This window comes from Parasaccharibacter sp. TMW 2.1888 (genome assembly GCF_023167265.1).
In the GTDB taxonomy this organism is placed as follows: domain Bacteria; phylum Pseudomonadota; class Alphaproteobacteria; order Acetobacterales; family Acetobacteraceae; genus Bombella; species Bombella apis.
This window is the reverse complement of record NZ_CP030979.1, coordinates 1-57,671: the sequence shown is the minus strand read 5'-3', so window position 1 is coordinate 57,671 and position 57,671 is coordinate 1. Positions and strand designations below refer to the sequence as shown.

General features: G+C 57.1%; 47 protein-coding genes. 23 read left to right on the top strand and 24 right to left on the bottom strand.

Annotation, left to right across the window (positions count from 1 at the left end; all coding sequences use genetic code 11):
- Window positions 1–10 precede the first annotated feature (10 nt).
- The 3 genes from DTQ13_RS00235 to DTQ13_RS00225 all read left to right on the top strand — a co-directional run bounded on the left by DTQ13_RS00235 (window position 11) and on the right by DTQ13_RS00225 (window position 7,055).
- Window positions 11–2,116, top strand: coding sequence for an autotransporter assembly complex family protein (locus tag DTQ13_RS00235; protein WP_248460691.1), 2,106 nt, complete (start codon window positions 11–13; stop codon window positions 2,114–2,116).
- Window positions 2,116–6,339, top strand: a complete 4,224-nt coding sequence (locus DTQ13_RS00230; protein ID WP_248460690.1) for a translocation/assembly module TamB domain-containing protein — start codon at window positions 2,116–2,118, stop codon at window positions 6,337–6,339. Before DTQ13_RS00235 ends, DTQ13_RS00230 begins: the two co-directional genes overlap by 1 nt.
- 71 nt (window positions 6,340–6,410) lie before the next feature.
- A complete protein-coding gene (locus DTQ13_RS00225) occupies window positions 6,411–7,055 on the top strand; it encodes a YceI family protein (protein WP_043560048.1) in 645 nt (214 codons plus the stop codon).
- Between the two features lie 48 nt (window positions 7,056–7,103).
- Here DTQ13_RS00225 and DTQ13_RS00220 read toward each other — a convergent pair whose 3' ends face one another.
- The 3 genes from DTQ13_RS00220 to DTQ13_RS00210 all read right to left on the bottom strand — a co-directional run bounded on the left by DTQ13_RS00220 (window position 7,104) and on the right by DTQ13_RS00210 (window position 9,519).
- Window positions 7,104–7,904 carry an SDR family NAD(P)-dependent oxidoreductase gene (locus DTQ13_RS00220; protein WP_248460689.1) on the bottom strand — a complete coding sequence of 267 codons (801 nt, stop codon included), beginning with the start codon at window positions 7,902–7,904 and terminating at the stop codon, window positions 7,104–7,106.
- A gap of 78 nt (window positions 7,905–7,982) precedes the next feature.
- Entirely contained in the window at window positions 7,983–8,555 is a 573-nt protein-coding gene (locus tag DTQ13_RS00215; RefSeq protein WP_227431438.1) for a CarD family transcriptional regulator, read from the bottom strand.
- 88 nt (window positions 8,556–8,643) lie between these two features.
- A complete protein-coding gene (locus DTQ13_RS00210; RefSeq protein WP_086431419.1) occupies window positions 8,644–9,519 on the bottom strand; it encodes a bestrophin family protein in 876 nt (291 codons plus the stop codon).
- 119 nt (window positions 9,520–9,638) lie between these two features.
- Here DTQ13_RS00210 and DTQ13_RS00205 point away from each other — a divergent pair, with 119 nt between their 5' ends.
- Both DTQ13_RS00205 and fghA read left to right on the top strand, forming a co-directional pair.
- The gene (locus DTQ13_RS00205; protein ID WP_043561195.1) at window positions 9,639–10,760 is read left to right on the top strand and encodes an S-(hydroxymethyl)glutathione dehydrogenase/class III alcohol dehydrogenase; all 1,122 of its coding nucleotides are present in this window, start codon (window positions 9,639–9,641) and stop codon (window positions 10,758–10,760) included.
- On the top strand, window positions 10,760–11,611 hold the full coding sequence (gene fghA, locus DTQ13_RS00200; protein WP_408902128.1) for an S-formylglutathione hydrolase: 852 nt from the start codon (window positions 10,760–10,762) through the stop codon (window positions 11,609–11,611). The genes DTQ13_RS00205 and fghA overlap by 1 nt, the downstream gene beginning before the upstream one ends.
- Before the next feature lie 64 nt (window positions 11,612–11,675).
- On the opposite strand, the gene hisI is transcribed toward fghA, so the two are convergent.
- Together hisI and DTQ13_RS00190 are read right to left on the bottom strand one after the other, a co-directional pair.
- On the bottom strand, window positions 11,676–12,098 hold the full coding sequence (gene hisI / locus DTQ13_RS00195) for a phosphoribosyl-AMP cyclohydrolase (RefSeq protein WP_081563179.1): 423 nt from the start codon (window positions 12,096–12,098) through the stop codon (window positions 11,676–11,678).
- 1 nt (window position 12,099) lies between these two features.
- Complete coding sequence (locus tag DTQ13_RS00190) at window positions 12,100–12,948, bottom strand: folate-binding protein YgfZ (protein ID WP_248460684.1); 849 nt, start codon at window positions 12,946–12,948, stop codon at window positions 12,100–12,102.
- A gap of 87 nt (window positions 12,949–13,035) precedes the next feature.
- On the opposite strand from DTQ13_RS00190, the gene DTQ13_RS00185 reads away from it, so the two are divergent.
- The 5 genes from DTQ13_RS00185 to DTQ13_RS00165 all read left to right on the top strand — a co-directional run bounded on the left by DTQ13_RS00185 (window position 13,036) and on the right by DTQ13_RS00165 (window position 18,742).
- Complete coding sequence (locus tag DTQ13_RS00185; protein WP_227449700.1) at window positions 13,036–15,426, top strand: cache domain-containing protein; 2,391 nt, start codon at window positions 13,036–13,038, stop codon at window positions 15,424–15,426.
- On the top strand, window positions 15,423–16,241 hold the full coding sequence (locus tag DTQ13_RS00180) for an ABC transporter permease (RefSeq protein WP_248460683.1): 819 nt from the start codon (window positions 15,423–15,425) through the stop codon (window positions 16,239–16,241). Before DTQ13_RS00185 ends, DTQ13_RS00180 begins: the two co-directional genes overlap by 4 nt.
- Window positions 16,242–16,243: 2 nt before the next feature.
- The gene (locus DTQ13_RS00175) at window positions 16,244–16,975 is read left to right on the top strand and encodes an ABC transporter ATP-binding protein (protein ID WP_081563177.1); all 732 of its coding nucleotides are present in this window, start codon (window positions 16,244–16,246) and stop codon (window positions 16,973–16,975) included.
- A 73-nt stretch (window positions 16,976–17,048) separates the two neighbouring features.
- Window positions 17,049–17,957 (top strand): MlaD family protein, encoded by a 909-nt coding sequence (locus DTQ13_RS00170; RefSeq protein ID WP_227449698.1) that lies wholly within the window; start codon window positions 17,049–17,051, stop codon window positions 17,955–17,957.
- Complete coding sequence (locus DTQ13_RS00165; protein ID WP_103765552.1) at window positions 17,954–18,742, top strand: hypothetical protein; 789 nt, start codon at window positions 17,954–17,956, stop codon at window positions 18,740–18,742. Before DTQ13_RS00170 ends, DTQ13_RS00165 begins: the two co-directional genes overlap by 4 nt.
- A 71-nt stretch (window positions 18,743–18,813) precedes the next feature.
- Here the strand turns inward: DTQ13_RS00165 and bioB are convergent, their stop codons facing one another.
- Complete coding sequence (gene bioB, locus DTQ13_RS00160) at window positions 18,814–19,809, bottom strand: biotin synthase BioB (RefSeq protein ID WP_043560069.1); 996 nt, start codon at window positions 19,807–19,809, stop codon at window positions 18,814–18,816.
- 121 nt (window positions 19,810–19,930) lie between these two features.
- On the opposite strand from bioB, the gene DTQ13_RS00155 reads away from it, so the two are divergent.
- The 8 genes from DTQ13_RS00155 (at window position 19,931) to mltG (ending at window position 28,415) form a co-directional block, all read left to right on the top strand.
- Window positions 19,931–20,755, top strand: coding sequence for an acyl-ACP desaturase (locus DTQ13_RS00155; protein ID WP_248460682.1), 825 nt, complete (start codon window positions 19,931–19,933; stop codon window positions 20,753–20,755).
- Between the two features lie 37 nt (window positions 20,756–20,792).
- Complete coding sequence (locus tag DTQ13_RS00150; protein WP_193599734.1) at window positions 20,793–22,886, top strand: M13 family metallopeptidase; 2,094 nt, start codon at window positions 20,793–20,795, stop codon at window positions 22,884–22,886.
- A gap of 122 nt (window positions 22,887–23,008) precedes the next feature.
- On the top strand, window positions 23,009–23,734 hold the full coding sequence (locus tag DTQ13_RS00145; RefSeq protein WP_043560070.1) for a glycine betaine ABC transporter substrate-binding protein: 726 nt from the start codon (window positions 23,009–23,011) through the stop codon (window positions 23,732–23,734).
- Between the two features lie 48 nt (window positions 23,735–23,782).
- Window positions 23,783–24,727, top strand: coding sequence for an ACP S-malonyltransferase (gene fabD, locus DTQ13_RS00140; protein ID WP_103765550.1), 945 nt, complete (start codon window positions 23,783–23,785; stop codon window positions 24,725–24,727).
- Between the two features lie 13 nt (window positions 24,728–24,740).
- Window positions 24,741–25,484 carry a 3-oxoacyl-[acyl-carrier-protein] reductase gene (gene fabG, locus DTQ13_RS00135; RefSeq protein ID WP_248460681.1) on the top strand — a complete coding sequence of 248 codons (744 nt, stop codon included), beginning with the start codon at window positions 24,741–24,743 and terminating at the stop codon, window positions 25,482–25,484.
- Window positions 25,485–25,647: 163 nt separating this feature from the next.
- Entirely contained in the window at window positions 25,648–25,890 is a 243-nt protein-coding gene (locus DTQ13_RS00130; RefSeq protein WP_043560073.1) for an acyl carrier protein, read from the top strand.
- A gap of 127 nt (window positions 25,891–26,017) precedes the next feature.
- Entirely contained in the window at window positions 26,018–27,301 is a 1,284-nt protein-coding gene (gene fabF, locus DTQ13_RS00125; RefSeq protein WP_248460675.1) for a beta-ketoacyl-ACP synthase II, read from the top strand.
- A gap of 43 nt (window positions 27,302–27,344) precedes the next feature.
- Window positions 27,345–28,415: an endolytic transglycosylase MltG gene (gene mltG, locus DTQ13_RS00120; RefSeq protein WP_043560075.1), complete on the top strand. Its 1,071-nt coding sequence runs from the start codon at window positions 27,345–27,347 to the stop codon at window positions 28,413–28,415.
- 99 nt (window positions 28,416–28,514) lie between these two features.
- On the opposite strand, the gene DTQ13_RS00115 is transcribed toward mltG, so the two are convergent.
- Entirely contained in the window at window positions 28,515–29,216 is a 702-nt protein-coding gene (locus tag DTQ13_RS00115; protein WP_052349055.1) for a lipid-binding SYLF domain-containing protein, read from the bottom strand.
- Window positions 29,217–29,265: 49 nt separating this feature from the next.
- On the bottom strand, window positions 29,266–30,072 hold the full coding sequence (locus DTQ13_RS00110; protein ID WP_043560076.1) for an inositol monophosphatase family protein: 807 nt from the start codon (window positions 30,070–30,072) through the stop codon (window positions 29,266–29,268).
- Between the two features lie 167 nt (window positions 30,073–30,239).
- On the opposite strand from DTQ13_RS00110, the gene DTQ13_RS00105 reads away from it, so the two are divergent.
- Complete coding sequence (locus tag DTQ13_RS00105; RefSeq protein WP_043560078.1) at window positions 30,240–31,127, top strand: hypothetical protein; 888 nt, start codon at window positions 30,240–30,242, stop codon at window positions 31,125–31,127.
- A 53-nt stretch (window positions 31,128–31,180) separates the two neighbouring features.
- Here the strand turns inward: DTQ13_RS00105 and DTQ13_RS00100 are convergent, their stop codons facing one another.
- From DTQ13_RS00100 to DTQ13_RS00080, 5 genes are read right to left on the bottom strand one after another with little or no spacing between them, the layout of a single operon-like run.
- Complete coding sequence (locus DTQ13_RS00100) at window positions 31,181–31,936, bottom strand: nucleotidyltransferase family protein (protein WP_248460674.1); 756 nt, start codon at window positions 31,934–31,936, stop codon at window positions 31,181–31,183.
- Window positions 31,933–32,739, bottom strand: coding sequence for a sterol desaturase family protein (locus DTQ13_RS00095; protein ID WP_248460672.1), 807 nt, complete (start codon window positions 32,737–32,739; stop codon window positions 31,933–31,935). The genes DTQ13_RS00100 and DTQ13_RS00095 overlap by 4 nt, the downstream gene beginning before the upstream one ends.
- The gene (locus DTQ13_RS00090; RefSeq protein WP_248460667.1) at window positions 32,736–33,836 is read right to left on the bottom strand and encodes an LptF/LptG family permease; all 1,101 of its coding nucleotides are present in this window, start codon (window positions 33,834–33,836) and stop codon (window positions 32,736–32,738) included. Before DTQ13_RS00090 ends, DTQ13_RS00095 begins: the two co-directional genes overlap by 4 nt.
- A complete protein-coding gene (locus DTQ13_RS00085; protein ID WP_081563172.1) occupies window positions 33,833–35,002 on the bottom strand; it encodes an LptF/LptG family permease in 1,170 nt (389 codons plus the stop codon). Before DTQ13_RS00085 ends, DTQ13_RS00090 begins: the two co-directional genes overlap by 4 nt.
- Window positions 34,996–35,913: a metallophosphoesterase gene (locus DTQ13_RS00080; protein ID WP_192848218.1), complete on the bottom strand. Its 918-nt coding sequence runs from the start codon at window positions 35,911–35,913 to the stop codon at window positions 34,996–34,998. The genes DTQ13_RS00085 and DTQ13_RS00080 overlap by 7 nt, the downstream gene beginning before the upstream one ends.
- 148 nt (window positions 35,914–36,061) lie before the next feature.
- Between DTQ13_RS00080 and DTQ13_RS00075 the strand changes: the two genes are divergently transcribed.
- On the top strand, window positions 36,062–37,048 hold the full coding sequence (locus DTQ13_RS00075) for a diacylglycerol kinase family protein (RefSeq protein ID WP_248460666.1): 987 nt from the start codon (window positions 36,062–36,064) through the stop codon (window positions 37,046–37,048).
- Window positions 37,041–37,976: a hypothetical protein gene (locus DTQ13_RS00070; protein WP_248461255.1), complete on the top strand. Its 936-nt coding sequence runs from the start codon at window positions 37,041–37,043 to the stop codon at window positions 37,974–37,976. Before DTQ13_RS00075 ends, DTQ13_RS00070 begins: the two co-directional genes overlap by 8 nt.
- Window positions 37,977–38,065: 89 nt before the next feature.
- Here the strand turns inward: DTQ13_RS00070 and spt are convergent, their stop codons facing one another.
- The 3 genes from spt to DTQ13_RS00055 form a co-directional block, all read right to left on the bottom strand.
- Entirely contained in the window at window positions 38,066–39,265 is a 1,200-nt protein-coding gene (gene spt, locus DTQ13_RS00065) for a serine palmitoyltransferase (RefSeq protein ID WP_043560089.1), read from the bottom strand.
- Window positions 39,262–39,516, bottom strand: a complete 255-nt coding sequence (locus DTQ13_RS00060) for an acyl carrier protein (RefSeq protein WP_043561221.1) — start codon at window positions 39,514–39,516, stop codon at window positions 39,262–39,264. Before DTQ13_RS00060 ends, spt begins: the two co-directional genes overlap by 4 nt.
- 81 nt (window positions 39,517–39,597) lie before the next feature.
- On the bottom strand, window positions 39,598–41,346 hold the full coding sequence (locus tag DTQ13_RS00055) for a fatty acyl-AMP ligase (RefSeq protein WP_248460656.1): 1,749 nt from the start codon (window positions 41,344–41,346) through the stop codon (window positions 39,598–39,600).
- Between the two features lie 362 nt (window positions 41,347–41,708).
- Here DTQ13_RS00055 and alr point away from each other — a divergent pair, with 362 nt between their 5' ends.
- The gene (alr, locus tag DTQ13_RS00050) at window positions 41,709–42,794 is read left to right on the top strand and encodes an alanine racemase (RefSeq protein ID WP_248460655.1); all 1,086 of its coding nucleotides are present in this window, start codon (window positions 41,709–41,711) and stop codon (window positions 42,792–42,794) included.
- Window positions 42,795–43,093: 299 nt separating this feature from the next.
- Window positions 43,094–44,488 (top strand): MFS transporter, encoded by a 1,395-nt coding sequence (locus DTQ13_RS00045; RefSeq protein ID WP_248460654.1) that lies wholly within the window; start codon window positions 43,094–43,096, stop codon window positions 44,486–44,488.
- A gap of 5 nt (window positions 44,489–44,493) precedes the next feature.
- Here DTQ13_RS00045 and DTQ13_RS00040 read toward each other — a convergent pair whose 3' ends face one another.
- The 8 genes from DTQ13_RS00040 to dnaA form a co-directional block, all read right to left on the bottom strand.
- Window positions 44,494–47,079 (bottom strand): cation:proton antiporter, encoded by a 2,586-nt coding sequence (locus DTQ13_RS00040; protein WP_043560096.1) that lies wholly within the window; start codon window positions 47,077–47,079, stop codon window positions 44,494–44,496.
- Window positions 47,080–47,208: 129 nt separating this feature from the next.
- Window positions 47,209–49,032, bottom strand: coding sequence for a glutamine--fructose-6-phosphate transaminase (isomerizing) (gene glmS, locus DTQ13_RS00035; RefSeq protein WP_154981436.1), 1,824 nt, complete (start codon window positions 49,030–49,032; stop codon window positions 47,209–47,211).
- Window positions 49,032–50,363: a bifunctional UDP-N-acetylglucosamine diphosphorylase/glucosamine-1-phosphate N-acetyltransferase GlmU gene (gene glmU, locus DTQ13_RS00030; RefSeq protein ID WP_192848213.1), complete on the bottom strand. Its 1,332-nt coding sequence runs from the start codon at window positions 50,361–50,363 to the stop codon at window positions 49,032–49,034. The genes glmS and glmU overlap by 1 nt, the downstream gene beginning before the upstream one ends.
- A 46-nt stretch (window positions 50,364–50,409) precedes the next feature.
- Window positions 50,410–51,315 carry a hypothetical protein gene (locus DTQ13_RS00025; protein WP_248460653.1) on the bottom strand — a complete coding sequence of 302 codons (906 nt, stop codon included), beginning with the start codon at window positions 51,313–51,315 and terminating at the stop codon, window positions 50,410–50,412.
- On the bottom strand, window positions 51,305–53,752 hold the full coding sequence (gene gyrB, locus DTQ13_RS00020; RefSeq protein WP_248460652.1) for a DNA topoisomerase (ATP-hydrolyzing) subunit B: 2,448 nt from the start codon (window positions 53,750–53,752) through the stop codon (window positions 51,305–51,307). Before gyrB ends, DTQ13_RS00025 begins: the two co-directional genes overlap by 11 nt.
- Before the next feature lie 128 nt (window positions 53,753–53,880).
- A complete protein-coding gene (recF, locus tag DTQ13_RS00015; RefSeq protein WP_081563160.1) occupies window positions 53,881–54,981 on the bottom strand; it encodes a DNA replication/repair protein RecF in 1,101 nt (366 codons plus the stop codon).
- Between the two features lie 9 nt (window positions 54,982–54,990).
- A complete protein-coding gene (gene dnaN / locus DTQ13_RS00010) occupies window positions 54,991–56,115 on the bottom strand; it encodes a DNA polymerase III subunit beta (protein ID WP_043560108.1) in 1,125 nt (374 codons plus the stop codon).
- Window positions 56,116–56,189: 74 nt separating this feature from the next.
- Window positions 56,190–57,641: a chromosomal replication initiator protein DnaA gene (gene dnaA / locus DTQ13_RS00005; RefSeq protein ID WP_154981439.1), complete on the bottom strand. Its 1,452-nt coding sequence runs from the start codon at window positions 57,639–57,641 to the stop codon at window positions 56,190–56,192.
- Between the last annotated feature and the right edge of the window lie 30 nt (window positions 57,642–57,671).

The window sequence follows — 57,671 nt, the reverse complement described above, 5'->3', positions numbered from 1 at the left end:
AGCGGGAAAAATGACGAGTCATCATTTGGCAGGCAGGATGGGGAAACGGTCGGAGCGTATTGCAACGCTACTGTTGTGTGTGGTGGTGCTGGGGTGGGAGACCATGCCGGTATGGGGTGAGGACAGCATGCCTGTCGTGCACGAACTGGTGCGGCACGCCCTGCCTTACACGACAAAGATTGAACCGGTTGGTGACAAGGCCGTCACGGATGGCATGGCGGCAGCGTCCCAGCTGGTCAGTCTTCAGGCTACACGCAGTGTTGGTCCATATGCTCTCGCTGGCCGGATAAGGGCTGATTATGAGCGGGTGCAGGGGGCGTTGCAGTCGCGTGGTTATTATGGCGGGCATGTGAGGATCAGTGTGGAGGCCGGAGGCAGGACCGTGGATGGCCGTGCGCCGGATCTGGCTGGTTTTCTGGCGTCCGTGCAGCCGGGAGAGGCGGTCACGATCCATCTGGGAGCTGTATTGGGGGAGCAGTTCACGGTTGGGCGGATCATCATTGTCGGGGAAGATGGTGATGGCCAGGGGACGGCTGGCAAGGCTGCGGATGGGAAACAGGAAAAGGCGGACCAGCCTTCCGTACGGCAGGTTCTTTCTCTCTCGGAGGGGGAGCGCAGCAGCCTGGGGCTGAAGGAGGGAGCCCCTGCTGTTGCAGAGGATGTGCTGGCCATACAGGGCCGCCTGCTGACATATCTTCAGGAAGAAGGCTACGGGCTTTCCGACGTGCAGGCGCCTCAGGCCATCCTGCATCCGGAGCGGAAGCAGATCGATGTGCAGATCAGGATGAAGCGGGGCCCCAAACTGGTCATTGGCCCCATGACGCTGAAGGGGCTGGAGCGTGTGAAGCCGGATTATGTCCGACGCCGCATGTTGCTCAGGGAGGGGCAGCTGTATCAACCGTCCGTGCTGGAGCAGGCACGTCTCGATCTGGGGAGTACGGGGCTGTTTGCTTCGGTCATACAGAAGAATGGGGACAAGGTATTGCCCCTACCCAGTCAGAAACCTGCCCCCGGTGGGAAAAAGTCGGCTGGGAAGAAAATGGCGGAACAGCCTCTGCCTCCTGGAGTGGAGGGGGCGCTGCCAATCGATTTTGATTTCAGCGAAGGCAAACGACACCGTCTGACAGGTGATGTCGGTTATTCGACCGATCTTGGCGGGCGTGCCGGCGTTTCATGGCTGCACAGGAACCTGCTGGGCCGTGGTGAGCAGCTGCGTGTTGCTGCCATGGCCACGGGGCTGGGTGGAACAGCCCAGCAGGGCCTTGGCTATGACGGGTATGTGGATTTCATGAAGCCGGATTTCCTTCAGCGCAGCCAGTCGCTTGACCTCCGGATCGAAGCCATACGTCAGCTTCTTTATTCCTACCGGCAGACGGCTTTTCTGGTTCAGGGGCGTGTGGAACGCCCCTTGTGGAAGGATTTTTCTGGCAGTGTAGGCATGACGCTGGAGCAGGAACATATCCGCCAGTTTGGTAGGAAGGCGGAGTATTTCATTGCTTCTGTTCCCATCAAGCTGGATTATGACGGGACGCATCGCTCAAGCCCCATTGAACCGGCGACGCATGGTTTCCGTGTTTCGCTGGGTGTGACGCCATCTGTTTCCCTGGAGCACAAGACCTCGTTCTTCATTCCCATGAACATGCAGGCTTCCACCTATTTCGATCTGGCCCGTCTGGGGCTGACCAGGCCCGGCTCCAGCGTCATTGCCATGCGTGTCATGATAGGGTCGATCCAGGGGGCTTCCACCTGGAATCTTCCGCCGGATCAGCGTCTGTATGCGGGAGGGCCGGGGTCCATCCGTGGTTTCCGCTATCAGGGGGTCGGGCCTCAGTATGGAACGACCAAATATGCCATAGGCGGGACGAGCATGGATGCCGGGACAGTGGAGTTCCGGCAGCGTCTGCCAAAGAATTTCGGTCTGGCGGCCTTTGTGGATGCAGGCCAGGTCAGTGGCAATTCCATGCCTGGTCATGGGAGACTGCGTGTCGGTTGTGGCGGGGGTGTCCGGTACTTCACGCCGATCGGCCCTGTTCGTGTGGATGTGGCCATGCCGATCAACCGGCCGAACCGTGGTGACAAGTGGGAACTCTATCTGGGCCTTGGGGAGACTTTCTGATGCTGGCGCTGGGACACAGGATTCTCCGTTACGCCGTCGTCTTTCTGGGATGTGTGTGCCTGCTGGTGGCCGTGCTGCTGGTGGGTATCAATCTGCCACCGGCAAAACGGTTCGTGGAGCAGAAATTGCCAGAGTGGTCAGGCGGCATGGTTCAGGTCGAGGGGATGGAAGGGATTCTGCCCTGGCATCTGGCGCTGTCTCATGTGGTTCTGCGGGACCCGCAGGGCATATGGCTGGAAGGGCGGAATGCGGACCTCCGGCTCGGCCTGTTGTCCCTGCTGCACAAGCAGGTCCATGTGCGGCACCTCTCTGCGGAGCAGCTGGCCTATGTCCGCAATCCTGCTTTCCCACCGGACCCGAAGGCGCAGGAAAAACCTTCAACTGGTCTGCCAGACTGGGGGGTGCGGGTCGATCATCTGGGCCTTTCCCTGCTGACAGTCGGGCCGACTGTGTTCGGGCAGGCGGCCAGTCTGAAGATTGAAGGCAAGGCCCGGCTGGAAAGCCTCAGTGCGCTGACCCGTATGCCCTCATTCAAGAAAATGCCGGCCCTACGGCTCTGGGTGAAGGCAGAGCGTCTCGACAGGCCGGCCCATCTTCTGGTTGATCTGCAAACCTGGCGGTACAGGACACATGGCCAGCTACATTATGATGAAGATGCTCAGGGATTTGCAGCCTCGCCGGGCGGGCTGGCCGTGTTTGATCCTCTTTCGGTCGATCTCTCCCTGCATGGCCCTTACAGGGCACTGGCCGTAAAGCTGGATGTCCGGGCTGCTACCCAGCAGGACAGCCCCCTGACGGCCCTGCTGAAAGGTCGTCTCGACCTTGTCCATCTGAAGAATGACCTGACACTGGATGTCCATGCGCCGCCCATGACGGTTCTGCCCGGTATGGGGTGGGAGAAGCTTGATCTGGCTGCCGCTCTGGATGGCGCCATGCTGGACCCTCATGGCACTATCCGGCTTGATGGCGTGAATCTGATGGCAGCAGGGGCCGGGGCAGGGCATCTGCATCTCCAGCTTGATGGGCAGGGAGGTGGCCTGCAGGCCCTTCTGGCACGGGATGCCATGACGTTCAGGAAGGTCATCAGAGGGCAGAACAGGGAAAGCAGGCTTTCCCTGTCCGCACGTTTTGATGGTGTCCGGGTACCTGGAAAAGCCCCGGCCATGCTGGCGGAGGCTCCGCTGGTTCTTGCAGCAACAGTGCAGCCCTATCGGGTGGACAGGCCCTATGAGGTGCATCTGGAACATGATGCGGTACGGCTGAATGTTACGGGAACGATGACTTCGGTTCTGGACGGACACATGCAGCTGGATGTGGGTCGGTTGCCGGAACTTGCTGCTCTGCTCGGCCAGAAGATGGCCGGATCGTTCCATGCTGGTGGGGCCTTCAGCGTTCCTCTGGGGGCACCGGGCAACATGACGGCCCGTCTGGAGGGGCATTTTGGCCTGAAGGAAGGCCCGGCACAGGCAGTGGCCCTGATCGGAGATCAGGGAGCCTTGCGTCTTCAGGCGAAGCGGGACAGGGCGGGTCTGCTTCAGCTGGACCAGCTCTTTCTGGGAGGGAAAGCGTTCCGGCTGGAAGGGAAAGGCCAGCTGGACCCACAGCAGGTAGTGTCTGCCTCGCTCAGGTTGGCCCTGTCTGATCTGTCCGCATTGCATGAGGCCCTGCGAGGGCAGGCCACGCTGGAGACCAGAGTGGAAGGATCGGTGACGGACCTTGCCACACAGGCCCATCTGGCAGGAATGCTGGGGGTTGTGCATCCTGGTGTTTCCCTGCCCATGGCGCCGGTGGATCTCCATCTGGACCTGGCCCATCTTCCCTCCCGGCCGCAGGGGACAGTGCAGATGCAGGGTACGCTGGACCGTGCGCCCCTGAAGTTGCACATGACGTTTGCCCGCAAGGATGATGGCGAGGTCGTGGCCGACCTTGATACTCTGGCGTGGAAGGATCTTCAGGGGCGGGCCGCCCTGGCTCTGCCGACCGGGCAGCGCATCCCGTGGGGTGATGTGGAGTTGAGGATCGCCCGGCTGGATGGTTTCAGCCGTCTTCTGGGGCGGCCAATGGCCGGGCATCTCCAGCTGGGTCTGCATACGGTACCGGGGGTGGAGAAAGGGCTTGCGGGAGCTCCAGCGCCTGACCGCCTGACTCTGGCGCTGGATGGCCAGTTTCATACGAATGGCTATGCCGTGAAAATGGCGAGCCTGAAGGGTGAGCTTCAGCATCTTCAGGAAGACCCGGTGGCGGACATGTCTTTCCAGCTTTCTGGTCTGCAGGTCAATGACATGACGGGTAGCCTGAAGATGCGGGTGAAAGGACCACAGACAGCCTTGGGGATTCAGGCTGATGGTCTTTTTGAGCATGTCATGCAAGCTCCGGCCCGTTTTGGACTTCTGGCGCAGGCTGACATTCCGGGGCAGGCCGTGAAGCTGGGCAGACTGTCTGCTGTTCTGAAAGGTGAAACCCTTCGTCTCCTGCGGCCGGTGACTGTGCATTACGGGCCAGCCATGGCGGTTGACCAGCTGACTCTTGAAGTCCAGCCTCCTCATGGTGTTGCCGCACGGCTAACGCTGAATGGTAGTCTCAAGCCAGAGATGGCTCTTGAAGCCAGCCTGGAGCATGTCACGCCTGCCCTGGCAGAGCCATTTGTTCCGTCTCTTCATGCCGCAGGTGAATTTGCTGCTTCAGCGAGATTGAAGGGCAGTCTGGCAGCTCCAGCGGGCCGGATTACGCTGGATGGGACAGACCTGCGCCTGATGAGTGAGCCGACGGCGTCCTTCCCGGCGGGACGACTGCATGTTCAGGCTGATCTGAATGGGAAACAGGCCCAGCTGCGGACGGAGCTGCGTGCCGGTGAGCCGATAGCCCTGCTGGTGACAGGCCGTGTGCCGCTGTCGCCAGCAGGGGATATGGACCTTGCTGCAAAAGGGCGGCTGGTCCTGTCGGTTGCCAATGCGTTTCTGGGGATGGATGGCATGGCGGCCGGTGGGCAGATGAGCCTCGATCTTGGCATCAGAGGTCCCATGAAGCAGCCCAGCATCGATGGGAGTGTGCAGCTGCATGGCGGTTCGTTCGACCATTATGCTCAGGGGGTGCATCTTCAGGCCATTGATGCCGTGCTCATGGCTCATGGGGATACGCTGGTTCTGGATCATGTCACGGCCCGGGCGGGGCGGGGAACATTGGGGATGAAGGGGCAGGTGGGTGTCCTGAGGCCTGGTCTGCCGGTTGACCTGGAGTTCCTCATGGAGAAGGCCCAGCCGATACAGAGTGACATGTTGACGGAGCTTATCAACAGTCATCTGCATATTCATGGTCAGGCTACGACCAGGCTTGATGTCGAGGGTGACATCACGGTGCCGGAGGCTTCGATCACCCTGCCTGATTCCATGCCGGCTTCGGTGCCGCAACTGGAGATCATCACGCCGGAAGAGGCCAGGGAGGCTCCCCGACCGGAGCCGAAACTGGTCGTGGGGCTGAATATTGATTTCATCTCTCCTGGCAGACTGTTCGTCAGGGGGCATGGCCTGTTTGCCGAGATGCAGGGCAAGCTGCACATAGGTGGTGTGAGTACGGCACCCCTGCTGACAGGCGGGATCAATCTGAAGAGGGGCAATTTCAACCTGGCGGGGATCAATCTCAATTTCACACATGGGCAGGTTGGCTTTACTGGCGGTGGTGCGGCCCACCGGCTTGATCCGACAATCGATTTCAGAGCGGACCGCAACGCCAATGGGACTCTGGCAAGCCTGCTCGTGCGTGGTTATGCGAGTGATCCGAAGATTGATTTTGTCTCCAATCCGAGCCGTCCGCGTGATGAGGTCCTCTCCATCCTGCTTTTCGGGACGGACAGAAACTCTCTTTCTTCAACTCAGCTGGCATCTCTGGGGTTGGCGATCGTGCAGATTGGTGGTGGCTCTGCTTTTGACCCGATGGGCAAGGTCCGCAGCACGCTGGGGCTGGACCATCTGGCCATTGGTGGGGGCAACAGCGTGGGCAAGGGGGCTGCCAGTGTGGAGGCAGGCAAATACGTGATGAAGGGTGTCTATGTCGGTGCCAAGGAAGGTCTGTCCGGCAAGGGGGCGCAGGCGCAGGTCAAGGTTGATCTGACGAAACGGTTGCAGCTGAACACGACAGTCGGCACTGGTGGACAGGTGACAGGCTTTACAACTCCGGAGAATGATCCGGGCTCCAGCGTCGGGCTCTCCTATGGGATAGATTATTAGAGCCTGCTCCTGTAGAGAAAAGAGGCAGAGGCTTCAGTCTGCCACACGTTTTTACAGGGGAAGGACCTGCCATGCGTTTCTCATTACGGTCTGTTTTTACGGCCATTGCTCTTTCCTGCTCGGTTCCGGCAGTGGCGTCTGCACAGGTCGTGACGGATGCATCCCAGATCCAGCCGGGATATTACAGGGTCGAGCCCCAGCATACGCAGGTCAGCTTTACCGTGCTGCATTTCGGTTTTTCCGTGTTTGAAGGGCTTTTCTCCGGGGCTTCTGGTGTGCTTCGGCTGGATCCCCGCCAGCCGGAAGCCTCCAGCCTTTCCGTTTCCGTGCCGGTGTCTTCTGTCCTGACGACAAACAGCAAACTGATGGAGGAGCTGAAAGGGAGCGAATGGCTGGCGGCGGGCCAGTTTCCCAAGGCTGAGTTTGTTTCTGTCAGTGTCAAACAGACGGGACCGAATGACGCCCTAGTATCGGGCAACCTGACACTGCACGGCATCACGCATCCTGAGACGCTGCGTGTTCATTTCCTTGGGGCGGGCGTCAATATGCTCGACAAGAAATATACGGTCGGTTTTGATGCGACAGCGACCATCAGACGCAGCGATTTTGGCGTCAGGATGTTCATTCCGTATGTCAGCGATGAAGTTGAGTTGAGGATCGCTGCCGCTTTTGAACGGCAGGACGTGGCCGTTCCAGCAGGATCGGATGACAGGTGAAAGGCAGACGGCCCCGGCGGAACATCTTCGCCGGAGCCGTCTCTGGTCTTATGATGACCAGTTGTGTTCAAAATCTCCATAAAGGGTCAGGCCACCATCGACATAGAGTGTCTGGCCCGTGATGTAGCTGCTTTCCTCAGAGGCAAGGAAGCCCATGGCCGTAGCGATTTCGTCGCTGTTGCCGGGGCGTTTCATAGGGATGTGGCTGGCAACTGCTTCATACTGCTTGGGATCGTTCACCCAGGCATCGTTGATCGGCGTAACGATGGCGCCGGGTGCGACGATGTTGAACCGTATTCCACGGGAGGCATATTCCAGAGCCAGGGTACGGACGATGTTGCCCACGGCACCTTTGGAAGCTGAATAGCCCAGATAATGAGGCTTGGGGATCAGCTGGTGGACGGAGGAGTTAACAACGGTTCGCCCCTTCACGCCGGTTTTCAGCCAATAGCGCAGGGCCGCACGGCAACAGAGCATGACGCCTGTCACGTTCACGGCCATGACACCTTCAAAATCGGCCAGTTTCACGTCTTCGGAGGGAGAGGGAATCTGATAGCCTGCATTGCAGATGAGGATATCAAGGCCCCCCATGCCTTCAATGCTCTTTTGGAAAACGCCTTCGACAGCTTCTTCATTGGAGATGTCACCGGCAGCGATGACATGCTCGCCGCCAGCCACTTTTGGGAGGGTTTCCAGAACGGTCCGCAGCTTATCTTCCTTGCGTCCGTTAATGGCTACCTGTGCCCCGTGTCTGGCGAAATACTGCGCGGCAGCCTCACCGATTCCCTGGGAGGCGCCGGTAATCAGGACCTTCTGCCCTGCAAAACGCTTTGATGAAGTTGTGGACATAACCTCTAACCTTTCCCGTCAGGGTTCTGGAGGAAGCACCCCTCCCGGAGAGACAGGTCTGAGGGAGGGGATGAGGGATCAGGCGTTCTTCATGGTCTGGGTCAGATCTTCAAGAACCTTGGCCGGATCCTTGTTCTCAAGTACAGCCAGCTCGGCGACGAAACGTTCCTGAGCGGCTTCGAAAAGTTTACGTTCGGAAAAGCTGCCGTCAAGGCTGTCCACATTGCGGCGCAGGTCACGCAGAACCTCCGCAATCTGGACAAGATCACCGGAGTTGATCTTTTCCTGGTAGGCCACGGCGCGGCGGGCCCACATGCCACGGCTGACATGCGGCTTGCCCTTGATGACGGACATGGCCTTGTCCACGATCTCGCGCGTGGCGATCTTGCGCAGGCCGGATTTGCGGGCCTTGGCAAGCGGGATACGCAGTGTCATCTGGTTGCCGGGGAAAGAAATCTGGATCATTTCGATCTTCGTGTCGGCGATCTCTTCTTCACCGATACGGTCAACCCGGCCTACGCCGTGGGCGGCGTAAACGATGGCATCACCCTCGCGGAAAGGATTCTTTTCCTGCTCTGGGTCTTTCTGACGGGCAGTGTGCTCGGCGGCGGCGCGGGCCATCTCGTCAGTAACACCACCCTTCTGGGACATTCTGAAGCTGTTGTTCATGGCGGGGAGGATAGCAGAAAAACGGGAATATGTCTTGCAGAACCTGAAACTGGTCTTCCAAGGGTGTCTGTCATGGCATCTGCCCGAAGCGGGGCTGTGGCAATGGGTGATATTCCATGCCCAGTGGCTGGAGCAGGTCCCGCTCGATCGTGCGGCTCATTGTCAGCATGGGCAGGGAATGGGGGCTGACCTTGAAAGGCTCCTGAAGGTTCTGCCCGCTCCGGTCCAGCATCTGGAAGAGCACGCCAATGATGCTGGAGCCCAGCGGGGTGATCCAGCCCAGGGTCTGCACGGCGGACAGGGGCAGCAGGATGCAGAAGAGATGCGTGATGACTTTTGGCAGAAGTGAATACTGCACGGGCAGGGGCGTGTTGCGGATGCGTTCCAGTCCGCCCTGAGCATTGGCGAGGTCGGAGAGGATACGGTCCACCGTACCATGTACGGCTCCGTCTATGTGCCGTTCCTCAACCAGGGTACGGACCTTCTGGCCGATTCTGTAAAGCAGGGCATTGGCCGGATTTGTGCAGGAGAAGACAAACCGGTAGGTGTCCGCATCCAGCAGGCCCTGGATGGCGCTGTCCGGCTCGTTGCCGCTCAGTGAGGATTTCAGGATATAGGGATAGGCTGCCATGGCCCGGGCCAGGCTGGGCTGCCCCCCGAGCAGGGACTCCAGTTCTCGCCCGAAAGAGCGGCAGTTGTTGGTGATGGCGCCCCACAGGGTGCGGGCTTCCCACCAGCGGGCATAGGCGGCGTTGTTGCGGATTCCCAGAAAAATGGCCAGGGCTGACCCCATGAGAGAAAAGGGAAGGGCGGGCTGTTCCATCCATTCCTGATGGAATATCTGGAACAGGATGACCACCACGCAGTCCCATCCTGTGAGGATGACCAGAGGGGGGAGTATCTCCCGGAAGAGTATGGAAAGTCCGTAGCGGCGTTTGATGATCAAGGTGGCAGATTCCTCACATGGCGAGTGGTGAATATGTCAGGGCTTGAAGCCCGCTCATTCTGTGGCACAATTCGGGCCGCAGAAACAGCGACAGACAGAATTAATAAGGGGTAATGAAAATGGACGTTCGCGCCGCAATCGCTCTTGAAGCAGGCAAACCGCTGGTTGTTGATACCGTCCAGCTGGAAGGGCCCCGGGATGGGGAAGTGCTGGTGGAGATCATGGCCACGGGGCTGTGCCATACGGATAAATACACGCTCTCCGGCAAGGATCCTGAAGGTCTGTTTCCGTCCATTCTGGGGCATGAGGGGGCCGGGATTGTCCGTGAGGTCGGTGCCGGGGTGAAGCACCTCAAGCCCGGTGATCATGTCATTCCCCTTTACACCCCGGAATGTCGTGAGTGTCCGTCATGCCTTTCCCGCAAGACCAACCTGTGCACGTCCATCCGCAGTACGCAGGGCAGAGGCCTGATGCCGGATGGCACGACACGGTTCTCTTACAAGGGAAAGCCGGTCCACCATTATATGGGCTGTTCCACATTCGCCAATTTCACGGTCATGCCGGAAATTGCCCTGGCAAAGATCCGTTCTGATGCTCCGTTCGACAAGGTCTGCTACATCGGCTGCGGCGTGACGACCGGCATTGGTGCCGTGCTGTTCACGGCCAAGGTCGAGGCCGGCTCCACCGTGGCGGTGTTCGGTCTGGGCGGAATCGGCCTGAATGTCATTCAGGGAGCCAAAATGGTCGGGGCAAACCGCATCATCGGCATCGATATCAACCCCGAGCGTGAGGCCATTGCCCGTAAATTCGGCATGACGGATTTCGTCAATCCCAAGGATCTGGGAGAGAATGGTGATCTTGTTGGTCATCTCATCGAACTGACGGGGGGCGGTGCCGACTATACGTTCGAGTGTGTGGGTAATGTCAGCCTGATGCGTCAGGCGCTGGAAAGTGCCCATCGCGGCTGGGGTGTGTCCTGCGTGATTGGCGTGGCCGGTGCAGGGCAGGAAATCAGCACGCGGCCTTTCCAGCTCGTGACAGGTCGCCGCTGGATCGGCTCTGCCTTCGGGGGGGCCCGTGGCCGGACTGACGTTCCGAAGATCGTGGACTGGTACATGGAAGGGCGCATCAACATTGATGATCTCATCACCCATGAGATGAAACTGGATGACATCAACCAGGGCTTCGAGATGATGGAGCGTGGCGAAGGCATCCGCAACATTGTGAATTACGGGCTATGATGGGCAGGAATCCATTCACACTGATTGAGCGTCATCCCTGCTGTGGAGGGGAGGTACACTTCCTCTCCCACCAGTCGCAGGAACTTGGGTTGCCGGCCCGTGTCAGCATTTTCCTTCCGGCAAAGGCGCTTGCTGGTGATCGTGTGCCTGCCATTCATGTTCTGGCGGGCTTGACCTGCATGCAGGAGACGTTCCTCATCAAGAGCAACGCCATCCGTCATGCGGCGGACCATGGCCTTGCCCTGGTGGCGCCGGATACATCCCCACGGGGTGCAGACGTGGCCGGGGAAGATGATGCCTATGATCTGGGCACGGGTGCCGGCTATTATGTCGATGCCACGACAGACCCATGGGCGGCCCATTATCGCATGGGCTCCTATGTGCGCCGGGAGCTGCCTGCTCTGGTGGAAGAGCATTTTCCCATCATGGCCGGACGCCGTGGAATCATGGGTCATTCCATGGGAGGCATGGGGGCTCTGGCTGTGGCGCTTGGTGATGCTGGAGCGTGGCAGACTGTGTCAGCTTTTGCTCCCATTTCTTCACCCTCGCAGGTGGATTGGGGGCATAAGGTGACGGATGCCTATTTTGGCGGGCACGAGGCCGAGTGGGCGCAGTACGATCCTTGCCTTCTTCTGGAGGCCGGCATGACTCATCCGGGCACGCTGCTGGTCGATCAGGGACTGGATGACGAATTCCTGTCCCGTTTGCAGCCGGAGCGGCTGGAACAGGCGGCAAAGGCGGCTGGGCAGTCCCTGACACTGCGGCGGCATGAGGGGTATGACCATTCTTACTGGTTCGTGCAGAGTTTCATACAGGACCATCTCAAACATCATGCCGAGGGCCTGCTCTGATCATTCATGATTATGGCGTGGCTGAAGCCCTTTCCACCTTCGGGTCGGAAAGGGCTTTTCTGTGTCAGGATGATTTTTTCGTGCTGTAAAGTTCTTCAGGAGCAATGGCCGGGCTGGTCAGCTCTACACAGCCGGCAGGGGTGAGGGACTGATAAAAGCAGCTGCGGCGACCCGTATGGCAGGCAACGCCTTTCTGCTGGACGGTCAGGAGCAGACAGTCCGCATCACAGTCCAGAGCGGCGGCAAGAAGGTGCTGTTCCTGCCCGGAGCTTTCTCCTTTGCGCCAGAGTGTGTTCCGGCTGCGGGAATAGTAGCAGACCCGCCCTGTTGCCAATGTTTCGGCCAGGGCTTCCCGGTTCATCCAGGCCAGCATGAGAACTTCGCCGTTTTCATCCTGTGCGATGGCGCTGATGAGGCCCCGGCTGTTGAAATGAACTTCATCCAGCAGGGTTGTCAGGGTAGGATCGGTGATAGGCTGCCAAGGCATGTCAGGAGTCCTTTTCTTGGGTCTGTTCCGTATCTTTGGGGAGCCAGTCAGGCCAGTCCAGCGTGATGGGGTGACCGTCCAGCTGTAGCCCGCTGGTGTTCCAGGCCCGACGGTGCAGCAGGGCGAGCCCGTGCTGACCGGCATGTGACCTGAGCTCACCGACCTCTTGTCCGTCCAGTGTCACAGCGCCCTCATTGGGTAGGGGCTGGCCATCGGTAGACCGTACCGGCAGCAGCCGTTTCTTGATGAGCCCCCGATAATGGGTCCGGGCGGTGACCTCCTGCCCCAGGTAGCAGCCTTTGGTCCATGATACGCCATGGAGGTGGTCCATGTTGGCCTCCAGCACCAGTGTCTGGCCGGGGACGATATCCTCATCTCCCGGAATACCGGTTTGAAGGCGCCGGGCAAGCAGGGCGTCGGCTTCTCTCTGCTGGACGGCTTCATCATTGGCGGGAGAGCCTGGAATGATGGCCCGCCAGCCCAGTGCTGGATGCCGGGGGTCTGCAGCATGGATGAGTGCCCCGTCCGGCCGTGGGGTTTCCGGCGCTCCTGTCAGGATGGTGGCGTCCATCCGTTCCATGTGTACGTCTGCTCTCAGTCTGAAGCGACGCAGGGTTTTCAGGAGGGAGTCCGTTTCAGTCTCCGGGAGGTCGAGAAGGAGAGCCTCTTCAGTTTTCCATAGGAAGAAGAGCGTCTGTATGCGTCCCTGGGCATTGAGCATGGCGGCCCATGCGGTCCCGTTTTGTGAAAGGGCCTGTACATCATTGGTTATGAGGCCGTTCAGAAAGCTGGTCCGTTCATTTCCTGTGAGTGAAATGACAGAACGGCGTGAAAGATGGTTGCGCTTCATCAGTGTCCGCATGATAGTGGTGGCAAAAGAAAAGGGACCTTCGCCCTATTCCAGCATGGCATAAAAGGTATCATTTCGGGATACCGGATGACCGAGGGGGATTCTAGAGCCTTGCCGACAGATGAGATCATAGATCCCGCCATTGATACGACAGGGCGGCGCTGGCAGCTTTTTCAGTTCATAGGGCCAATCCTTGGCGTGATCCTGGTCATCATGACCATCGGAGTTGTCACGCTCTACACGTACAGGACCATGCGGGAGGGGGCGATCACCCTTTCGCGGAATCTGCTCAAAAGCCAGCAGCGTTATATTACGGAAGAAGTCAGCCATTATCTCTCTCCGGCGACGGGTATTTCCTTCATGGCCAGTGGAATGCTGGCCAGTGATGACATGAAGGCGAATGCCAGTGCCTTCATGTCGTTGGGGCGCTCTGTCCTGCGGGGCATTCCGCATGTGGACAGTTTCTATCTGGCTGATGATCAGGGGCATTTCTGGATGTCTGCCCGGCGGGAAGGGCAGTACGAGGAAACGACTCTTCAGGAAGAAGACGGGGCCCCCTATTACCGCCATAGGGTCACCGACAAGGATGGCCGCTTCATCTCTACGGACAGGCTTTCTGCCGAAGGGTATGATCCACGGCTGCGTCCCTGGTACAAGGGGGCCCTCCGGTTTGAGGACAGGACACCGGACCGGCGCCTGTTCTGGACCGACCCTTATCCTTATCTCTCGACGCATCAGTTCATCGTCACGGCCTCCATGGCCTTCAGGACACTGGATGGACGGCACGTCGTTTTTGCCATCAGCATTTCATTGAATCAGCTGACACGCTTCGTGAACAGCCTCAAGGTCGGCAAGAGCGGACAGGCTGTGATCGTGGATCTGAGTGGTCATGTGATTGCGGGCCATAACATGCTGGATGTCGGCAAGCCAGGTTTCGATGCGGAGAATGTCCATCTGGACCCCAAGACACAGCCGGTGTTCGTCCGGGCGCTCAATGTGTTTCGTGTCATGGGAGATGGTACGGGCATGGTCCATGCCAGGGGACAGAACTATGTTACCATTGCCTCTGCCATGCCGCTGGCCAAGAGGTCGTGGGTGCTGCTGCTGAATGCGCCTGAAAGTGACTTTGCCAGTTTTACACATGCCGTGCAGAAACAGGCGGTTTATTTTTCTGTTGTGATTGTCGGGCTGGCGCTGATTCTCGCCATGGGGCTGATCTATCAGGGACGGCGGGTTGAACGGTTGCAGACCGGCCTGAATGTGCTTGATGAAAAAAAGAAGGAAGACAATGCGGTCCTTCTGAAGATCACCAACATGGAAGGTCTGCTCGATCCAGAGCAGGAACAGCCTTATTTCTGCGAGGCTCTGGCCGAACGTGCCGTAGCACGCCGGGCCAGCATCTGGCGGCTGCTGGCTGATGGGGACAGGCTGCTGTGTGAGGACATGTTCGACCGTGGCAGGGATGCTCACGGTTCGGGCATGGAGCTGACCAGAAACGGTCACTCTGGCGTCTTTGAATGTCTGGAAAGCGGCCATGCCGTTGATCTGCCAGATGCGGAGGAGGATCAGCGTTTCCAGAGCCTTCAGCGTGTGGTCATGCGGATGATCGGAGCCAGACATCTCTTCTTCATGCCTGTGATGGAAGAGCACCGGCCGGTGGGCGCCATCATGCTGGAGGACCCCTACCAGCTGGGTGAGGCGGACCGTGTTATTGGTCTGATCGCTTCGATTCTGGCTGTCCGTTTCGGTCATGTTCAGGAGGAAGAGAAAAAGGCGGCGCAGGCTCAGGGCGGGCCTGTCACCATGGCCGATTCTGCTGGCCGGTCGCCCAGACCCCAGATGCGTATTGTCGAGGGCTTTCTCATTCATCCGGAAGAGGAAACCGACAGGACACCGCCCATGCCCGGCCTGTATCCGACGGTGCCCATCATGGTTCTGGAATTTTCCGAGGCTTATTCTTCCAACCGCGATGCTGCCCAGGCCATGCTGGAACTGGTGGCCGAACTTGGCGGGAAGATCGAAGGCATTGCCAGGGAGCGTGGTCTGTTTTCGGCCCAGGTGGCGGGGAATCGGTTCATTTTCCTGGGCAGCTGTTCCCAGAACGTTGATGCGGAGGGGGCCGTCCATCTTGCAGAGGCAGCCATCGGAATCAGGGAAGCCTGCCTGATGGTCATTGCCCAGATGAACACGCAGCTCATGTTCCGTATCGGGATTGACGTCGGGCCTGTCCTTGTTGCCTATTTTGGGGAGAGACGGGACATCTTCAATCTGTGGGGAGAGGGGCTCACCATGGCAGAAGCCTTGGCCCACAATGCTCCTGATGGGGGGCAGATACAGGTCTCAGAGCGAGCCTATCAGGCCTTGCAGGGCATTTTCCTGTTCCGTCTGAGGGGAGAGTTTTTCCTGCCCAACAATGGGATCTCCAACAGCTACATTCTGGCAGGCAGGAGTGAGAACACGGCGGCAGGGGGATCATGAATTTCTCCGAGCGCTTTGCCGTCATTAATAGTGGCCTGGCCATGCTGGGCCGTTTTGCCCGGTCCCAGCCCCGGTTCTTCCTCATCATGATCGGGGCTGCATGGGGGGTCGTCTATGAGATGCTGCACCCCAGCTCATGGCGTCGGACGGTCATCATCGAGTTTCGTCGCAATCTGCGTCAGCTGGTAGGTAGCGGTTTTTTCAGCGTAGTGGTGGTGGCCGTCATCACGGGGTTGGGGCTGGTTTCGCAGGCTGTTTACTGGCTGGGTTTTGCTGGCATGTCGCAGATGACCGGAAGCCTTCTCTCCAGCGTCCTGCTGCGGGAAATTGCGCCCATTCTCGTCGGCGTCATTCTTCTGGGACGTTCTGGCATGTTGATGCTGACGGAAATGGGCACTCTGACAACCAGCGGGCGGCTCAAGACCCTGAATGGCATGGGTATTGATCCGTTTCTGGCACTTGTCGTGCCACGAACCATTGCGACGACGGTGGGCGGGGTCACGCTGGGTACCTTTTTCAGCGTCATCGCTTTGGGCATGGGGTATGTGGCCTGCTGGATGAAAGGGATCGTCACGTCATCCATCTGGTCTTTCATTTTCGATGTGATCAACAGCATGCAGCCGGGTGATTATATCGGGATTCCTCTGAAATTTCTTCTGAGCGGGGCCTGTGTCGGTCTGTGCTGCTGTCTGTCTGGCATGGATGTGACGGCAGAGGACAATCTGACAACCTTCATGCCACGGGGCTTTGCGCGTGGCATCATGTCCATTCTGGTCATCAATGTGGTGATCGACGTCGTTCTGGGGAGCTTCTGACGGTGGAAGGCACAACTCTTTCAGAAGGGGATTATGGTTTTGTCCTGAAGCTGGATGATGCTGTTCCGGTGTCTGATTCCACAGGGTTGCCTTCAGTAAAATACAATCTGGCACTGGCACCCGGTGAATGTGTGTTCGTGGAGTGTCGTGACAGTTTCAGGGCGTCGCAGTTTACGGATTTCTGCGCAGGGCTTCTGCCCGTCAGGCAGGATGCGAGGACAGGCAGGGGACAGGGAACGGTCAGCTGCATGGGGCTGAACTGGGCGGAGCTGGATGAAAGACGGGCGCAGGCACTGCGGGGGCGTATCGGTCGCATTACCGAGGACAGTGGCTGGATTGACCTGTACGAGATGCATATGAATATTCTCTGGCCTAGCCTGCATCACAGTCGTGCCTCTTATGACAGACTGGTGGTGGAGGCCGTCCAGCTGGCCCAGTCATTCGGCATGCCCGGCCTGCCAACGCAGCTGCCTGAAAAACTCTCCCCGCTGGACAGGAAACGCTCGGAATATGTGCGAACCTTCATGAACAGGCCGTCCTTGCTTCTGTTGGAAAATCCTATCAGTCTTGGGGGACCGGTCGAGCTGTACAATGCTTTTCTGACAGAACTGACAGCTGCACGGGAGCGGGGCTGTGCGGTCGTGTGGATCGGTTCGGAGCGTTCCGCCTGGGCTGGTTATGCCGGGCCCGGCATGCAGCGTTTTCGCCTCGGTAGTAATGGTCTCGTAAAGTGAGAGATATGTGATGCGTCCTTTACGTTTACGTCGGCGTTCCGGTCTGGCAGCTCCTCTGTTCAGGAGCTCTTTCGTGGATGAGTGGGTCGGGCTGCTTGTTCTGCTGGCTCTTGTCATCCTGACAGCTGTTCTGGTCGAGGCCGGTTTTCTCAAGCAGTGGCTGACACCGGCAGGGCGTCTGCATTTCGTGCTGCCGGAAAGTGGTGTGGCGGGGTTGGCTGTCAATAATGACATTGAAGTCATGGGGGTCCGTGTAGGGGAAATCCGGCGGCTGGACCTCAATGAATCAGGCCGTATGTATGCGGAAGGAACGATCGAACCCCATTTCGAGCGCTATATTCGCAGTGACAGCATTGCTACCATCAAACGTCGCCTTGTCGTGGCGGGTGCGGGATATATTGAAATCACCCGTGGGCAGGGAGAGCCGCTCAACTGGGACTATGCCGTGTTGAATACCAGCGTGGAACCCAACCCTGCGGACATGATTGTCCAGACCCTGATAGATCTGCGGGCCAGATTGCTTCCTGCCATGGATAATGTGGAAGAGATCACGAAGCAGGCCAAGGACATCATGGTGGACCTTCATGCAGGTAAGGGGACAGCTGGTGCCCTGCTGACCAATGAGGAAACGGCCCAGCGTGTAAATACGATCCTGGTTTCATTGAACAAGGCCATTGAGGCTGTGCAGCCACTGGAACAGAAGTTGCAGATTACGCTGAATGAAGCCAATGGCGTGATGCAGAATGTGCATGGCCTGACCAAGGGGTTGAAAGATTCCGGCCCGGAAGTGCAGCGGAGCGTCCGTAATGTGGCTGATGCCACGGAGCAGCTTCCCGCCGTTCTGGCTGAAGCTGAGGCTACGGCAGACAGCCTGCGCAAGCTGAGTGATCAGCTGCGGGGTTTGTGGTTGCTGGGCGGTGGTGGCGGCAAAAACAGGCACCGGCCTGACCGTAGGCTCCCGGCCCGTGAGGTGAGACCATGAAATTTTGCAATGTCATCATCTCTCTTTCCCTCTCCGCCGGGCTTCTCTCAGGTTGTTCCAGCGGTCCCGGTGAGTGGGAAGACCAGCGCTACGCCACAAGAATGGATGCTGCCGACAGTGTGTTCAGTCTTGGCTATATCCAACAGGCGAGGCAGCATTACGCAGATGCTCTGGAGCGGGCGTTTCTGATTGATGATGTTCAGGCCATCCATGATGCCGGTTTCAACCTGGCTACCAGCGAGCTGCGTCTGAAAGACTATCAGGCGAGTCTGGAGACATTACGCCGGGTGTCTGAAGCATTGATGGTGAGGGGCTGGACTGGCGGACGGCAGGCTGATCTGCATCTCGTACGGGCATCTGTCTTTTATGCCCAGACATATTGGCAGCATGCGGGTGATGAGGCGAAGCTGGCCAGGACCAGTCCGGATGATCGGATACGTTTCAGCGCTTATGCGTTGGGTGGTCTGGCAGCAGCTGCGCAGTTTGATCGGGCTGGGCTGGAGGAGGCCATCACCGCTCTTGCTCCCAGCAGGAATGACAAGGACCAGGCCAACCTGAAAGAACTTCTTACCCTGCGTCTGATCCTGAACAGGGATTGGCAGCCAGCGGCAGAGTCTGCCGAGGGGCTGGTGAAAATACGCAGGGAAGACATGGATTACGAAGCCATGCGTCGGGCTCTGCTGCTGGAGGCCAAAGCTCTTCGTGCCATGGGGAAGGAGCAGGCTGCTGGGCGTGTCATGCAGCGTTTCAGGGATAGTGCCCGGAAGCAGCAGACCAGCCTGTAAGCTCGCTGCCTGTCTGGTCAGGTGGATGCGCTCCGGAAACCGTTCTGGAGCGCATCCATGGTGGGGTCAGATCAGGCTGTTGCCGTTTTCTGCATCATGGGGCTCATGCCCAGCATGGCCAGAAGCTCTGTGTCCCTGTTCTGTGCCGGATTGGGCGTCGTGAGCAGCTTTTCCCCCCAGAAAATGGAGTTGGCTCCTGCCAGAAAACAGAGCGCATGTGTTGATTCGGACATGTTTTCACGTCCCGCTGCCAGACGGACGTGACTGGCTGGCATCATGATGCGGGCTGTTGCAATCACGCGGGCGAAGGTGATCGGATCCACGGCCTCTTCATCAGCTAGCGGAGTGCCCTCCACGCGGACGAGCAGGTTGATGGGAACACTTTCCGGGTGGGTCGGCAGATTGGCCAGTGTCGTCAGCAGGCCGGCACGGTCCTGCGTGTCTTCACCCATGCCGATGATCCCGCCGCAGCAGACCTTGATGCCGGCATCACGCACATTGGCCAGAGTATCCAGACGTTCCTGATAGGTCCGTGTGGTGATGATCTTGCCGTAGAAATCTTCTGACGTATCAAGATTATGATTGTAATAGTCCAGACCGGCCTCTTTCAGGCGGGCAGACTGGCTGGGCGTGAGCATCCCTATGGTCAGGCAGGTCTCCAGTCCGAGAGCCTTGACCTCCTCAACCATGCGGCAGACAGCATCCAGGTCACGGTCCTTCGGGGCACGCCATGCAGCGCCCATGCAGAACCGCCCGGCACCGGCTTCCTTCGAGCGTCTGGCATCGGCGATGACACGCTCCAGCGGCATGAGCTTTTCAGCGGCCATGCGCTTGTCGTGGTGGGCGCTCTGCGGACAGTAGGAGCAGTCTTCCGGGCAACCGCCGCTCTTTATGGAGAGCAGGGTTGATATCTGTACCTTTGTGGGGTCAAAAAATTGCCGGTGTGCCAGCTGTGCCTGAAAGATCAGCTCCGGGAAGGGCAGCGCAAGAAGGGCTTCTGCTTCTTCGCGAGCCCAGTCGTGCCGGAGCGTGACCTTCTGAGGCGAGGGGCAGGTCTGTTCAGTCATCTAGCTTTTGTCTCCAGAGTTGGCTGCATACACCTACCCAAAAGATGGACGCTATGCCATCCGAAAAGTATGATAGATGCATGAAGGGTTAACGTCATTTCGGAAAATGCAGGGTGTCTTTATGAAACATTGGCAGATTGATCAGATGGACTGGGCCGCCTTTGACGCAAGGAAGGTGAACCCTGATATCCTTGCCCTTGTGAAGGCAGCTTCTGTGGTGGAGCGGAATGCGCGGGACTATACCTGTTACCTCAGGAATGTTTTCCATGACGATTCCGGTTTCCGGGATGCCGCACAGAACTGGGCGGAAGAAGAGGTCCAGCATGGAGATGCCCTTGGGAAATGGGCCATGCTGGCAGACCCGGACTGGGATTATGCCAAAGCTTTTGAGCGGTATCGGGACGCTTACAGGATAGATACGGACGTGTCCTCATCCATCAGGGGGTCTCGTACGGGGGAGCTGATTGCCCGCTGCATGGTGGAAACGGGAACATCCTCTTTCTATACGGCACTGGCTGACGCTACGGATGAGCCCGTTCTGAAGGCAGTCTGCAAGCAGATCGCTGCTGATGAATACCGTCATTTCAAACTGTTTTATGACAATATGCATCGTTATCTGGAACGTGAGAAGCTGGGGCGCTGGTTCCGTCTGCGGATTGCCCTGAGCCGTGTGATGGAAAGTGAGGATGACGAACTTGCAACAGCCTTTTACATCACGAACAGTGAGAAATTCCGTTTTTATGATCACAAGAACTGTATTGCTGCCTACATGGCCCGGGCCCTGTCCTTCTACCAGCAGAAGCATCTGGACCGTGTCACGGCCATGATTTTGAAGACATCGGGCCTGACACCCCATTCCCGCATGCAGCGGTGGCTTGCGAAGGGGATGCATGCCCTGATCTCTTGGAAGCAGAGGTCGTTCGCCCGTCAGCTTCAGCAGGCCTGAGCTGTTTCATACCCTTTTTTCAACAATGGATGTTTTCATGAAAATTCCATCATTCCGTACCGTCCTGAAACAGTGCAGCATGCTCATGGTGATCGGGGCCGGGCTTGCCGCAGGGGCAGCTGGCCACGCACAGACCCAGACGCCTCAGGCCTACAGGAATGGCTGGGGGTTTGATCAGGCAGGAATGGATCCGGCCACTCCGCCAGGGCAGGATTTCTTTACCTATGCCAACGGCCATTATATCGGGCAGCTGAAGATTCCTGACGACATGAGCAGTTACGGGCCTTTCCATATTCTCGCTGAACTGTCTCAGGTAAGGCAGAAAGCGCTTCTGGAGGCCTTGCTACCGTATGCGGAGGTGGGAGACGAACGCAGCAAGCTGGCAACCTTTTATAGCAGCTTTCTCGATCAGAAGACTGTTGATGCCAAAGGTGGCGATCCGCTTGAGGTGGAGCTGGGCCAGATACGGGACATGAATGACAGGGCATCCTTGGCCCGTCTGTTCGGTCTTTCGGCCAGCTCCCTCATGTACAGCCCTTTTGCTCTGGATATTGAACAGAACCAGAAGGATCCGACACAGTACATGCTGATGCTGGATCAGGGCATGAGTATTGGCATCAGTGGGGGTCTTGGGCTGCCTGACATCAGCTATTACAGCAATCCTGCCCTGGCCCCGCAGAAAAATGCCTACCGGGCTCATGTTGCCAGAATGTTGGAACTGCTGGACTGGCCTGATCCGGACAATGACGCCTCAGCTGTTGTGGCTCTGGAAACGGCACTGGCGAAGGTGGAAACTCCCCGTGATCAGACACGGGACCCCGTGAAGATGTTCAATCCGATGATGGTAAAAGAGCTGGTTGGTCTGGCGCCCGATGTGGATTGGGTCACTTACCTGCGGACCATGGGGGTGCCAGAGGCAGGTCTGATGGAGCGTGTGATCGATGTGCGTGAACCGGAATCCATTGCGGAGATGGCCCGGATCATTGCCGGGGCTGACAGGAGGACGGTCAAGGCCTGGCTGTCTTTTCATCTGGCCGACAATGCAGCGCCATATCTCTCTCGTGAGTTTTCAGATGCGTCTTTTGATTTCAATGGTCGGGTTCTGATGGGCATGAAGCGCCAGCCCGACCGCTGGAAGCGTGCTGTCCGTGCTACGAATACGGCCATGGGCTGGGCGCTGGGGCGCCTCTATGTAGAACATTATTTCCCGCCTGAGGCGAAGGATCGGATCACCGGGCTGGTCCAGAAGCTGAAGAAGGCCTTCCGCTGGCGGCTGGAGCATAATGAATGGATGGATGCTCCGACCCGTCAGGCGGCGCTCGTCAAGCTGGATCATTTTGCCATGCAGGTGGGCTATCCCCACAAATGGTGGGATTACTCCGCACTGGATATTCGCCCGGGCGATGTCTATGGCAATGCCTCACGTGGCATCGCTTTCAACTGGCATCATCGTCTGGACCAGCTCGACCGTCCCGTGGACCGGGACGAATGGGACATGACGCCTCAGACAGTGAATGCCTATAATGACCCGGTAAAGAACGAGATCGTTTTCCCTGCGGCCATTCTCCAGCCGCCATTCTTTGACCCCACGGGTGATATGGCCGTCAATTATGGCGGCATTGGCGGGGTCATTGGTCATGAGATGAGCCATGGTTTTGATGATCAGGGCCGTCATTATGACGAGCATGGTCGCCTGCATGACTGGTGGAGCAGCCGGTCTTCCCAGGCTTTTGAGGAAAGAGCGAAAAGACTCGGTGCCCAGTATGATGCCGAGGAAGTTTTTCCCGGCCTGCATGTGAATGGCAGGATGACCATGGGGGAAAATATTGCTGACCTTGGGGGGCTGAATCTGGCGGTGCAGGCCTATCATGACAGCCTTCATGGTCGGACGGAGGCACCTCTTCATGGTTGGACGGGAGACCAGAGAGTGTTTCTCGGCTGGGCGCAGGTCTGGCGTGAGAAGGACAGGCCAGATGCCCTGAAACGGCAGGTTCTTTCCAACGAGCATGCTCCAGCTGCCAGCCGGGTGAACATGCCGGTTCACAATATCGATCTCTGGTATCAGGTGTTCGGTGTGAAAGCGGGAGACAGGCTGTATCTGCCGCCGGAGCAGCGGGTCAAGATATGGTAACAGGAGCAGACCATCGTCCTGCGAAGCCGGCCCCTGCCTGAGGGAAAAATGGGGGCAGGGCTTCACAAACGGCCGGGCTATGGCTATCCCGGGTCTGTTTCTTCATCATGCGGGGCTGTTTCATGTCATATCTCACTATTGGTCATCTTTACACGGCGTTGCATGCCGCCTGTGCCAGTGGCGTGGCCCGTGTCATCGAGGCGAATGGTGAGGAAGTCGCCTATGCTGATCTGAGCCGGGATGAACGTTTACAGGCTTTGGACGATGGCGAGGTCGATATTCTCGTGTCGGCATGGTTCCCGCAGGATGAGGTCATTCTGTCTCATGGGCATGAAGCCATTGGTAGCCTGTATCATCCTGAACTTCAGTTTTCCGCCCTTAAAAAATCAGGGAAGGGTGCTGGCTGGAAGGCTGCAGACTTTACCTCCCTTCTCACCACGGCCGAGGCACGCCCGTTTGTGGAGAAAGCTTTTGAGCAGCGTCCTGCCCTCAAGGAGCTCCCTCTTGAAGTTGTTGCGCCGGAAGAGGTCTTCCCGCGGTTGAAGCAGGCGGAAGAGGCAGGGGATTGTCCTCTGGTCGCTGTCTGGCAGCCTCATGCCGTTTTCCATGTCGAGATGCTGGAGGGTCTTCCTGATGGAGACCTGCTTGCTGGCGAGGTGCAGACGGCCCGGCTTGTTCTGCGCAAGGGGCTTCGTGCGGAGGTGGATGAAGACATGCTGGATGAGCTGTCCATCATGATGCTGAGCAACAAGGTCATGAGCGCTCTTGACTACGCCGTAAGCATTGATGGAATGGGCCCCGGAGACGCTGCGGAATCATGGCAGCGCGGGCGGTTGATTCCCCGCTGACGTTCTTTTGTCATCACCGTTGATAAACTGAAAGCTGGAGGTGTTTGCATGGCTCGTCATGCGTTTGTGTTTCCTGGTCAGGGCAGCCAGTCTGTCGGGATGGGGCTGGAGTTGTACAAGGCATTCCCTGTTGCCCGTGCCGTGTTTGAAGAGGTGGATGAAGCTCTTGGGGCCAATCTTTCCCGGCTGATTTTTGAGGGGGATCCCGCCGAGCTGACGGCAACGGAGAACACCCAGCCGGCTCTTTTTGCAGTTTCCATGGCGACCGTGCGGGTGCTGGAACATGAAGGGGGCTTTGCCCTGAAAGAGAAAGCCATGCTTCTGGCAGGCCATTCCCTGGGAGAATATGCTGCCCTGACAGCAGCTGGTGTCATGGGGATTGCCGAGGGTGCCCGCCTTCTCCGCCTGCGGGGCCAGGCGATGCAGCGTGCCGTGCCTGCAGGGCAGGGAGGCATGGCGGCCATTCTGGGTGTTGAGCCGGATGTGGCGCAGGAGATCTGTGCAGACTGTGCGGAAGGTGATGTTCTGGAAATCGCCAATGACAATGGTGGTGGGCAGATCGTCATTTCGGGGCATATGGCAGCGGTGGACCGTGCCATGGCAGCGGCAAAGGACAGAGGCATCCGCCGTGTGGTGAAGCTGCCCGTATCAGCCCCGTTCCATTCTTCTCTGATGGCACCGGCTGCCGCCGAGATGGAAGAGGCTCTGGCAGGGGCAGCGTTCCGGCCTGCCGCCATTCCTGTCATTGCCAACGTGACGGCAGAACCAGTCTCTCAGCCTGATGACATCCGTACCTTGCTGGGCCAGCAGATCACCGGGCGTGTGCGCTGGCGGGAGACTGTACTTTCCATGCCGGGCAAGGATGTTACCTGCCAGCATGAGCTGGGTGCCGGGAAGGTGCTGACAGGGCTGGCGCGTCGCATCGTGCCTGATCTGGCGGCTGATCATGCTGGAACTCCGGCAGAGATCGAAACAATGCTGAAAAGCCTGTAAGGGGGTAGTCCTGATGTTTTCTCTTTCTGGTAAGCTGGCTCTGGTGACCGGCGCTTCTGGTGGTATTGGTGCGGCCATTGCCCGTCAGCTGCATGAGTGTGGTGCGACTGTCGTGCTGAGCGGAACACGGGAGGGAGCCCTCCAGGATGTGGCAGCGGCTCTGGGTGGTGAGCGTGTGTATGTCGTCACGGCCAATCTGTCGGATGATGCACAGGCCGATGCTCTGGTGGCCCGTGCAGAGGAAGTGGCAGGGCAGCCTCTGGATATTCTTGTCAACAATGCGGGGCTGACACGGGATACGTTGGCCGTGCGGATGAAGGATGATGATTGGGCACAGGTGCTCAAAGTCGATCTGGAAAGTCCGTTCCGTCTGGCCCGTGCTGCGCTGAAAGGGATGCAGCGGCGCCGTACCGGGCGTATCATCTCCATTTCTTCCATTGTGGGGACAACGGGCAATCCGGGGCAGGCCAATTATGCAGCTGCAAAGGCCGGTCTGGTGGGCATGAGCAAGTCTCTGGCCCAGGAAGCAGGCCGCCGTGGTGTGACGGTCAATGTTGTGGCACCGGGCTTCGTGGAGACTGCGATGACCGATGTTCTGCCGGAAGCTGTACGGGAGAAGCTGCTGGGTAATATTCCGCTTGGCCGTATGGGGCGCCCGGAGGATGTTGCTGCAGCCGTTGTCTATCTTGCTTCGGACGAGGCCGCATGGGTGACGGGCACGACGCTTCATGTTAATGGTGGGATGGCCATGGTCTGAAAAAGTTGGCGTTTGCAGGAAAACATGCTAAGCGCGGCCTGCTTGGCCTGGCAAAGGCTCAGAGTATGGCTTCATTGCCGGGCATTCCGATGTCCCGAAGCTGACAGGCAGGCAGGTTTTTTTCTTAGAAACACCCGGTAGGGGTAGCAAGGATTTAAGGCAGATGAGCAACGAAATCGCTGACAAGGTGAAGAAGATCGTCGTCGAGCATTTGGGCGTCGAAGAAAGCCAGGTGAAGCCGGATGCTTCCTTCATCGACGATCTGGGCGCTGACAGTCTGGACACGGTCGAGCTGGTCATGGCTTTCGAGGAAGCATTCTCCGTCGAGATTCCGGAAGATGCCGCCGAGAAGATTGCTACTGTGAATGATGCCATCGAGTATATCACCAAGCAGAAAGCTGCCTGATTCCCGGTGTAGGGATTGGATGACGGGACGGGCTGGTCGGGGATCAGTCCGCTCCGTTCTGAAAGAGCGAAGCGGAGCAAGTCCGTTTCGCTTTATGCGTATTTACGAATTGTGAGGTAAGGCGGCGATGAGCGGCTCTGGAACGGACAGAAAACGTGTGGTCGTTACGGGAATAGGCGTAGTCAGCCCGTTGGCTGTTGGTGCAGAACTGACATGGAAGCGCCTTATCAACTCTCAATCCGGCATTGGTCCGATCACACAGTTTGATGCTTCTGATCTTCCGGCGAGAATTGCAGGCGAAGTTCCGGCCGGACCAACGGAAGAGGGTGGACTTACCCTTTCCGACTGGGTGCCTGTCAAGGAACAGAAAAAGATGGACCGGTTCATCCATCTTGGTCTGGCAGCGGGTATCCAGGCTGTGGAAGATTCAGGCTGGAAGCCGGAATCAGAGGAAGATCGTTGTGCAACAGGTGTCATGATCGGTTCTGGCATTGGCGGCCTGAAAACGATCTACGACAACTCGCTGGCTGTGGCAGCAGGCAAGGCACGTCGTCTTTCTCCTTTCTTCATTCCTTCATCGCTGATCAATCTCACGGCGGGGCATTTGTCCATCCGTTATGGTTTCAAGGGGCCGAATCATGCCGTGGTGACTGCTTGTGCGTCCGGTACCCATGCGATCGGTGATGCGTCCCGTCTAATCCAGCATGGCGATGCGAAGGTAATGGTTGCTGGTGGCGCAGAGTCGGCCATCTGCGAGCTCGGTATTGCCGGTTTCTGTTCAGCCCGCGCCCTTTCGACCAGTTTCAATGACAGTCCGACAACAGCATCCCGCCCGTGGGACAGGCAGCGTGACGGGTTTGTCATGGGTGAGGGTGCCGGCGTGGTCGTGCTGGAAGAGTACGAACATGCAAAGCGTCGTGGTGCCAAGATTTATGGCGAAGTCGTTGGGTATGGTCTTTCGGGGGATGCCTATCACATCACCGCTCCGGCGGAGAATCATGAAGGGGCCTTCCGTGCCATGCAGGCTGCCCTGAAGGATGCCCGGGTCAGCCCTGCCGAGATTGGCTATGTCAATGCTCATGGGACCTCCACAATGGCGGATGATCTGGAACTCGGGGCTGTAGAGCGCCTGTTTGGTGATGCAGCTGCTGGTACGAGCATGTCGTCCACAAAGTCGGCGATCGGGCATCTGCTGGGTGCCGCTGGCGCCGTGGAGGCCATTTTCTGCCTTCAGGCCATGCGTGATGGTATCCTGCCTCCTACGCTCAATCTGGATGAACCGTCCAGTGAGAGCGCCATGGACCGTATCCCTTACAAGGCGAAAGAGCAGCAGGTGGATGTTGCTCTTTCCAACAGCTTTGGCTTTGGTGGGACCAACGCCAGCCTTGTTCTGAAGCGGTTCAGGGGCTGATCTGACTGTCTGATGCAGATTTTCGACGCTGGAGACTGAAACGATGGCACAGGAACCTGCATCAGACACTTCCAGAAAACAGGGGCCTGAAGAAGAGAGTGGAAGCAGGGCCAGGAAGCGTTTCCGTCTCCTGACAAAAGGACGGGTCTTTGCTTTGCTGCTGGCCGCTGCTGGTGGAACCGTTTTCGCCGGGTATGGCCATTACACAGACCCGGGGCCTTTACAGACAGAGCGTGTGGTTGTCATCCCAAAGGGGGGCACTGGTCGGGTCATTGAAGCCCTTCAGGAAAATGGGATTCTGGCACGGGGTGGTGTGTCTTCCCTGTTCTTCAAGGTAGCCATGTATGCCACCCGCTCACAGGGAGCGATTCACGCAGCGGAACTGAAGTTTCCAGAGCGGGTGTCCATGGCTCACAGTCTTGAGATTCTCCGTCATGGGCATCCTGTCACGCACAGTTTGACCGTAGCGGAGGGCCTGACAGCAAAGCGCATCAGGACATTACTGATGCAGGCACCTGCGTTGCAAGGAGACCTTCCCACCATAGGGGAGGGGCAGGTGGCACCTCAGACGTTCTTTTATGTCTGGGGCATGGAGCGACAGGCACTTCTGCATCACATGACAGAATTGATGGGTAAGACGCTTCAGGCGATCTGGGATCAGCGGGATCAAGCAGCCTTGCAGGGTGTCATAACCACACCAGAACAGCTTCTGATTCTGGCTTCGCTTGTGGAAAGGGAGACGTCTTTGGCAGAGGAGAGACCACAGATCGCCCGGGTCTTCCTGAACCGTCTGAAACAGGGAATGAAGCTTCAGACAGATCCGACTGTCATTTATGGGTTGAGCGATGGAGATGGGGTGCTGCCTCGCCCCTTGACGCATGAGGACCTGCAGACAGAAAGCCCCTACAACAGTTATCTTCATCCGGGTCTGCCTCCGGGGCCTATCTGTTCGCCCGGTCGTGAGTCGTTGGAGGCAGCAGCCCATCCCGCTTCGGGTAATGCGCTGTATTTTGTCGCAACAGGACATGGGGGGCATAATTTTGCCCATACCCTTGCCGAACAGACGGATAACGTCCGTGCCTATCGCCGTATGAAAAAAGCGGCAGCCCAGTAATTTTTCCTGTGCAGCGGGATACCTGAAAAGAAGAAGGGGCATTATCCACTTCTGGATAATGCCCCCATCTGTGAGAAGACCGTATGATCTGCCTCAATCTTACTGGTTGAAGGCCTTCATGACGACACGACGCAGCGCATCGGCTGACTTGTTGTTGACCTGCATCCGCACGACGATGTCTTCCGGCCCGACGACCTGATGGTAATAGGAACGGTTCGCCTCACTATCGGGTTTCAGCTTGCTGCTGCCGAGGGACACACCAGCAAAAACCCCCTTCATCTTCTGCATGGCATAGACTTCCTTGGGGGTGTTCTGCGTGCTGCTGCTGTCATTGCCAAAAGCAGCATCGGCACTGGCGTCAAAGCTGAACTCGTGATCCATCAGGTTCAGGAGTGCTTTCTGGGACGTGATGAAGAAGAAAAGCTGGCTGTGCTGATAACCAGCCTGAAGACCAAAGGAGCCTGCGCTCAGGTTATAGAAAGCCGGGTCAGACCAGGAATTGTTGGCACCACGGGCCAGCAGGACGCAACGCCCACCGGTACCACCAACGATGAGAGACATCTTCGTGACGTCGGGACAGATCACGACGGCTTTTGTCTCGCCAAGTACATGGGCCGTCTTTTCCTTGACTTTGGAGTCAAGCAGAGCGGACTGCACGGCGAATGTAGCCTTGTTTACGAGAACCTGCTGTTTGGAAATCTTGGCAGCGGCTGCGTCACCGGCGCAGGCGCTCATGGCGAGCATGCCAACACCCGCAGCAATGGAAACAGTCCGTGAGATGTAGGAAAATGACTTGGACATCGGAAACCTCTCTGTAGGCTGAAAACGGATGCACGTTGGAACTATAAACTTAATCTAGTGTAACGCCTAGTGTCTTCGAGAGGGTTGCCGCAACCAGCGGGGCACAGGCGAGGATGGTCGTACGCTGCGTCAGGCCGCCCATTTTCAGGAAAGGTGACACGCGGGCTCCAGCTTCATCAAGAAGGACCAGGGCCGCAGCAACATCCCAGAGGAAGATGACGTATTCGTGATAACCATCCGAGCGACCACAGGCAACGTCAGCCAGAGCGAGGGCGCCAGACCCCAGCGACCGTGGCATGACCCCCTTGTGCAAAAGGGCCTGCATCTTTTCGGGGTACCAGCCTTCGGGGACGTAGGGTGACCAGCCAATTTCCACCATGGCTTCATTCATCTTGTCGGTTGTTGATGCCTTGATGGGGGCTCCATTGAGGAAGGCGCCTTTTCCCTTTCTTGCCGTAAAGCTTTCCCGGATGGCTGGAGCTTCTATGATACCTGCCACCGGGACATTCCGGTGCATGAGGCCTAGAGAAATGCACCAGCGATTACGGCCTCTGGCATAATTGGATGTGCCATCAATAGGGTCTATGACCCATCGGAAGAGTCCGGATGAGCTGCCACCATGCTCTTCTCCCAGAAAGGCATCCTCGGGGAAGAGGGCTCCCAGACGGGCCGTGACAAACTGTTCCACGGTCCTGTCTGCTTCAGTCACGTAGTCCTGATGGCCCTTGAGATCAGCGGCTGGCTTACCGGGGGCAGGCTGCATGTTCAGGGCCAGGGCCGCAGCTTCCTTGATGATGGAACAGGCCGCATGAAAGCGGATGTCGATGGCGGTATCCGTATCGTATGTGATGGGCATTCATGAATCCTTGAATATGGCAGCTGCGACGTGTCCGGGGCAGAAAAGTACAGGAAGATGCTCCGGCTGTCAGCCATTCCAGAGGAACAGTAGCTCTTCCACTGGAGAGGGCAGCTCTGTATGGTGGAAGATGATTTTATGAGCATGTATCCGTAGGATGATAAGAGATGAAGCTGTTTAAAATGGACTATTGGCGTTCGGCCATTCTTCATGCTCCTTTTGAGCAGGTTATCCGGCAGAACAGTCTGGACGACATAGACATGACGTTCCTGCCGTCCTGTGGAAAGGATGGGTTTCTTGCAGATCCTTTTGGTCTGTGGGACGGGGGACGCTTGCATGTTTTTGCTGAGTATTATGATTACAGCCAGGCCAAGGGTGTCATTGAGGTTCTCATTTACGATGAGTCCTTCGCCCTGCAGGAGCGTCGCTGTGTCCTGAGTGAGGATTGGCATCTTTCTTATCCCTATGTGTTCCGGCACGAGGGAGTGACCTACATGCTGCCGGAGGCCTACAAGTCCGGGCGTCTGACACTCTACAAGGCAACATCCTTTCCCTATGAGTGGCAGCGTGTGCCCATGTTCGACTTCCCCATTGGAGCGATTGACGCTACCCCACTTCATTATGCTGGACGCTGGTGGCTGTTCTGGACACCACCTGCCCCTAAACAGGCACGGCAGAGCACATTGCACATTGCTCTTGCAGAAGAGCTGACAGGCCCATGGTGCGATATGGGGCATTTTCTGATTGACCGCAGCGGTGCCCGTCCGGGAGGGACGCCGTTTGTTGAGGGCGATGAAGTGTTCCTGCCAGTGCAGGATTGTTCGGAGACATATGGCGGTGGCATCCGTCTGCTTCGGATCAGTGGCTTTGGTAAGGGGAGGCCGTCAATTTGCGGGGGGGATTCCGTCCCAGTGCATCTGCCGGAAATCAGGGACTATCCAGACGGCATGCATACTCTTTCTGCCGCTGGAGATGTAACGCTGGCGGATTTCAAGAAAATACGCCGCGGACTGGGACCTCTTCTCTTCAATATCAAGAGACAGATTTTGAAGTAAGATCGTGTTTCTCTTCATGCCGTTGTCAGAATGGGGCGGCATGAAGGGAAATGTCAGGGGTGACTCAGCAACTGCTCTGCGAGAGCTGCATCAGCGGGTTTGTCAACGTCGACAGCAGCTCGGCCGTCAGAGAGAGGGATAAGCCGTATTCTGGCGCCCGTAAGGGCATGTATGCGTTCTTCAAGCCTGCGGGAACTGAGCGTGCGCGTAAGGGTACGCAGAATGGTCGGCAGCCCCAGAATCATGGCCATGCGCAGAGGCTGTTTCCGGTAACGCTGAAGACGCTGCCAGAGCGCAACTACGGCTTTCGCCTGTGGAGTAGCCAGCCAGAAGAGATTGCAGCCTGAAAACTGAATATCTGCCAAGCGGATGTAGGTCCGCTTGGTCTGGGGTACGTCCCGCAGGATTGTCTCCTTCAAGGCGACACCGGCCGTCAGGTCGACATTGGCTGTCCGACTCTTTTCGATGAATTCCCTGACCCACTCCGGGCGGAGCAGAGCATGGTCTGCCGTCGTGACGAGGCAGGGCGTGCCGATGGCGTCGAGTGCCTGGGCAACACTTTCGCTTGGAGAGGGGGCAGACCGCAAAAGAGTGATGCGATCCCCCAAATGGCTCAATAGACCGGGCTGTTCGATACTGACCCATATTGGCCCGATTTCAGGAACCTGTTCAAGCGTATGGAGAACACGCTCAATCATGGGGCTGTTTGCAATGGGTAGCAATGCTTTGTGAGATACCTGCCCCATGCGGGCCAGAGGGTCACGCTCGCCGTCACGCGACCCGGCCAGTATCAGGACTGGAATGTTCATGCGCTCTTGGAAAGTTCTTCGTTCTTGGGAGCACGGGCAGGGTCCGGCCGGTCACGGGGAGGGGCACCTGTCCGCCGCATGACCCAAGGATAACGCTCTGCCTCTTCGACCGTGTAGCCCAGATTGAAGACATACGGGCTGCGGGGGCGTTCCTTGGCGGCCCGGTAAAAGGTACCCATCAGGCGATCTGGCAGATAGTTGGTGATGCCGTAATTGCCATCTTCATCGTGAAAATGGTGCAGGACATGGAGCTGCTTGATGTACACCACCCACTGCCAGCGGGGTTTGTAGGCCAGATGCTGGATGCAGTGGAAAAATTCATAGATGCAGGTCATGACCAGCGCTGTGGAGAGTGCTGAAAAAGCTCCACCCCAGCCGCCAATCAGCCAGCCTATGGGCATGGTGATGACCATCATGGTCGGAACTGTGTTCAGAGGAGAGCCGAACAGGACTTCGAGCAGATGGGGATCCTGGTGGTGGTCAAAATGGATACGCTTCCACATGGAGGCTGTGATGGGGTTCCGGTAGAACCAGCGTCCGTGCAGGATGTAACGGTGGATGATGTACCAGGCTGTCGGATAGACAGCGACAATGATGGGAATGGGGATGAGGACTCCCCACCAGCTGTGACGCAGATACAGGCTAAGTATGGCCGTACCGATAATCAGGGCAAAATAGAGCAGGATTGTCGGATAGGTAAGGTAAGCCGCCCATAACTGCGAAAGATTCATTTTTCCCAGATCATAACTCCTGCCTTTCTGCATGAGAGTCGTGCCCTGGAAAAATTGTTTGAACGTACTCATTTTTCCTCCATCCGCAGTATCCATGCCAGACCAAACAGGGCTGCCACGATCTGGCCCGAACTTATAGCGATTAATATGGGAAGGGAACCTGAATTTCCCAGAGCCGAGATCATGCCCTGTAGAATGACCACTCCCAGACCAGCCGCCATCACGTACACCGGCAACGGGTTCCGCAATCCCGCACGCGGCGGAATGTAGGTGATGGGCAGAGTGATGAGAAGCATCACCGCCATCTGCACCGGCAGCATCAGTGTAGCATATAATGCCATCAGATAATTTGACCTAGGTAAATTGGATGGCACTTTTCCAGAGAAAATTTTCCAGAACTGATGCGGGGTATAATACACGCCCTGCAATGTCATGTTGATGATCTCCTGCGGGGATGCCGTCAGGGTGGGAGGGGGCGGTTCGCTGCTCAGCTGAACCTGTGTCTGTTCGTTGGAAACGGTCAGCTGCCTGGCGATGCCATGGTTGACCCAGTGTCCTCCTTCATGGACCAGATTTTCATAATACTGGGCTGCGGTCAGGTTTCCGTTCTCGGCCTGACGACGGTAGAAGATGACCTTGGAAAGGTTTCTTCCACCATGGCTGATGGTTTCAACATGGATGATGTCTGTTCCGAGGCGGAACCACAGGCTGTGTAGATCGTCAGTGGCATTGGCCTGTGTTGCGCCTTCGTTCCACCAGCGGTTGAGTTCCTGCTCACAGGGGGGAATGACCCATAGTTGCATGGCCATGCAGATGACGCCAAGCAGGAGTGGAATGGGCAGAAGGTAGCGGAACATGTTGAGGGTAGAGAGCCCGGCTGCCCGCAGCACGGCAATCTCGCTGGAGAGTGCCATCTGAAGCAGCGTGAACAGGCCCCCGATCATGACCGAGAGGGGCATGATTTCAACGATGAGTGTTGGCAGGTGCAGGCCTATGTACCGGAACAGGCCGCTAATCCCCAGATGCCTGTCCAGAATGGTGGAGGCATCATCCAGCAGGGCAAGAATCTCGAGCAGGGCTGTCAGCACGCCACAGCATAGGAGAATCTTTGTCAGAAGCGGCTTGAGAAAGACCTGAAGCAGGGTGGGATTGGAGGGCAGGACTCTCATGGTGACGTCCTGTTCAGGAGTACCGGTTTTCTGTGACGCCAGGAGACCTGGGAGCGTGCCAGAAGGGCTGCCGTGCAGCCAATGCAGAAGAGGAATTCGGGAACCCAGATCGTCAGCCAGACGGAGGCTTTTCCATTTGTGGCCATGCTGTGCCCAAAAAGGAGAACCTCATTGAAGCCGACCAGAATGATGGCGAGCATGATCTGCCCGACCACGGATCGGCGACGCTTGCGCCCGATGGCGAAAGCGATGGCAAGCAGTGGAATGAACATGATGCTGATGGCCCGTGCCAGACGGAAATCCATTTCGGAGCGGAGCACGATGTAGGAAATGCGTGGGGAGCCGTGGCGGAGGGCCTGGAACAGCTCGGGTGTGGTCATTTCCCGTTCATCATCACCACGGGATCGAAAAGCTTTTCGGCTTTTGCTGCGTTCGATGACACGGGCTATATGTTCAAAATGGGTAACGGTAGCATGGTCGTCAGGCACATCTGGTGTGTTAACGTGAATGACCTGCCCATCCCAGAGGTCGAGCTGGGTGGCCTGGTCCCGCTCAGAAATGGTCAGCAGCCCTCTGGGAGCCGTGATGAGCTCAGCTTTTCCATTATCCTTCAGATTGCGGATGAAGATGTTTTTCAGACGGGCCCCACCATGGTCGACACGGTCTGCTGTCAGCATGGTGGTGGAAGATGTTGAGGCGAACATGCCAGACTGAAGGTGGGGTGCCCAGCCCGTATGTTTGGCGAAATAGAATCCTTCCCGGTAGTCATATCGGGCAATCGGTTGAATGTAGCCGTACAGGAGCAGGCTGAGGGTGGCCAATATGGCCCCGACCTTGATGTAAGGCTGGCTGATGCGCAGCAGGGAAATATGGCCGGCACACAGCACGTCAATCTCGTTGTGATCGCTCATCCGGTTGACGGTCATGAAGATTGCGATGCAGAGGGCAGCCGGTAGCGCCAGTCCCATATAATGGGGCAGGAGATCGCTGAGAAGCGTGATCAGTGTGGCAATGGAGCTGCCGCTGCTGGCCAGATGGTTGAACAGCGTCAGCAGTCGCTCCAGCAGCAGGGCAACAAGCATAGTCCCCAATGCAATCGTGAAGGGGGGAATCAGCTGCTTCAGCAGGTAGCGATCCAGTGTTGGCAGGGTACTTCGTATCAACATGCAGGCTGCCTTGCCGAAATGCTGGAGAAGCATTCCATGTGGGAAAAGGGGTGCCCCGTGTGGTCTCGGCGGATGAGCCTGATCTGCCATCCTTCTTCATGCGGGGTAAAGGTAAGATGGTTCCATGAGGCCCTGCGCTCGGGATTCTGGCTGTTCATGGCCGCAGCGCCGACCCCCAGAAGGGGTATGTCTGTCCCCTCGACGGTGGTTATGGTTGCATCGTGAGAGTGTCCGTGCAGGACCAGTTCTGCTCCATGGCGACGCAGGAGGCTGGACAGGGCTGGCGTGTTGATCAGGGATTTCCTGAAAGGCAGCAGCTTTTTGCGAGGGGGATGATGAAGCATGACAACCCGGCAGTATCCTTCTTCACCCAATTTCGCAAGAAGGCTTGCCAGTTTTTGGCGCTGTTTCCTGTCGATGCGTCCGTAGGCGGTAAAAGGAGGGGTTGGCAGGGCGGAGTTGAGCCCGATGACGGCGACCCTTCCGAAAAAACGGACAAAAGGAAAGGCACTGTCGGACCACGTTTCCCACTGTGCCAGGCTGTTCCTGTAAGAAATGGGTGCCATGAAGTCATGGTTGCCTGGTACGACGACGGGAGTGAGAGGCAAGGTGGACAGCCAGGCAGCCGCCTGACGATATTCTTCCTTCGTGCCGAAATTTGTTATGTCGCCGCTGATGAGCAGGGCAGAAAGTTCCTTGTGGGAGGCGATGTTTTCGAGCAGCTCGGCTGTGACGGATGGTAGCAGGACATGCTTCCGTCTGCTGACCCAGAGAATGCGGCTGAGCAGACGTTTGTTGAGGAAGGCAGACCATGCGATGGTGGGGGGAGGCAGATGCGGGTCTGACATATGGGCCAGACAGACAGAAAGGTCACGCCGGGAAGATGCAGTGGCGGACGGGTCGGAAAGCATTGTTGCACCATATCCATGAAGGGGCGGGTGATCTCTCAGGAGAAAAACTCCTTGCTGGCCCCCTTAGCATAGCCATGTTAAAGGGGTTCGGCCAGCGTATGAAATAGCCTGGCTTTTTTATGTTTCTGGGCGGATGCGTGGTGGATAGATGCAGAAATTGATGAATGTCGTACAATCGGCCCTGATACATAACCCCAACAGCCGCAAAAATGCTCAGGACAAAGGGCAGTTCGTGCGAATGGCACGGCAAAAAATGGGGGATTTCTGCGTATCTGCTCTAAATGACAGCCATCTCCCTGCGCATCTGACTGAACTGAAAAGCCGGGGTGTGGATCTGATTGCCATCAGTGGGGGGGATGGTACGGTCAGTGCCTGTCTGACAGCGATTGCTTCTGTCTATCATGACTGTCCCCTGCCGTCCGTGGCCATTCTGCCTTCCGGCAATACCAATCTCATAGCCGGTGATGTCGGGTTCGGCCTGCATGGCGAGGCCGCCATTGATCGTCTGTTGCGCCCTGAAGGGCTGAAAAGCTGTATTAGGACGCCCATAAGATTGTCCTGGCCGGATGGAGAACGGCCTTCGGTACTGGGCATGTTTGGTGGCTGTACGGGATATGCCAGAGCTGTCCGTATCGCTCATTCGCCGAATGTCCTGAAATTTGCTCCGCATGATCTTGCTGTTTTCTTTACGCTCTTCAGCAGCATGGCGAGCCTTCTTTTCCGTCGCAGCCGCCATTCCTGGATGAATGGGGACAGGCTCTCCTGGTCGGCAGAGGGAACGGGATTGCCTGTGCCAGGCAGGGAGGGGCGCAGCTTCCTTTTCATGACGACAGCGCTGGAAAAACTGTCTCATGGCATCTGGCCATTCTGGAATGAAGATACCAGTAGGGACGGGTTCCATTTTCTTGATGTCCATGCGTTTCCTGAGGCGTTGCCGAAGGCCTGTTTCAACCTTCTGAGGGGGCGGGCACCGGAATGGCTGCGGGCACACAAGGATTACACGAGCGCTACTGCCCGGGCGATGCAGCTTGAAACAGACAGTGATTTTGTTCTGGATGGTGAGGTCTTTCCAGTTTCTGCCGGTGGCCGCCTGAAACTGGAAGAAGGACCGGCCTTTCGGTTTGTCCATGTCTGACATCATCAGGAAGACGCTCATCAATGAGCTGACAACGCCCGTAGCTGGAGAGCTCGCCCAGTTTGCAGAGGCTGTTGCCAGCCGGCTGCGCAGGCCGCCGCTCGGTGTCCTATTTTATGGATCGGTTCTCCGCAAGGTTGATCCCGAGGGGATCGTTGATTTCTATGTCATCACAGACCGGCCGGAAAGTCTGGGTGGACATGCCTTGGCCCGTATGGCCAATCGTCTTCTTCCCCCCAATGTCTATTACATGGAACATGAGGTAGAGGGGCGGACCATACGGGCAAAAGTTGCCTTTCTGTCCATAGCGCAGTTTCTCGGGCGCAGTACGCTTTTTACAGTGGATACGACCATATGGGCCCGCTTCTGCCAGCCGGTGCGTCTGGTCTGGGTACGTGATGCTGGAAGTGCTGATCGTCTTTTACAGGCCATTAGCCAATGTGTGATTACGGCATCCTGCTGGGCGGCCTTGCTGGGACCTGAGCAGGGCAGGGCGGACGTATATTGGCACGATCTGTTTGCCCATACCTACGCTGCCGAGCTGCGTGTGGAAAAGAAGGGACGCAGCCACAACCTTCTGGCAGGAAGAGAAGAGCGATACGAAATCCTGCTGAAAGCAGCCTGGAGGCAGGCCTCCCTGAGCTATGCTGCGCAGGGAGACGTTCTGCTTCCCCAGCTTACGGCTTCAGCGAGAGACAAGGCAACACGGGACTGGGGAAGGGTGAAAGCCTTTGGGAAGCCGTTGAACGTGGCACGTCTCATCAAGGCAGCGTTTACGTTCAGGGATGGGGTGAGCTATCTGCTGTGGAAAATACAGCGGCACACGGGACAGACGATCCACGTATCGGTTTTTGAGAAAAGGCACCCTATTTTGACCCTGCCGCTTTTTCTTTGGCGGGCCCGGCATCTCCGGTCAGGGAGATCATGACAACGGCCTGATGGGGATGCTTATCAAAAGAAAAGCCCCCAAAGCGGAATCATGATCCTGCTTTGGGGGCTCCGGCCTGTCGGGCGGGATCAGACCAGCTTCAGTTCTTTGGCGATGGTGCCGAATGTCTCTACGGCCCGGTCAATTTCGGCAGCAGAATGTGCCGCCATGACAGAGCAGCGCAGCAACGGCCTGTTGTCCGGCGTTGCCGGAGGCAGGGAGAGATTGACATAGACTCCGGCATCAAGGAGTGCGTTCCAGAAGGTAATGGCCTGCGGAATATCTTCCAGCGTGACGGCAATGACCGGGGAGACGAAGTTGCTCGTGTTCAGTCCGACAGACTTGAATCCCTGATGCAGTCGGGCTGCATTATCTTGCAGTTTCTGGCGCAGATCAGGACGGTTCTGGATTTCCTCGAGAGCCGCCAGGGTTGCTGCGATGATTTCAGGTGGCAGCGAGGCTGTGAACATATAGGGGCGGGAGCAGAGGCGCATGAGATCAATTTCATCATGATCCGTTACGCAATATCCTCCGACCGTCCCGAGAGATTTGGAGAACGTTCCGACGATAAAGTCGATATCGTCCTCACAGCCCTGCATTTCTGCAACGCCACGGCCATGCTCGCCCAGCACACCAAAAGAATGGGCCTCATCTACCATCAGGGGAATGTTGTGGCGCTTCTTGACCTCGACGAACTCCTTGAGGGGAGCGATGTTTCCCGTCATGGAGTAGATGCCTTCAGCGATGATCAGGCGGGCCCCGGTCGTTTTGGCTGTTCTGGCGACACGCTTCTCCAGGTCCGCCGGGTCATTGTGCCGGAAGCGGATGACCTGTGCCCCAGAAAGGCGGGCTCCGTCATAGATGGAAGCATGGCTGTCAGCATCGAGAAAAAGAATGTCATCCTTGTTCACGAGGGCTGAAATCGTCCCCAGATTGGCCTGGTATCCTGTCGAGAACACCATGGCGTGTTTTTTTCTGAAAACGGACGTCAGAGCCTTTTCCAACTGCTGATGCAGTCCGAACGTACCATTGGCAATGCGGGAGCCTGTAGTGCCCACGCCCATGGTTTTGGCCGTATGGATGGCTGCATCCCGTGCTGCGGTGGATTGGCTGAGACCAAGATAATTGTTGGTACCGAAGAGAAGGGTTTCCCGCCCCTCGATGATACCGACCGTAGCGGAAAGAGGGCGCTCTATCACGACGCCAAAAGGATTCCTCGGGCTTGCAGCCATGAGGGAGTCGTAATTTCCCTTCAGAGTGGCGTATTTGTCAAAAATGCCAGCGCTCATGCCTGTTCTGCCTTGATGGTATGCAGACAGGAAGCGAGATCTTTGATGGTACGGATGTCTGCAAGCTTGTCGAGAGGGACGGAGACATCAAGCATATCCTCAATCTCCATCACAAAATTCATGACGGCGAGACTGTCGAAGGCCAAGTCTTCCACGATCCGACTGTCTTCGGAAATGTCGCGTGGCACTTTCGGGTTTTCCAGAAGTTTCTGGAGAATCATGTGAGAGATATCAGCAACACTGTCTGTCATGTCTTGTCCCTTTGTGACCAAGCGAAGAAGGAAGACCAGCATGACCTTCCTTCTCATATTTGGGAATGGCCTCTTCAGCTCTCAGGCGAATTCCTTGTTGAGGTACATGGCCCTGGCACGAGCCCGGGTCAACTTTCCCGATGAGGTCTGGGGCAGAGACCGTGGCGGCACCAGCACCACATCCACATCAATACCATGTAGACGGCGGAACAGGGCAACCAGTTCTTCTTTTAGTCTGCTACGGGGTTCTTCTTCCGTGTAGCGACACTGGACCAGCGCCACAACTCGCTCTCCCTGGCCATCTTCAACCGAGAAGACGGCGACATCACGGGAACGGAGAGAGTCGACTTCATGCTCTGCGGCCCATTCCAGGTCCTGTGGCCAGATGTTTCGGGCATTGATGATGATGAGATCCTTGGCACGCCCGGTAATGACGATCTGGTTATCAAGCATGTAGCCGATATCGCCAGTATTCAGCCACCCATCCCCGGAGAAGGCCTTTGCCGTTTCGTCCGGGCGGTTGAAATAGCCTTTCATCAGGCTGGGGCCGCGGACATGGACGGTGCCAACCTGACGTTCCTTCAGTGCCTTGCCGGAACCGTCACGCACTTCGATCTGATGTCCGGGCAGGCAGACGCCACACAGCACGAAGTCACGTGCCGTATCGGTACCTTTCTCAGCCGGCTGCGCATAATCTTCCCGTTCCATGATGGAGAGGTCGACCGTATCTGTACGCAGCCCGGTGTTGAGCGGGGCAAAGCTGATGGCCAGAGTTGTTTCGGCCATGCCATAGCTGGCGACGAAGGCCTTTTCATCAAAGCCACGTTTGGCAAAAGTCTCGGCGAAATTGTGGATGATGTGCGGGCGGATCATATCACCGCCGATACCGGCCACACGCCATGAGGAAAGATCAATATCCTCTCGGGCGCCACGGCGGGCGCAGAGCTCGTAGCCAAAGGAAGGACTGTAGGACATGGTTGCCTTGTTGCGGGCAATCAGCTCCAGCCAGATATGCGGACGGCGTGCAAACTCCCGTGTGGGCAGGAGATCGACAGAAAGCTGGCAGGTCATGGGCGTCAGGAAAAAACCGACAAGCCCCATGTCATGATAAAGCGGCAGCCATGAGACGCAACGGTCATCCCGCTCATCAGAGCTGGGATAGACTTGGAGACCATGACGGGCAATGGCGTGAGCATTGGCCATTCCGGCTTGCTGCGTCACACTGATGCCCATGGGAAAGCGAGTGCTGCCCGATGAAAACTGGAGGTAGGAGAGAGCATTCTCACTGATTTCCGGCAGCGGAATATCCTTTTCCTCACAGGCTGTCAGTTCAGCCGGGGACCCGCCAAAGAGAAGGGAAAAACCAGCGATGATATCGGCTGTCCAGTCACCGATGACCTTGGGGACGACAACGGCTCTGGCATCCGCACTTGTGATCATGCCACGCAGTGTCTCGATGTACCCTTCCTTGCCACCAAAAGCGACAGGGAGGGGCAGGGGGGCGGGGACGAGACCGGCATACTGGCAACCGAAGAAAATGCGGGCGAAATCACCGTCACTTTCCGCAACAATGGCCACCCTGTCTCCCGGCTCCAGTCCAAGGCCGAGCAGGCGGCGGGCCATGGCATGGGCCTGCTGTCGCAGCTTGCTGTAGGGGAGGACTTCCAGCAGGGTTCCCCGTCCAGAATAGATATTGAAGCCACTGGCCCCCTGTGCTGCGTAGTCAAGGGCAGCGGGGAAGCTGGGGAAGTCTCCATAGCGGCGCTCGATGCCGGAGCGGCTCGGGGTGATGGAGAGTGTGGGAGTGGGTTTCTGATTGGCCTCGGTCAAACCTGGACTAGCTCCGTTTGGACCATCGGACTGAACATCCTGAGGCCCCTGCGAAATCAAAAAAACTTGACCCCTGTTCATAGGGTAAAGACCACTCTGCGCCCGCAGAGCAGTAATGCTGTGCCCTGTCTCTAATACAGAACACCCCTCTGCCTCAAGCATATGTCATGATTTTCACCGACAAAATTGCTGCCCTCTGGCGGGAGGCTTTGTCTTCCTTCCTGAAAACTGGGAGAAAAGCCCGGAAAACAGGGAAAAAACGGTATGGGATTTTATCATTAAATAATAATTTCTAAGGAAGATATTTCCTGTAAGATCAGGGCGCCTGATCTTGGACAGCATGAGAATGAGAGGCCAGAGAGATGCATTTCTGCAAGCAGACAAGTGCCCGTCTGACGGTGGATCTTGCCGCTATCAGGAGGAACCATGCGTGGTTGGCGGAGTGCGTACGGGGTGCGGAATGTGCTGCTGTGGTCAAGGCTGATGCTTATGGGCTGGGTGTGCGGGAGATTGCCTCCAGTCTTGCTGACAGGGTCCAGACCTTTTTTGTGGCCCAGCCGGAGGAAGGATGCCAGCTGCGGAGACTGCTGCCGGACAAGAGGATTTTCGTGCTGCATGGCTTCCTGACAGGGCAGCCGGAAACGATGGTGGAGCATGGTCTGATCCCGGTTCTGAACAGTCTGGAGCAGGTAAGGCAGTGGCGGGCTTTCTGTCATGGGGAGGGACAGGATCATCCGGCGGCTCTTCAGTTCGACACGGGCATGTCCCGTTTCGGGGTTTCGAAAGATGACCTTCGCGCCGAGGTTCTGAGAGGGTTGAAGCCGGTTCTCGTCATGAGCCATCTGGCCTGTGCTGACCAGCCGGATGACCCTGCCAACAGGGAGCAGCTTCAGCGTTTTCTGGCCATGAGTGCAGTTTTTCCCGATGTGCCTCGGTCATTGGCGGCTTCTTCCGGCATTTTCCTGGGAGCTGACTATCATTTCGAGATGGTTCGCCCCGGTATTGCGCTTTATGGCATTCCGCCGCATGGGGAGAGCTGCCCACTCGTGCCAGCCATTGGGCTTGAGGCTCAGATATTGCAGGTCAGGACTGTCGAGGCAGGGGGGAGTATCGGGTATGGCCTGACCTATCGTGCAGAGCGGCGCAGGCGTGTGGCGACTGTTGGTATTGGCTATGCCGATGGCATCTTCCGTTCTTTTGCCCGGGATGGTGCCTTGTGGTGGGGAGATAAACGTCTGCCTGTTCTCGGACGGATTTCCATGGATAGTCTTTCCGTTGATGTTACGGAGCTGCCGGATGAGGTTGCCCGGGAGGGTGTATGGCTGACACTCATCGGGCCGCAGCAGGATATTGCTACGATGGCCGAATGTGTGGGTACGATCGGTTATGAGGTGCTGACGTCTCTGGGCTACAGGTTTGACCGTTTTTATAATGGTTCGTGCCGGTAATTGTCTGTCAGTTTCTGATCTGTTGATGGCCAAGAACAGAACTGGGTAATGGTATGGGCTGGATCAGCCCAATGCACTATATGGTCGCAGCATGGGATGCACATTGCCATTGGGTTCTGTGAGGTCATATGATTGTGGCGTCATGGATGTTTGATACGTTGAATTTGCTGGTATGTATGGCTGGTCGTTAGATTATCTGGTTGGTTTTAACATATATGAGTTTGCATAATCTTTATTATGCGATTTTCTTTTGTGAAGGGAACTCCCACAAGATTTCTGTCGCTGCTATAAGACAACCCATGACTGACAGACTATCTGATATCCTTCCAGCCAGATATAAAAACCCGAAGACTGAATTTCTTGGGCATCCCAAAGGTTTGTGGGTTCTGTTCTGGACGGAAGGCTGGCTCTCCTTTGCCCAATACGGGATGCTTTCCATATTGGTGGTGTATCTGAAGGACATCCTGCAGCACACAGACCGGGCCCGGCATATTCTGGGCCTACCGTCCCTTCTGTCCATCAATGATAGCCTGTACGCCCCCAGTGGTCTGGACGCCACAGCTGGCAGTCTTTCGGGCCTCATCATGGCGGTCATATTTGCAGCTCCATTTGTGGGAAGTTTCATGGCAGATCACGGCCTTGGCCGGACGCGTTCTGCTGTCATTGGCATCAGTCTGCTGACAGTCAGTTTTACCCTCATGATGGCGGAAAGCTGTTTTGTTCTGGCCCTGTGGCTCTTTTTGGCAGGTGTTGCTTTGTCCGGCAGCCTGAAGGCGCAGGTTGGAGCGCTATATACGTTGGAAGACCGTAGACGTTCTGATGCTTATCAGCTTTACAGCCAGAGCATACAGATCATGGCCATCATCTCTCCCCTTCTCTGCGCCTTTCTGGGAACCATTGCCTGGCGTTGGGCTTTCATGGCAACAGCTTGTGCGATGATGATGGGGTTGGCTGGTTATCTCATGGGGTGTCGTTATCTCCCAGAAGAAACGGCCTCCTTTGCTGTTGGCAAGGATATCCGGCCAGTCGGTTGCACGGTGGTGGAAAAGAAACGGATTGTCTTTCTGCTCTGGCTGGTAGGCCTGTTTGCCCTTGGAGTTCTTCCCAATCAGGAAATCATGGATGGTTATCTTCTCTGGGGCAGTGATCATTATCGCCTGACTGTCATGGGCATTACGTGTCCCGTCAGTACGCTGGTTTCATTGGATAGCGTCATCAGCATGATTACGGGATTTCTGGTCCTGTGGTTCTGGCGCTGGTATGATCACCGCCGTGGCCGCCCCGTACATGACATGACAAAGATCATCATTGGTAGCGCCATTGCGACAGCTGGGCCGTTATTCCTGATCGCAGGAGAATATGTCTGCCCCGCCCCTCATCAGATCAGCCTCTGGTGGGGTGTGGCCTTCCATACTGTCAATGACATTGGCTGCGGGATGACTTTTCCTATCGGAATGGCCCTCTTCTCCCGTTATGCACCTGCACGGCACAGTACGACACTGATTTCCTGCTTTACATTGCATATTTTTCTGGGAAACCTGATGGTCGGCAAGCTGGCAGGGATGCTGCACCAGATCCCTGATGCGCTTTTCTGGTCGTTTCATTCAGGCGCTGCTTTCCTGTCTACGCTCGGCCTGATGGCCTCCAGCAGGATTGGCAGCCGCCTGTTTCTGGCAGGTTCTTCCCACGGCTGAAAAAGTCAGCGTTTTTCCACGATCGGCGAAATGATGAAACCGGCTTCATGGGCTGGAGAGATGGTGTTGCCTTCTCTGGTAATGACCACGTTGGCTCCGAGAGAGCCCTTCAGCCTCATGTCATGCCGCTTCATGATCTGACGCTTCACGATGGGAAAGGCTTGCAGAAGCCTGTCAAAATCAGCTTTTGGAATGGCCAGCATGTGGGAAAATTGCAGGGAGCGGACCGTATTATGCGCTCTCTGTCCCTGAATATGGCTGTTGGCGCCAATCAGGTCTCCTGCTCCCAGCATGACTTCCTGGGTTTCCGTGCTGGTGGATGTTTCTACAAGACCTGCCACCTGCGCATAGATCGTGCGGATGCGCTCGCCTTTGCGGATCAGTATCTCCCCTGGCGAGAGGAAACAGATGAAGACCCGGCCCGCCAGTTCATGAAGGGCTGCATCTGGAACCCCGTTGAAGGCAGGGAAAGACCTCAGACGCTGCTCAATGCCACTGCGCAGGTTGAAGCGTAACGGCGTGTCCAGCCGATTCCTCTGTCGTTCGATCGACTTATGAAGCTCCCGATGCAGTTCCTGCGAGATGAGGTTGTCCTTTGCCAGAGTGGCATATTCTTCATCTTCCAGACGAAGGGCTATCTGGCGCAACAGACGTCCCTCCAGCGCTTCTGAATAGCCGGAATAATGCAGCCTCAGTGTTGCCAGGGCATCATCCAGCAGTTTGCGCTGCCGTCCCAGCACTTCAGACACGATTTCCGTAATACGGAGTCCCAGAGTGGGTTCCATGCGTTCCCGGACAAAGCGTATCAGGGATGTGGAAACCAGATGGGAAATGATCAGCGTTTCAAAACGCTCCATCATGCAGGCGGTCAGCGGGCGATCAATATGAAAGCGCCTGTGCAGCATCTGTGCCAGGCGGAGACGCCAGGAAGGCTGAAGACTCTTGCGGCGTGTCTTGACGTAGCCATACCGTCCCTCCAGCTGGGTGGCATCCACGATGGCCTCTGTAGCGCGCAGCAGGGTCTCGATCACCCGACGGCTGGACATTCCCTGAACCCGGAAAAGGTCCAGCAGCAGGGTCCGCTCCTGGTTGGCAATGGTCAGCAGGGCCATGTTGACGCGATCTTTGTCGGTCAGTGCTGTCTCAAAATTGTTGCTGGCTTTTTCCTTTTCGGCACGCTGTTCAAGCCGGCTGATGACCCCGCCCCGTGTCCGGGCACCAAAACTGAGTTCATCAGACACATGGGCCACACGCTGAGCCACATGGCTGAGACCGATACCGATGATCTGGTTTCGCAGAGCTTCATCAATGGGGGACAGCCTGTCGAGCTTCAGGAAAAGAACCAGAGAGCGTAGCGTCGTGCCATTGATGAGAAGTGTGGTCAGTACAAATCCGGTAGCTACGATCCCGACAAAATGGGTGATGGAATCGTTGATGTGCGGGTTTTCATTGACAGCAAGTGCCAGCGCCAGCGTGATGGCGCCACGCAGGCCACCCCAGGCCATGGTGGTCTTGAAGCGTAATGGAACAGGTGGCGACAGTCTGGTGAGGATCAGGAGAGGAAGGAGGCCGAAGATGACGGCTGCTCTGGCGATCAGCCCTGCCAGACTGGCAATGAAGATCAGCAGAAGGTCCCACTTTGTCATGCCGATCATCATACGGGGGACAAGCATGGCCGCTAGCATGAAGACGAGCGTACTGGCCCAGAACTCGATCTGTTCCCACAATTCCCGGAGAAAGCGCCACGTCTGGGGACGGAAGGTGGATGGACCAAAAGCCGAAATGGTCAGACCGGCAGAGGCCGTGGCGACCACACCGGAAAACCCGAGGATATCGTCACAGAGGATGTAAACCCCATAGGGCAGCACGAGGGAGAGTGTGATCTCAGCTGCGGGGAATCCGCTGATGGCAGTAATCATGATGAGGGCCAGTCGGGCGACTGACACACCGATGATGACGGCTCCGGCAAAGTTGGTCAGAAAATCTATGCAGGCTTCACTGAAACTGATCTGGTGATGGGCGGTGATGGCCGATACCAGGATGGTGAAAATGGCAATGGCCGCTGCATCGTTCAGCAGGGCTTCCCCTTCCACAAGGCGGCTTAGGCGGGCCGCTGCGCCGATCTCACGGAAAATGCTGGCCACGGCAGAAGGATCTGTCGTGGCCACGATGGCCCCCAGCAGGAGGCAGGCAACGAGGCTCTGCTGTGCAAAGGGATAGAGGGCAAAGCCAATAGTCGCTGTGGAGACAATGACAGCCACGATGGCCAGTAGCAGCACCGTGGCGATTTCATGGGTCAGACTGCGGACATTGATCCCCATGGCCCCCTGAAAGACCAGGAGTGGCAGGAAGATGAGCAGGAAGCCCTCACTGCTGATGGGGAATGACAGGAGAGCCCCTGCCGGTCCTTCCAGCAGGTCCAGCCCCATGGAATTGTTGACGAGAGAGGACGCTGCCCCCAGCCCTATCCCCAATACGGCAATGATGACCGTTTCAGGCAGGTTGATCTTCTTGGCCAGGGGCGGAATGAAGCTGATGAGAAAAAGGAGGAAAACCAGGGTCAGAAGTACAGCTGCCAGCCCTATTTCCATCTGATATCCCCTTTTTTCACCCTCTGATCACGCTGCCCGGAGAGTAAGCGCAAAACCCCTGTCAGGCAAGCCTTGCAGGGGGTTATTACCTGCTTTCCACCTTTCTGAAGCATTAACGGGGCGTCGTCGTTACTCCACGGTAACGGACTTGGCCAGATTGCGGGGCTGGTCCACGTCCGTACCTTTCAGCAGGGCAACTTCGTAGGCCAGAATCTGTACCGGAATGGTGTAGAGGATGGGCGCCACGAAGGCACTGACATCCGGCAGGATGACCATGTGTTCTGCAATGTCTTTCAGCCGTTCAGCCCCCTTGTCATCGGTAAAGACAAGAATGCGTCCCCCACGGGCCCGGGCTTCTTGAAGGTTGGAAAGTGTTTTGTCAAACAGGATGGTGGAAGGTGCGATCGCCACGACAGGAACACTGGGGTCGATCAGGCTGATGGGACCATGTTTCAACTCTCCAGCGGCATAGGCTTCTGCATGGATGTAGCTGATTTCCTTGAGCTTCAGCGCCCCTTCCTGGGCAACAGGCATGCAGATTCCACGTCCCAGATAAAGGACGTCCCTGGCCTGGGCAATCACCCGTGCCATGGTGCGTATCTGGTCGAACAGGCCCAGAACTTCCATGGCATGGGATGGAAGGTCCAGCAGGTTGTCTGTCAGCTCCCGTTCCCGTTTTTCATCCAGCAGGTTGCGCTGGCGGGCAAAATCGATGGTCAGGGCAGCAAGCACGGCAAGCTGGGCCGTAAATGCCTTGGTGGAGGCAACTGATATTTCTGGTCCGGCTACCATGCCCAGAACCAGATCACTCTCCCGGCCCATGGTGGAATGTTCCACGTTCAGGATGGAGACGATGCTCTGCCCAGCCGTCTTGAGCTCCCTCAGCACCCCGAGTGTATCGGCTGTTTCACCGGACTGGGATATGAGCAGTGCCAGCCCCTTGTCAGGCTGTGGCGGGTTCCGGTAGCGCAGCTCGGAGGCTACATCAATATCAACCGGCAGCCGGGCCAGCTCTTCAAGCCAGTAGCGGCCGACCATGCCAGCATAAAAAGCTGAACCACAGGCCGTGATCGTAGCACGGGACAGCGTACTGGCATCAAATGGCATGTCTGGCAGAGCAATGCGGCGTGTGACAGGGTCGATGATGCGCTGGAGCGTCTGGCCAATGGCTACGGGATGTTCATGGAGTTCCTTCTCCATGAAATGCCGGTACCCATCCTTGCCAATCTGCCCTGTTGTCAGGGAGGCTGTCTGGATCGGCCGCTCAACAGCCCTGCCCTGCCCGTCCAGAATCTCGACATGCTCCCGTGTCAGCACGCACCAGTCCCCATCTTCAAGATAGGATATCTGGCTGGAGAGCGGTGCTAGGGCGAGACTGTCCGACCCGAGGAACATCTCCCCTTCGCCGTAGCCAATAGCCAGAGGAGCGCCATGACGGGCCCCGATGAGGAGATTGTCATGTCCCTCAAAGATCATGGCAATGGCATAAGCACCCTGGAGCTGACGGATGGTTGCAAAAGCAGCTTCCTTGGGAGGCAGACCGTTCTGGATATGCTCATCCAGCAGATGGGCGACGGCTTCTGAATCTGTTTCAGTCTCGAAGGTACGCCCCCCGGCTTCAAGGGTTTTCTTCAGGTCTGAAAAATTCTCGATGATACCGTTATGAACAATCGCCACTTTTCCGACCCTGTGCGGGTGGGCATTGTTGGTGGTTGGTGCTCCGTGGGTTGCCCAACGGGTATGGCCAATACCTGTGGTACCGGAAAGGGGTGTTTCCTCCAGAGCCTTGGCCAGATTATCCAGCTTTCCGGCAGCCCGGCAACGTGCGAGCCGACCATGCTCCACGGTCGCAATGCCGGAAGAATCATAACCGCGATATTCCAGCCGACGGAGCCCTTCAAATACGATCGGAGTAGCAGGACGGTGTCCGACGACGCCACAAATACCACACATCAGCCCTGTTCCTTCTTCTTCCGCAGTGCCTGCTGGAGAGCCTTCCCCTTGCCTGCCTTATTGTCCTGCCGTGTCCGCCCGAATGCAAGGGCCTCGGCGGGAACGTCCTGCGTGATGACACTGCCTGCCGCTGTCATGGCATCATCGCCAATCTGGATGGGGGCCACCATGATGGTATTGGACCCTATGAAGCAGCCTTCCCCAATAACGGTTCCGTGTTTGAAGACGCCATCATAATTGCAGGTTATGCTGCCAGCGCCAACATTGCTCCCCGCACCTATCTGGCTGTCCCCCAGATAGCTGAGATGATTTGCCTTGCTTCCGGCCCCCAGAGTCGTGTTTTTGAGTTCCACGAAATTGCCGACGTGGCTGCCTTCATGGCAGACAGTGCCAGGACGCAGCCGGGCATAAGGGCCAATCACGACGCCCTGCTTCACAACACATCCTTCCAGATGTGAAAAGGCACGGATTACGCAACCTTCTTCGAGAGTGACGCCAGGCCCAATGAACACGTTGGGTTCGATCACCACATCGGCAGAAATGATGGTATCAGGGTCGAAAAAGACGCTGGATGGATCAATTAGGGTGGCGCCCTGTTGCAATGCTTTCTGGCGCAGACGCTGTTGGAGCCGTGCTTCGGCCTCTGCCAGCTCGGCCCGGGAGTTGATGCCGGCCAGCTCGTCCTCCGTCCCCTCGACGCAGCTTACTCGTCCTTGCCGGGCTGCGAGAGCGACGATATCCGTCAGATAATATTCGTTCTGGGCATTTTCGGGGGTGATGCGGCTCAACCAGTCTTTCAGCTGCGCAACCTCAGCACACATCATGCCTGCATTGCAGAGTGTAATGCGCCTTTCGGCGTCGGAAGCATCCTTGAACTCGACGATCCGTTCCACCTGCCCATCGGGGCCTGTCACAATCCGCCCATAATGCCCGGGCACAGCAGGGCGCATTCCCAACAGGGACAGTACGTTCTCCTGTTCTCCCTGGGCATCCAGCAGGCGCTGCATGGTATCGGCTGTCAGGAGTGGGTTATCAGCATAAAGTATGACAGCCCGTCCCTCTTCCAGCCCATCCACGCCTGTTTTTGCGGCGTGTCCCGTACCCAGACGTTCATGCTGGATGACAGTTGTGTGGGGAGATACCTGCCGGGCCAGATCATCCATTCCCGGGCCGATGACGACCACAATGCGGTCCACGACCTGCCGGGCTGTTTCGATCAGATGCCAGATCATGGGGCGGTTTCCCAGACGCTGCATGGCCTTGGGATACCGGGACTTCATGCGTGTTCCCATACCGGCAGCCAGAATGATGGCAGTAGTCATGGAACTCATAGATCAGGCCTCCCATGGAATGAAGACAGGTGCATGAGGGGAAGGCTCAGCGGGTCTGGGTGTGTGTGACAGCAGAGACTTTTGGTGCTGCCTGTAGAACGACAAGAATCTGCCCCATCTTGTAGTGATCGAATTCGATGCGTGCTGGAACGAACCCGCCCTGAGGATCATGGACAAACCAGACGGTTCCTTTGTGAGGACTGGACTGGGCGGCCTTGAAGCGTGTGCCGATGGAAAAACCACCAATCTGCCGTCCCGTGAAATCACATTTCAGGGCGTCCCCCCGAAAATAGGACCCATGATCCTTGGGAAGGGTCGTCTGGCTGGGGCCATGAACATCCAGATAGGACAGACGGATACCGTCGAAAACAGGTCTGCTGAAAGTGCAGTCCTGTTTCAGCGTCATCCGGTGTGTCAGCGCAACAAGAAAACTGAGCATGTCGACAGACTGCTTCAGCTCTGCAGCGGGCAATGGCTCCCGCTGTTTGTCTACTGGCAGGAAGACGGCCACATGCGGGCCAGTCAGATCAAAATCAATGTGAGCTTTTTCTTCCTCGCCATGGGCAAATCCACTGTTGCTGAAGGAAACCGGCGCAACATTATCTCCGTTGAAGTGCCCCTGGGCACTGCTCAGCAGATTCAGTGTCAAAAACCAGCTGGCGAGACCAACGGTATAAAGATGCGTCTCCACTCCGTAGCCCCAAGGTTGCAGGACATAATCTGCATCAACGCCCAAGGCACGATACCCATGAATGAAAACACCGTACCGGAGATGTATGTTCTGTGCGGCAGGCAGGGTGTCGGCTGCGCTTTTCAGTGAGGGTGCCGGTGCAGGCGCATCTGCCTGCTCTGCCAGAGCCCCCGGGGCCAGCAGACAGGAAGAAGCCAGCGTCAGGCCCGCCAGCAGGCGGCCAGTGATGGAGCGGCGGATTGAAAGCGTGTCAGACGTCAAGATTGGCAACCTTCAGTGCGTTATCCACGATGAACTCACGACGGGGTTCGACAACATCCCCCATGAGGGTGGAGAAAACCTGCCCCGCTTCTTCGACATCGCCAACCTGCACCTGCAGGAGGGTCCGGGTGGCCGGGTCCAGCGTGGTGTGCCAGAGCTGCTCATCATTCATTTCGCCCAGGCCCTTGAAGCGGTTGATGGCCAGACCACGGCGCCCCTGGGCCAGTATCTGTTCCATCATCATGCCTGGGCCAGAAAATTCGAAATTCTTCTGGTCAAGCTGCAATGTCACGGGCCTGCTGAAGAATTCAGCAAGCCACTGGGACTGCGCGAGAAGACGGCGTGCTTCACTGGAGCGAAGCAGTGTGGCTTCAAACGTGTAGCGTTCTCCCACACCACGGAGAAAACGACGGCAGGTGACGCCATGGCTGTCGGCCTCCACCTCCCAGCCCCGCTCATTTTCGGGAGATGCTGCTTCCAGTCTGGCCAGGAAGCCATCGACTGCTTTCTGTCGGATCGCTGCATCAGGGTTGATGAGCCCGCTGACAGCCGCCTGCTCCATGATCCAGAGCGGGACACGGGCTGAAAGTGCCCGCATGTCCTGTGCCAGTCGGCTGCAACGGTCAATCACGTCACGGAGTTCCGCACCGTCCAGTACGGTTCCGTCATGGCAGGTCAGGGATGCATTGCTCAGGGCCTTGTCCAGCAAGTAGCTGTCCAGTGCAGGTTCATCCTTGAGGTAGCGTTCCTCTTGTCCACGTTTGGCACGGAAGAGCGGCGGTTGGGCAATGTAGAGATGGCCGTTTTCGATGAGTTGGGGCATCTGCCGGAAGAAGAAGGTCAGAAGCAGGGTGCGGATGTGGGAGCCATCCACGTCAGCGTCCGTCATGATGACAATCTTGTGGTAACGGAGCTTGTCAATATTGAAGCCCCCCTGCTCGGCCGGACCATGACCGATCCCCGTGCCCAAGGCTGTAATGAGGGTGCCAATTTCGGCAGAGCCAAGCATCCGGTCGAAGCGGGCACGCTCAATGTTGAGAATTTTGCCACGCAAGGGCAGAATGGCCTGGAAACGGCGGTCCCGTCCCTGTTTTGCTGTTCCGCCAGCAGAATCCCCCTCCACAATGAAGAGCTCTGCCCCTTCCGGGTTGCGTTCCTGGCAGTCGGCCAGTTTGCCCGGCAGGGATGAGACATCCAGAACGCCTTTGCGCCGTGTCAGCTCCCGGGCACGGCGGGCGGCCTCTCTCGCACTGGCGGCATCAGCAATCTTGGCAATGATGATGCGGGCTTCCTTGGGATGCGTCTCGAACCAGTGGCCGATCATGTCGGCGGCAATGGTGTGCACGACAGGCTGAACTTCGGAAGAAACCAGCTTGTCCTTTGTCTGGGATGAGAATTTGGGGTCGGGAACCTTGACGGAAAGAACGGCGGAGAGCCCCTCCCGCATATCCTCACCTGTGAGATTGCTGGTTTCTTTCTTGTTGCCCAGCAGAGAGGCATATTTCCCGACGGCCCTCGTCAGGGCCTGCCTGAAACCGGCCAGATGGGTGCCGCCATCACGTTGGGGAATGTTGTTGGTGAAGCACAGCATGGTCTCGTGGAAGCTGTCATTCCAGCAGAGAGCAAATTCCACCTTGATGCCAGATGTTTCATCCTGCAGCTCCCCGGTGATGGGAGGGTCGATCAGTGGCGTCTTGGAGCTGTTGAGCCATTTGACGAACGCTGTCAGCCCCCCTTCATAGTGGAAGACAACCTCCCGTGGCTCACTGTGACGCTCATCACGCAGGATGATCTTCATACCCGAATTCAGGAAGGCCAGCTCACGGACACGGCGCTCCAGGATGCTGAATTCGAATTCAGTTTTGGAGAATGTCTCCGCACTCGGCTTGAAGGTGACTTCCGTTCCGTTTTCTTCGTCCGAATCACCGATGACCGCCAAGGGAGCTACACGCTCACCGTGCCGGAAATGAATGGCATGTTCCTTGCCCTGTCGCCAGATGCGTACATCCATGGTCTCGGAGAGAGCATTGACAACCGCAGCCCCCACACCGTGCAGACCGCCGGAAACCTTGTAGGAATTCTGATTGAATTTGCCCCCGGCATGCAGTTTGGTCAGCACGACTTCAGCCGCACTGATCCCCTCTTCCTCGTGCAGGTCTGTCGGGATACCACGCCCGTTATCCCGGACTGTGACAGAGCCGTCCCCATTCAGAGTGAGAATGCAGTAGGAGGCGAAACCTGCCTGTACCTCATCAACGGCATTATCAATGATCTCGAAGACCATGTGATGCAGGCCGGAGCCATCATCCGTATCCCCGATATACATGCCAGGCCGCTTGCGGACAGCATCCAGCCCCCGCAGGACGGAGATGGAAGAGGCGCCATATTCCTCATGATCGGAAGACTGAATTTCCGGCTGGTTATGGGATTCTGACATGCCTGCGCATTACTCCGGTTGGCTGAGAGCTTTGATGAGTGAATATACTGTCAGAAGCCTTTCCTGACCAGTGCTGTCACCGGGGTTATCCCGAAATAACCGTGAGAAAAGGCCATATTCTGGCCGCCTCATGCCGGATGGAGTGCGCCATTCTGAACATGAAAGAAAGCTGCAATGTTTCTGATGGAAGAAAAAGGTTCAGCTTCGGTTCCTGTCAGGATGGTGGTCGTTTTCAGGGCAGAGAGACTGTCCATCAGGATGATCCGCCGCCGTTCATCAAGATGGGTCAAAGGTTCATCCAGAAGGATGACGGGAGCCTGCCCCCAGACCCTGCTGATGGCATGGGCATGGGAGAGGATGACGCTCAGGAGCATGATCTTCTTCTGTCCACTGCTGGAGTGTGCTGCCTGACGGCCTGTCATGGCGTCCCGCAGGCTCATGTCAGCCCTGTGTGCTCCGATAGAGGTGCTCTTGCGGGCTTTGTCCTGAAGGCGGGACTGTTGCAGGGCGTGGCGGAGCTTGTCTTCCACTTCCAGTGCCGGGCTGGCTTTCAGCGCTGTGGCGATGGGGCAGTGCAGCTCCAGAAGGGTTTGGGGGAAAGCTTCATTGCCGAAAGGGGTTTCTTCCAATGTTTCGAGAAGATGCAGCCGGGCTGCCGTTATGGCGACTGCGTGGCGGCTTATGGATTCTTCCAGGGAGGTCAGCCAGGCCGTTTCATCAGGCTGTTCCAGCAGGATGCGGTTCCGGCTCATGACGGACCGCTCATGTGCCATGAGCTGCTGCGTATGATCCGGCAGGAGAGCGACGGTCAGCCGGTCCAGAAACCGTCTACGGCTGCCAGCACCTTCAAGAAAGAGACGTTCCATCTGCGGAGTAAGCCAGACGCAGGAATAAAGTCGGGCAATTTCTGCCATGGTCCGTGTTCTTTCTCCGTCCAGGAGAAAGATGCGGCGTCCCCGCCCCTCGGTCAGGCCGGTAGACAGTTGGAACTGTTGTCCTTCCCGCTCCAGATGGGCGGCGACGCCCCATTGGGTTGTTCCGTGGCGGGGCAGCATATGAGCTGGTGAGCCCAGAAGCCCCCGCCCCGGGGCAAGCAGGGAAAGGGCTTCCAGAAAATTGGTTTTGCCGCTGCCATTCTCCCCTGTCAGGACGGACAGGGTGGCGGACGGCTCCCAGACGCACCGTCTGTAATTACGAAAATCCGTTAATGTCAGACGGTGCAGGTTCAAGGAGATCGTTCAGACCCGGATGGGCATGAGAACGTACAGAGCCGCAGGTTCGGCCGTATCGCGGATCAGTGTTGGAGATGAACTGTCGGCAAGGGCGAACTCGGCTTCAGCGTCAATCTGGTCGGTGATGTCCGTCAGGTAACGGGCCTGGAAGCCGATCTCCATGTCGTCATTGTCGTAGGTGACGCTGTTTTCATCCAGCTCCTCCTGAGCAATGCCCTGATCGGGGCTGGTTGCGGAGAGGGTCAGATGGTTCTTCGTGATGGTCAGCTTTACCGGGCGGGAACGTTCCTGGCTGATGGCCGCCACACGACCTACGGCTGCCGCAAGATCCTGCTTGGTAACACGCAGGATGCGTGAATTGGACTGGGGAATGACACGGGTATATTCCGGAAAAGTGCCATCCACCAGCTTGGAGGTCAGCAGGATGGAACCGATACGGAACTGGATGCGCGTCTCTGAAAGAGCCACCTCTACGGAGGCTCCATCATTATCCAGTAGTTTCCGAACTTCGGTTACGGTCTTGCGGGGGATGATGATGCCCGGCATTTCTTTTACGCCGAAAGGCGCTGGAACGTCGACCTTGGCCAGCCGGTGTCCATCTGTCGCCACAGCCCGGAGATGGTTCTTTTTGTCCACCAGTACGATATGGAGATAGATGCCGTTGAGATAATAACGGGTCTCCTCGTTGGACATGGCAAAGCGGGTACGGTCGACCAGCCGACGCAAATCACCTGCCTGAATGGCAAAATGATGAGGCAGATCGCCTGCTACCATGGCCGGAAAGTCATCAACTGGCAGAACGTTCAGGCTCGTCTCGTATCGCCCGGCCTTGAGGTGAAGGGGCCCTTCCGCATCCTTCTGTTCGAACTCGATCAGGGCACCATCGGTCAGTTTGCGGACGATCTCGAAGAGAACGGCAGCCGGAACAGTGACGGACCCGGCATGTGTGGCCTCTGATGGAATTTCCTCGACGACGGCAATCTCCATGTCCGTCGCTGTCAGGCGCAGAACCTCGCCATCATGCTCCATCAGCACATTGGCGAGAATGGGGATGGTGTTCCGTTTTTCAGCGACACCCTGAATGTGAGACAGTGCACGCAGAAGTGGCGCGCGATCAACTGTGAACTTCATGACAACCCCAAAGCCTTATCGGGAAGAGTAATATGTCTCTCTAGCAAAACAAGGACATGCTTGAAAAGCCATCTTCAGCTTTCCAGCATGTGGCGCAGCAGCTCGACGCTTTCAGCCAGACCGGGGTCCTGTTCCATGAGCTCCGAAATGCGGTTTACGGCATGCATGACAGTCGTATGGTCCCGATTGCCGAATTTCCGGCCGATTTCCGGGAGGCTGCGGCTTGTAAGCTGTTTGGCCAGATACATGGCAATCTGCCGGGGGCGGGCCACGGCCCGGGCACGACGGGCTGATGACATGTCGGTCAGACGGATATTGAAATGCTCGGCCACCTTGCGCTGGATTTCATCAATCGTAACACGGCGCTCATGAGCTTTGAGCATGTCTTTGAGGACATCCTGTGTCGATTCCAGCGTGACGGGTCTGCCTACCAGATCAGCATGGGCGATGAGGCGGTTCAGTGCGCCTTCCAGCTCCCGCACGTTGGTGGTGATCTTGTGGGCCAGATATTCCAGCACCTTGGGAGGGACAGGCGTGCCAGAGGCCTTGGCCTTGGCTTCCAGAATGGAAATGCGCAGTTCGAAGGTCGTAGCGTGAATATCCGCTACCATACCGCAGCCCAGCCGTGTGCGGAGCCTGTCTTCCAGACCGGAAAGATCAGAGGGGCTCTTGTCAGCGCTGACGATGATCTGCCGCCCTGCATCCACCAGCGCATTGAATGTATGGAAGAATTCTTCCTGCGTGCTGTTCTTCCCGATCAGGAACTGGAGGTCGTCAATCATCAGCACATCAACCGACCGGAGCTGTTCCTTGAACTCCATCTGGGATTTGGACTGCATGGACGCAATGAAACGGTACATGAATTTCTCGGCAGACATATAGGCGACCGAGATGTTCCCGCGGCTGATCAGCTTGAGGCCAATAGCGTGCATGAGATGGGTCTTGCCAAGACCAACGCCACCGTACAGGAAGAGCGGGTTGAAACCGGGGCTGGCGGGATGATCCGCAACACGCCCTGCACAGGCATAGGCGAATTCATTGGGCTTGCCGACCACGAAATTGTCGAACGTGAAGCGTCGGTCCAGCGGGACGGCAAGATCATTCCGCACTTCATTCATCGAGGGCGAAGTGGCTGCAACGGCCTCTTCACGATCCAGGGCCGCTGCATCTTCATTGGCCATGGCGCTGATGGAGAGATTCGCAGCCCCCCCGCCCTCTTCAGCCTGTGGAGCATCATCCCCGGTTTTTGCGGCACGCTGTGCTTTCTTGTCGATCCGTAATTCGACATGCTGGACAGCTGGATTCTCTTCACGCCACAGGGACTGAAGGCGTTGGCCATACTGGGCACGGACCCAGTCTCTCAGAAAACGTTCCGGCAGGTAGAGGGTAATTTCATCATCATCCAGCGGGCCCAACGTAATGCGCTGGATCCACATCCTGTATTCCACATCGCCGACCTCACCTTTCAGGCGATCGCAGATACGCAGCCAAGATGCCTTGAGAGCAGAATTTTCAGAAGAGGCCATAGCAGCGTCCTGGGACTGAGCTTTTTCCAC

What these genes read in the sequence shown, in the direction of transcription:
- DTQ13_RS00090 (WP_248460667.1), bottom strand. Translation starts at nt 33,836, where the DNA reads ATGAGAGTCCTGCCCTCCAATCCCACCCTGCTTCAGGTCTTTCTCAAG.
- DTQ13_RS00215 (WP_227431438.1), bottom strand. Translation starts at nt 8,555, where the DNA reads ATGTCCCAGAAGGGTGGTGTTACTGACGAGATGGCCCGCGCCGCCGCC.
- DTQ13_RS00040 (WP_043560096.1), bottom strand. Translation starts at nt 47,079, where the DNA reads ATGGAAATAGGGCTGGCAGCTGTACTTCTGACCCTGGTTTTCCTCCTT.
- hisI (WP_081563179.1), bottom strand. Translation starts at nt 12,098, where the DNA reads ATGCCTTGGCAGCCTATCACCGATCCTACCCTGACAACCCTGCTGGAT.
- DTQ13_RS00235 (WP_248460691.1), top strand. Translation starts at nt 11, where the DNA reads ATGACGAGTCATCATTTGGCAGGCAGGATGGGGAAACGGTCGGAGCGT.
- fabD (WP_103765550.1), top strand. Translation starts at nt 23,783, where the DNA reads ATGGCTCGTCATGCGTTTGTGTTTCCTGGTCAGGGCAGCCAGTCTGTC.
- DTQ13_RS00095 (WP_248460672.1), bottom strand. Translation starts at nt 32,739, where the DNA reads ATGAGTACGTTCAAACAATTTTTCCAGGGCACGACTCTCATGCAGAAA.
- DTQ13_RS00075 (WP_248460666.1), top strand. Translation starts at nt 36,062, where the DNA reads ATGCAGAAATTGATGAATGTCGTACAATCGGCCCTGATACATAACCCC.
- DTQ13_RS00070 (WP_248461255.1), top strand. Translation starts at nt 37,041, where the DNA reads ATGTCTGACATCATCAGGAAGACGCTCATCAATGAGCTGACAACGCCC.
- fghA (WP_408902128.1), top strand. Translation starts at nt 10,760, where the DNA reads ATGGGCAGGAATCCATTCACACTGATTGAGCGTCATCCCTGCTGTGGA.
- DTQ13_RS00145 (WP_043560070.1), top strand. Translation starts at nt 23,009, where the DNA reads ATGTCATATCTCACTATTGGTCATCTTTACACGGCGTTGCATGCCGCC.
- DTQ13_RS00185 (WP_227449700.1), top strand. Translation starts at nt 13,036, where the DNA reads ATGACCGAGGGGGATTCTAGAGCCTTGCCGACAGATGAGATCATAGAT.
- spt (WP_043560089.1), bottom strand. Translation starts at nt 39,265, where the DNA reads ATGAGCGCTGGCATTTTTGACAAATACGCCACTCTGAAGGGAAATTAC.
- DTQ13_RS00080 (WP_192848218.1), bottom strand. Translation starts at nt 35,913, where the DNA reads ATGCTTTCCGACCCGTCCGCCACTGCATCTTCCCGGCGTGACCTTTCT.
- DTQ13_RS00225 (WP_043560048.1), top strand. Translation starts at nt 6,411, where the DNA reads ATGCGTTTCTCATTACGGTCTGTTTTTACGGCCATTGCTCTTTCCTGC.
- fabF (WP_248460675.1), top strand. Translation starts at nt 26,018, where the DNA reads ATGAGCGGCTCTGGAACGGACAGAAAACGTGTGGTCGTTACGGGAATA.
- fabG (WP_248460681.1), top strand. Translation starts at nt 24,741, where the DNA reads ATGTTTTCTCTTTCTGGTAAGCTGGCTCTGGTGACCGGCGCTTCTGGT.
- dnaA (WP_154981439.1), bottom strand. Translation starts at nt 57,641, where the DNA reads ATGGCCTCTTCTGAAAATTCTGCTCTCAAGGCATCTTGGCTGCGTATC.
- DTQ13_RS00045 (WP_248460654.1), top strand. Translation starts at nt 43,094, where the DNA reads ATGACTGACAGACTATCTGATATCCTTCCAGCCAGATATAAAAACCCG.
- DTQ13_RS00230 (WP_248460690.1), top strand. Translation starts at nt 2,116, where the DNA reads ATGCTGGCGCTGGGACACAGGATTCTCCGTTACGCCGTCGTCTTTCTG.
- bioB (WP_043560069.1), bottom strand. Translation starts at nt 19,809, where the DNA reads ATGACTGAACAGACCTGCCCCTCGCCTCAGAAGGTCACGCTCCGGCAC.
- DTQ13_RS00220 (WP_248460689.1), bottom strand. Translation starts at nt 7,904, where the DNA reads ATGTCCACAACTTCATCAAAGCGTTTTGCAGGGCAGAAGGTCCTGATT.
- mltG (WP_043560075.1), top strand. Translation starts at nt 27,345, where the DNA reads ATGGCACAGGAACCTGCATCAGACACTTCCAGAAAACAGGGGCCTGAA.
- DTQ13_RS00115 (WP_052349055.1), bottom strand. Translation starts at nt 29,216, where the DNA reads ATGTCCAAGTCATTTTCCTACATCTCACGGACTGTTTCCATTGCTGCG.
- DTQ13_RS00155 (WP_248460682.1), top strand. Translation starts at nt 19,931, where the DNA reads ATGAAACATTGGCAGATTGATCAGATGGACTGGGCCGCCTTTGACGCA.
- glmU (WP_192848213.1), bottom strand. Translation starts at nt 50,363, where the DNA reads ATGAGTTCCATGACTACTGCCATCATTCTGGCTGCCGGTATGGGAACA.
- gyrB (WP_248460652.1), bottom strand. Translation starts at nt 53,752, where the DNA reads ATGTCAGAATCCCATAACCAGCCGGAAATTCAGTCTTCCGATCATGAG.
- DTQ13_RS00130 (WP_043560073.1), top strand. Translation starts at nt 25,648, where the DNA reads ATGAGCAACGAAATCGCTGACAAGGTGAAGAAGATCGTCGTCGAGCAT.
- DTQ13_RS00190 (WP_248460684.1), bottom strand. Translation starts at nt 12,948, where the DNA reads ATGAAGCGCAACCATCTTTCACGCCGTTCTGTCATTTCACTCACAGGA.
- DTQ13_RS00165 (WP_103765552.1), top strand. Translation starts at nt 17,954, where the DNA reads ATGAAATTTTGCAATGTCATCATCTCTCTTTCCCTCTCCGCCGGGCTT.
- DTQ13_RS00100 (WP_248460674.1), bottom strand. Translation starts at nt 31,936, where the DNA reads ATGAACATTCCAGTCCTGATACTGGCCGGGTCGCGTGACGGCGAGCGT.
- alr (WP_248460655.1), top strand. Translation starts at nt 41,709, where the DNA reads ATGCATTTCTGCAAGCAGACAAGTGCCCGTCTGACGGTGGATCTTGCC.
- DTQ13_RS00205 (WP_043561195.1), top strand. Translation starts at nt 9,639, where the DNA reads ATGGACGTTCGCGCCGCAATCGCTCTTGAAGCAGGCAAACCGCTGGTT.
- DTQ13_RS00150 (WP_193599734.1), top strand. Translation starts at nt 20,793, where the DNA reads ATGAAAATTCCATCATTCCGTACCGTCCTGAAACAGTGCAGCATGCTC.
- DTQ13_RS00060 (WP_043561221.1), bottom strand. Translation starts at nt 39,516, where the DNA reads ATGACAGACAGTGTTGCTGATATCTCTCACATGATTCTCCAGAAACTT.
- dnaN (WP_043560108.1), bottom strand. Translation starts at nt 56,115, where the DNA reads ATGAAGTTCACAGTTGATCGCGCGCCACTTCTGCGTGCACTGTCTCAC.
- DTQ13_RS00105 (WP_043560078.1), top strand. Translation starts at nt 30,240, where the DNA reads ATGAAGCTGTTTAAAATGGACTATTGGCGTTCGGCCATTCTTCATGCT.
- DTQ13_RS00085 (WP_081563172.1), bottom strand. Translation starts at nt 35,002, where the DNA reads ATGTTGATACGAAGTACCCTGCCAACACTGGATCGCTACCTGCTGAAG.
- glmS (WP_154981436.1), bottom strand. Translation starts at nt 49,032, where the DNA reads ATGTGTGGTATTTGTGGCGTCGTCGGACACCGTCCTGCTACTCCGATC.
- DTQ13_RS00180 (WP_248460683.1), top strand. Translation starts at nt 15,423, where the DNA reads ATGAATTTCTCCGAGCGCTTTGCCGTCATTAATAGTGGCCTGGCCATG.
- DTQ13_RS00110 (WP_043560076.1), bottom strand. Translation starts at nt 30,072, where the DNA reads ATGCCCATCACATACGATACGGATACCGCCATCGACATCCGCTTTCAT.